This window comes from Hydrogenophaga sp. 2FB, from assembly GCF_005503365.1.
Lineage (GTDB): Bacteria > Pseudomonadota > Gammaproteobacteria > Burkholderiales > Burkholderiaceae_C > Hydrogenophaga.
The window spans coordinates 57672-113372 of sequence record NZ_SCML01000012.1 but is presented as its reverse complement, the minus strand read 5'-3'; the positions used below and the strand labels follow the sequence as shown (position 1 = coordinate 113372).

The 55701-nt window shown below is 66.0% G+C and carries 54 protein-coding genes and 1 tRNA gene (2 of these 55 running past the window's edge); 22 read left to right on the top strand and 33 right to left on the bottom strand.

What is annotated here, in order from left to right:
- On the bottom strand, positions 1 to 411 hold the beginning of the coding sequence (locus FFS09_RS09755; RefSeq protein ID WP_137918664.1) for an NAD(P)/FAD-dependent oxidoreductase. The gene continues 828 nt to the left of window position 1, outside the view; the window shows 411 of its 1239 coding nt (coding positions 1–411); it begins with the start codon at positions 409 to 411; its stop codon lies off the left edge, out of view.
- A 151-nt stretch (positions 412 to 562) separates the two neighbouring features.
- Between FFS09_RS09755 and FFS09_RS09750 the strand changes: the two genes are divergently transcribed.
- A complete protein-coding gene (locus FFS09_RS09750) occupies positions 563 to 1486 on the top strand; it encodes a LysR family transcriptional regulator (protein ID WP_137918663.1) in 924 nt (307 codons plus the stop codon).
- A gap of 2 nt (positions 1487 to 1488) precedes the next feature.
- Here the strand turns inward: FFS09_RS09750 and FFS09_RS09745 are convergent, their stop codons facing one another.
- Positions 1489 to 2739, bottom strand: a complete 1251-nt coding sequence (locus tag FFS09_RS09745) for a DEAD/DEAH box helicase (protein ID WP_137918662.1) — start codon at positions 2737 to 2739, stop codon at positions 1489 to 1491.
- A gap of 51 nt (positions 2740 to 2790) precedes the next feature.
- Between FFS09_RS09745 and FFS09_RS09740 the strand changes: the two genes are divergently transcribed.
- Positions 2791 to 3156: a translation initiation factor Sui1 gene (locus FFS09_RS09740; RefSeq protein ID WP_137918661.1), complete on the top strand. Its 366-nt coding sequence runs from the start codon at positions 2791 to 2793 to the stop codon at positions 3154 to 3156.
- Between the two features lie 74 nt (positions 3157 to 3230).
- Here the strand turns inward: FFS09_RS09740 and FFS09_RS09735 are convergent, their stop codons facing one another.
- The 10 genes from FFS09_RS09735 to mfd all read right to left on the bottom strand — a co-directional run bounded on the left by FFS09_RS09735 (position 3231) and on the right by mfd (position 13402).
- On the bottom strand, positions 3231 to 4031 hold the full coding sequence (locus FFS09_RS09735) for an amino acid ABC transporter permease (protein WP_137918660.1): 801 nt from the start codon (positions 4029 to 4031) through the stop codon (positions 3231 to 3233).
- Entirely contained in the window at positions 4028 to 4690 is a 663-nt protein-coding gene (locus tag FFS09_RS09730; RefSeq protein WP_137918659.1) for an amino acid ABC transporter permease, read from the bottom strand. The genes FFS09_RS09735 and FFS09_RS09730 overlap by 4 nt, the downstream gene beginning before the upstream one ends.
- A gap of 3 nt (positions 4691 to 4693) precedes the next feature.
- Positions 4694 to 5596 carry a glutamate ABC transporter substrate-binding protein gene (locus FFS09_RS09725; RefSeq protein WP_137918658.1) on the bottom strand — a complete coding sequence of 301 codons (903 nt, stop codon included), beginning with the start codon at positions 5594 to 5596 and terminating at the stop codon, positions 4694 to 4696.
- Positions 5597 to 5668: 72 nt separating this feature from the next.
- Complete coding sequence (locus FFS09_RS09720) at positions 5669 to 6649, bottom strand: DUF3482 domain-containing protein (protein WP_137918657.1); 981 nt, start codon at positions 6647 to 6649, stop codon at positions 5669 to 5671.
- A gap of 12 nt (positions 6650 to 6661) precedes the next feature.
- Positions 6662 to 7099, bottom strand: a complete 438-nt coding sequence (locus FFS09_RS09715; RefSeq protein ID WP_171019951.1) for a GTPase domain-containing protein — start codon at positions 7097 to 7099, stop codon at positions 6662 to 6664.
- Positions 7092 to 8492, bottom strand: a complete 1401-nt coding sequence (locus FFS09_RS09710; RefSeq protein WP_137918655.1) for a DUF2868 domain-containing protein — start codon at positions 8490 to 8492, stop codon at positions 7092 to 7094. Before FFS09_RS09710 ends, FFS09_RS09715 begins: the two co-directional genes overlap by 8 nt.
- Before the next feature lie 118 nt (positions 8493 to 8610).
- Positions 8611 to 9054: a redoxin family protein gene (locus FFS09_RS31400; RefSeq protein ID WP_137918654.1), complete on the bottom strand. Its 444-nt coding sequence runs from the start codon at positions 9052 to 9054 to the stop codon at positions 8611 to 8613.
- The gene (gene serB, locus FFS09_RS09700; protein WP_137918653.1) at positions 8945 to 9682 is read right to left on the bottom strand and encodes a phosphoserine phosphatase SerB; all 738 of its coding nucleotides are present in this window, start codon (positions 9680 to 9682) and stop codon (positions 8945 to 8947) included. Before serB ends, FFS09_RS31400 begins: the two co-directional genes overlap by 110 nt.
- A 29-nt stretch (positions 9683 to 9711) precedes the next feature.
- A complete protein-coding gene (locus tag FFS09_RS30590; protein ID WP_171019949.1) occupies positions 9712 to 9867 on the bottom strand; it encodes a hypothetical protein in 156 nt (51 codons plus the stop codon).
- A 43-nt stretch (positions 9868 to 9910) separates the two neighbouring features.
- Positions 9911 to 13402 carry a transcription-repair coupling factor gene (gene mfd, locus FFS09_RS09695; RefSeq protein ID WP_137918652.1) on the bottom strand — a complete coding sequence of 1164 codons (3492 nt, stop codon included), beginning with the start codon at positions 13400 to 13402 and terminating at the stop codon, positions 9911 to 9913.
- An 88-nt stretch (positions 13403 to 13490) separates the two neighbouring features.
- On the opposite strand from mfd, the gene ispD reads away from it, so the two are divergent.
- Both ispD and ispF read left to right on the top strand, forming a co-directional pair.
- Positions 13491 to 14207 (top strand): 2-C-methyl-D-erythritol 4-phosphate cytidylyltransferase, encoded by a 717-nt coding sequence (gene ispD, locus FFS09_RS09690; protein WP_137918651.1) that lies wholly within the window; start codon positions 13491 to 13493, stop codon positions 14205 to 14207.
- A complete protein-coding gene (gene ispF / locus FFS09_RS09685) occupies positions 14204 to 14698 on the top strand; it encodes a 2-C-methyl-D-erythritol 2,4-cyclodiphosphate synthase (RefSeq protein WP_137918650.1) in 495 nt (164 codons plus the stop codon). The genes ispD and ispF overlap by 4 nt, the downstream gene beginning before the upstream one ends.
- A gap of 12 nt (positions 14699 to 14710) precedes the next feature.
- Here ispF and FFS09_RS09680 read toward each other — a convergent pair whose 3' ends face one another.
- Positions 14711 to 16111, bottom strand: coding sequence for a sensor histidine kinase family protein (locus FFS09_RS09680; protein ID WP_137918649.1), 1401 nt, complete (start codon positions 16109 to 16111; stop codon positions 14711 to 14713).
- Complete coding sequence (ompR, locus tag FFS09_RS09675; RefSeq protein WP_137918648.1) at positions 16111 to 16842, bottom strand: osmolarity response regulator transcription factor OmpR; 732 nt, start codon at positions 16840 to 16842, stop codon at positions 16111 to 16113. Before ompR ends, FFS09_RS09680 begins: the two co-directional genes overlap by 1 nt.
- Here ompR and FFS09_RS09670 point away from each other — a divergent pair.
- Both FFS09_RS09670 and FFS09_RS09665 read left to right on the top strand, forming a co-directional pair.
- Positions 16841 to 17311, top strand: a complete 471-nt coding sequence (locus FFS09_RS09670) for a hypothetical protein (protein ID WP_137918647.1) — start codon at positions 16841 to 16843, stop codon at positions 17309 to 17311. The two genes, ompR and FFS09_RS09670, sit on opposite strands and share 2 nt — an antisense overlap.
- A 95-nt stretch (positions 17312 to 17406) precedes the next feature.
- Complete coding sequence (locus tag FFS09_RS09665) at positions 17407 to 18057, top strand: SIMPL domain-containing protein (protein WP_252374314.1); 651 nt, start codon at positions 17407 to 17409, stop codon at positions 18055 to 18057.
- 122 nt (positions 18058 to 18179) lie between these two features.
- Here the strand turns inward: FFS09_RS09665 and FFS09_RS09660 are convergent, their stop codons facing one another.
- On the bottom strand, positions 18180 to 18950 hold the full coding sequence (locus FFS09_RS09660) for a 3-hydroxybutyrate dehydrogenase (RefSeq protein ID WP_137918645.1): 771 nt from the start codon (positions 18948 to 18950) through the stop codon (positions 18180 to 18182).
- Between the two features lie 105 nt (positions 18951 to 19055).
- Between FFS09_RS09660 and FFS09_RS09655 the strand changes: the two genes are divergently transcribed.
- From FFS09_RS09655 to FFS09_RS09645, 3 genes are all read left to right on the top strand, one after another.
- The gene (locus FFS09_RS09655; protein ID WP_137918644.1) at positions 19056 to 19976 is read left to right on the top strand and encodes an alpha/beta fold hydrolase; all 921 of its coding nucleotides are present in this window, start codon (positions 19056 to 19058) and stop codon (positions 19974 to 19976) included.
- A gap of 20 nt (positions 19977 to 19996) precedes the next feature.
- Complete coding sequence (locus tag FFS09_RS09650) at positions 19997 to 22297, top strand: RelA/SpoT family protein (RefSeq protein WP_137918643.1); 2301 nt, start codon at positions 19997 to 19999, stop codon at positions 22295 to 22297.
- Between the two features lie 62 nt (positions 22298 to 22359).
- A tRNA-Val gene (locus tag FFS09_RS09645) sits at positions 22360 to 22436 on the top strand.
- 100 nt (positions 22437 to 22536) lie between these two features.
- On the opposite strand, the gene FFS09_RS09640 is transcribed toward FFS09_RS09645, so the two are convergent.
- Positions 22537 to 23319 (bottom strand): IclR family transcriptional regulator domain-containing protein, encoded by a 783-nt coding sequence (locus tag FFS09_RS09640; protein ID WP_137918642.1) that lies wholly within the window; start codon positions 23317 to 23319, stop codon positions 22537 to 22539.
- A gap of 116 nt (positions 23320 to 23435) precedes the next feature.
- On the opposite strand from FFS09_RS09640, the gene FFS09_RS09635 reads away from it, so the two are divergent.
- The 4 genes from FFS09_RS09635 (at position 23436) to FFS09_RS09620 (ending at position 26858) form a co-directional block, all read left to right on the top strand.
- Positions 23436 to 23972 (top strand): VOC family protein, encoded by a 537-nt coding sequence (locus FFS09_RS09635; RefSeq protein ID WP_137918641.1) that lies wholly within the window; start codon positions 23436 to 23438, stop codon positions 23970 to 23972.
- A gap of 49 nt (positions 23973 to 24021) precedes the next feature.
- Complete coding sequence (locus FFS09_RS09630) at positions 24022 to 24933, top strand: alpha/beta fold hydrolase (protein WP_137918640.1); 912 nt, start codon at positions 24022 to 24024, stop codon at positions 24931 to 24933.
- Between the two features lie 14 nt (positions 24934 to 24947).
- Positions 24948 to 25940: a Bug family tripartite tricarboxylate transporter substrate binding protein gene (locus tag FFS09_RS09625; protein WP_137918639.1), complete on the top strand. Its 993-nt coding sequence runs from the start codon at positions 24948 to 24950 to the stop codon at positions 25938 to 25940.
- A gap of 78 nt (positions 25941 to 26018) precedes the next feature.
- Positions 26019 to 26858 carry a fumarylacetoacetate hydrolase family protein gene (locus FFS09_RS09620; RefSeq protein WP_137918638.1) on the top strand — a complete coding sequence of 280 codons (840 nt, stop codon included), beginning with the start codon at positions 26019 to 26021 and terminating at the stop codon, positions 26856 to 26858.
- 49 nt (positions 26859 to 26907) lie between these two features.
- Here FFS09_RS09620 and FFS09_RS09615 read toward each other — a convergent pair whose 3' ends face one another.
- The 5 genes from FFS09_RS09615 to FFS09_RS09595 all read right to left on the bottom strand — a co-directional run bounded on the left by FFS09_RS09615 (position 26908) and on the right by FFS09_RS09595 (position 32039).
- On the bottom strand, positions 26908 to 27897 hold the full coding sequence (locus FFS09_RS09615) for a Bug family tripartite tricarboxylate transporter substrate binding protein (RefSeq protein WP_137918680.1): 990 nt from the start codon (positions 27895 to 27897) through the stop codon (positions 26908 to 26910).
- A gap of 130 nt (positions 27898 to 28027) precedes the next feature.
- Positions 28028 to 29137, bottom strand: coding sequence for a porin (locus tag FFS09_RS09610; RefSeq protein WP_137918637.1), 1110 nt, complete (start codon positions 29135 to 29137; stop codon positions 28028 to 28030).
- Between the two features lie 145 nt (positions 29138 to 29282).
- The gene (locus tag FFS09_RS09605; RefSeq protein ID WP_137918636.1) at positions 29283 to 30275 is read right to left on the bottom strand and encodes an ABC transporter substrate-binding protein; all 993 of its coding nucleotides are present in this window, start codon (positions 30273 to 30275) and stop codon (positions 29283 to 29285) included.
- A gap of 41 nt (positions 30276 to 30316) precedes the next feature.
- Complete coding sequence (locus tag FFS09_RS09600; protein WP_137918635.1) at positions 30317 to 31339, bottom strand: aromatic ring-hydroxylating dioxygenase subunit alpha; 1023 nt, start codon at positions 31337 to 31339, stop codon at positions 30317 to 30319.
- A 97-nt stretch (positions 31340 to 31436) separates the two neighbouring features.
- Positions 31437 to 32039, bottom strand: a complete 603-nt coding sequence (locus FFS09_RS09595; protein WP_171019946.1) for a TetR/AcrR family transcriptional regulator — start codon at positions 32037 to 32039, stop codon at positions 31437 to 31439.
- A 330-nt stretch (positions 32040 to 32369) separates the two neighbouring features.
- Between FFS09_RS09595 and FFS09_RS09590 the strand changes: the two genes are divergently transcribed.
- On the top strand, positions 32370 to 33272 hold the full coding sequence (locus FFS09_RS09590) for a dihydrofolate reductase family protein (protein ID WP_252374313.1): 903 nt from the start codon (positions 32370 to 32372) through the stop codon (positions 33270 to 33272).
- A 19-nt stretch (positions 33273 to 33291) separates the two neighbouring features.
- Here FFS09_RS09590 and FFS09_RS09585 read toward each other — a convergent pair whose 3' ends face one another.
- The 3 genes from FFS09_RS09585 to FFS09_RS09575 are packed head-to-tail and all read right to left on the bottom strand — an operon-like array spanning position 33292 to position 35817.
- Positions 33292 to 34167: an alpha/beta fold hydrolase gene (locus tag FFS09_RS09585; protein ID WP_137918678.1), complete on the bottom strand. Its 876-nt coding sequence runs from the start codon at positions 34165 to 34167 to the stop codon at positions 33292 to 33294.
- Positions 34168 to 34186: 19 nt separating this feature from the next.
- Positions 34187 to 35464: a PQQ-dependent sugar dehydrogenase gene (locus tag FFS09_RS09580; RefSeq protein ID WP_137918633.1), complete on the bottom strand. Its 1278-nt coding sequence runs from the start codon at positions 35462 to 35464 to the stop codon at positions 34187 to 34189.
- Positions 35461 to 35817 carry a hypothetical protein gene (locus FFS09_RS09575; RefSeq protein WP_252374311.1) on the bottom strand — a complete coding sequence of 119 codons (357 nt, stop codon included), beginning with the start codon at positions 35815 to 35817 and terminating at the stop codon, positions 35461 to 35463. Before FFS09_RS09575 ends, FFS09_RS09580 begins: the two co-directional genes overlap by 4 nt.
- A gap of 191 nt (positions 35818 to 36008) precedes the next feature.
- Between FFS09_RS09575 and FFS09_RS09570 the strand changes: the two genes are divergently transcribed.
- Positions 36009 to 36773, top strand: coding sequence for a cytochrome c oxidase assembly protein (locus FFS09_RS09570; RefSeq protein ID WP_252374310.1), 765 nt, complete (start codon positions 36009 to 36011; stop codon positions 36771 to 36773).
- A complete protein-coding gene (locus FFS09_RS09565) occupies positions 36770 to 37417 on the top strand; it encodes a cytochrome b (RefSeq protein ID WP_137918630.1) in 648 nt (215 codons plus the stop codon). Before FFS09_RS09570 ends, FFS09_RS09565 begins: the two co-directional genes overlap by 4 nt.
- Here FFS09_RS09565 and FFS09_RS09560 read toward each other — a convergent pair.
- Positions 37356 to 38042: a c-type cytochrome gene (locus FFS09_RS09560; protein ID WP_171019945.1), complete on the bottom strand. Its 687-nt coding sequence runs from the start codon at positions 38040 to 38042 to the stop codon at positions 37356 to 37358. The two genes, FFS09_RS09565 and FFS09_RS09560, sit on opposite strands and share 62 nt — an antisense overlap.
- On the opposite strand from FFS09_RS09560, the gene FFS09_RS09555 reads away from it, so the two are divergent.
- Genes FFS09_RS09555 through FFS09_RS09540 form a run of 4 tightly spaced genes read left to right on the top strand, consistent with a single transcriptional unit; the run spans position 38041 to position 42320 of the window.
- Positions 38041 to 38460 carry a c-type cytochrome gene (locus FFS09_RS09555; RefSeq protein ID WP_252374309.1) on the top strand — a complete coding sequence of 140 codons (420 nt, stop codon included), beginning with the start codon at positions 38041 to 38043 and terminating at the stop codon, positions 38458 to 38460. The genes FFS09_RS09560 and FFS09_RS09555 overlap by 2 nt on opposite strands.
- A gap of 25 nt (positions 38461 to 38485) precedes the next feature.
- A complete protein-coding gene (locus FFS09_RS09550) occupies positions 38486 to 39421 on the top strand; it encodes a cytochrome c oxidase subunit II (protein ID WP_252374308.1) in 936 nt (311 codons plus the stop codon).
- Positions 39418 to 42018, top strand: a complete 2601-nt coding sequence (locus FFS09_RS09545; RefSeq protein WP_252374307.1) for a cbb3-type cytochrome c oxidase subunit I — start codon at positions 39418 to 39420, stop codon at positions 42016 to 42018. The genes FFS09_RS09550 and FFS09_RS09545 overlap by 4 nt, the downstream gene beginning before the upstream one ends.
- Positions 42003 to 42320, top strand: a complete 318-nt coding sequence (locus tag FFS09_RS09540) for a hypothetical protein (protein ID WP_137918627.1) — start codon at positions 42003 to 42005, stop codon at positions 42318 to 42320. The genes FFS09_RS09545 and FFS09_RS09540 overlap by 16 nt, the downstream gene beginning before the upstream one ends.
- A 43-nt stretch (positions 42321 to 42363) precedes the next feature.
- On the opposite strand, the gene FFS09_RS09535 is transcribed toward FFS09_RS09540, so the two are convergent.
- The 7 genes from FFS09_RS09535 to FFS09_RS09505 all read right to left on the bottom strand — a co-directional run bounded on the left by FFS09_RS09535 (position 42364) and on the right by FFS09_RS09505 (position 52984).
- Positions 42364 to 43245: an alpha/beta fold hydrolase gene (locus FFS09_RS09535; protein ID WP_137918626.1), complete on the bottom strand. Its 882-nt coding sequence runs from the start codon at positions 43243 to 43245 to the stop codon at positions 42364 to 42366.
- Complete coding sequence (locus FFS09_RS09530; protein WP_137918625.1) at positions 43238 to 47608, bottom strand: non-ribosomal peptide synthetase; 4371 nt, start codon at positions 47606 to 47608, stop codon at positions 43238 to 43240. The genes FFS09_RS09535 and FFS09_RS09530 overlap by 8 nt, the downstream gene beginning before the upstream one ends.
- Positions 47609 to 47834: 226 nt before the next feature.
- Positions 47835 to 48500 (bottom strand): SRPBCC family protein, encoded by a 666-nt coding sequence (locus FFS09_RS09525; protein ID WP_137918624.1) that lies wholly within the window; start codon positions 48498 to 48500, stop codon positions 47835 to 47837.
- An 11-nt stretch (positions 48501 to 48511) separates the two neighbouring features.
- Positions 48512 to 49009 (bottom strand): (2Fe-2S)-binding protein, encoded by a 498-nt coding sequence (locus FFS09_RS09520; RefSeq protein ID WP_137918623.1) that lies wholly within the window; start codon positions 49007 to 49009, stop codon positions 48512 to 48514.
- On the bottom strand, positions 49006 to 51297 hold the full coding sequence (locus FFS09_RS09515) for a xanthine dehydrogenase family protein molybdopterin-binding subunit (protein WP_137918622.1): 2292 nt from the start codon (positions 51295 to 51297) through the stop codon (positions 49006 to 49008). The genes FFS09_RS09520 and FFS09_RS09515 overlap by 4 nt, the downstream gene beginning before the upstream one ends.
- Entirely contained in the window at positions 51294 to 52163 is an 870-nt protein-coding gene (locus FFS09_RS09510; protein ID WP_137918621.1) for an FAD binding domain-containing protein, read from the bottom strand. Before FFS09_RS09510 ends, FFS09_RS09515 begins: the two co-directional genes overlap by 4 nt.
- On the bottom strand, positions 52160 to 52984 hold the full coding sequence (locus tag FFS09_RS09505; protein ID WP_137918620.1) for an alpha/beta fold hydrolase: 825 nt from the start codon (positions 52982 to 52984) through the stop codon (positions 52160 to 52162). Before FFS09_RS09505 ends, FFS09_RS09510 begins: the two co-directional genes overlap by 4 nt.
- 199 nt (positions 52985 to 53183) lie before the next feature.
- On the opposite strand from FFS09_RS09505, the gene FFS09_RS09500 reads away from it, so the two are divergent.
- Positions 53184 to 54173 carry a Bug family tripartite tricarboxylate transporter substrate binding protein gene (locus FFS09_RS09500; RefSeq protein ID WP_137918619.1) on the top strand — a complete coding sequence of 330 codons (990 nt, stop codon included), beginning with the start codon at positions 53184 to 53186 and terminating at the stop codon, positions 54171 to 54173.
- A gap of 9 nt (positions 54174 to 54182) precedes the next feature.
- Here FFS09_RS09500 and FFS09_RS09495 read toward each other — a convergent pair whose 3' ends face one another.
- Positions 54183 to 55079, bottom strand: a complete 897-nt coding sequence (locus FFS09_RS09495; protein WP_137918618.1) for a LysR substrate-binding domain-containing protein — start codon at positions 55077 to 55079, stop codon at positions 54183 to 54185.
- 41 nt (positions 55080 to 55120) lie between these two features.
- Here FFS09_RS09495 and FFS09_RS09490 point away from each other — a divergent pair, with 41 nt between their 5' ends.
- Positions 55121 to 55701: the 5' portion of an ABC transporter substrate-binding protein gene (locus FFS09_RS09490; protein ID WP_137918617.1), read on the top strand. Its footprint extends 154 nt past the window's final position; 581 of the gene's 735 nt are visible here — the first part of the coding sequence; its start codon is at positions 55121 to 55123; the stop codon falls past the right edge of the window.

Below are 55701 nucleotides of genomic sequence, written 5' to 3'. Positions count from 1 at the left end.
CAGGCAGCCACTGCGGCGCACGAGTGACGTGGCGTCGGCGTGCTGCAGCAGCGGGTCGTAACACTCGAAGATCGGGCGCAGCAGGGTCTGCAAGGCCGTGGCGATGCGCGTGACTTCCGTGGGCGTGGAGTGCTGCAGCATGCGCACCAGCCAGGGCAGCACGCGCGGCAGGTAGCTGGTGCGGATGGTCAGCGGGCCCAGCGGGTCGAGCAGCCAGCTCGGCACCTTCTTCCACATGTTGGGCATGCCCACGGGCAGGCAGGCGCTGGGGGAGAGCGAGCCGGCGTTGCCGAACGAACAGGCTTCGCCGGGTTCGAGCGGGTCGACAAACGTGATCTGGTGGCCGTCGCGCTGCAGCCAGGCGGCTGTGCAGGCGCCGACGATGCCTGTGCCTACAACGGCGATGTGCATGGAATCTTTGCTTTTTCAGAGAGGGATACGGAAGCTTCGCGGCATTCTATGAACCGCTCCATGCATCAACCAAGCGAATTCTTTTGATACATTGATCATGAAAATTGATGATGGTGCACGCGCGCCGTCAGGCACCTTTTTGGACCAGACCATGAACATCAGCTTGAGACAGATGCGGGCCTTCGCCGCCGTGACGCAGAGCGGCAGCTTCACCAGCGCGGCGCGCCAGCTCAACCTCACCCAGTCGGCGGTGAGCATGCTGGTGCAGCAACTGGAGCAGGAACTGCATCTGCAGGTGTTCGACCGCAGCCGCACCGCCATCACCCTCACCGAAGCCGGCAACAACCTGCTGCCGCTGGCGCAGCGCATCCTGGAAGACGTGCGCCAGGTGGTGGAAGGCGCGTCCGAGATCCGCGCGCTGCGCCGGGGTTTCCTGCGCGTGTCGACGTCGCAAATGATGGCCTGCACCTGGGTGGCCTCGGTGCTCACCGAGTTCGGCCAGCAGCACCCCGGCATCAGCTTGCGTCTGAAGGACGCGGTGGCCGACGACGTGGTCGACACCGTGCGCCACGGCGCGGTGGAACTGGGCATTGGCCCCGAGCGCGTGACCGGTGACGACGTGACGCGCAGCTTCCTCATGAACGTGCCGATCCGCCTGGTGTGCCCCAAGGGGCACCCGGCCTACGACCGCGCGAGTGTGTCGTGGAAGGACCTGCGCGACGAGCGCTGGATCAGCTACTCGCACGAATTCGGCCGCCACGTGGAGCGGGCGCTGCACACGCACGGGCACGACTTCTCTCTGGAGACGGCGAGCGACGTGGGCTACCTCACCACCGCCATGGCGCTGGCCGGCCACGGTATGGGCTTGCTGCTCGCGCCGGAGTACGCGCGCTCGTTCGCCGACAACTTCGGCCTGCGCTTCGTGCCGCTGCGCGCGCCGGCGATCCAGCGCGAGTACTTCGTGTACCAGCGCAAGGGGCAATCCCTCTCGCCTGCGGCGGAGACGTTCCTGGCGATGTTGAGGCAGCGGGGCGGGGGTGCCAAGCGCGCGGGCAAGGCGGCGGTGCCTGCCTGAAGTCAGTCGGGCTTGTTGGCGGCGGCGGCGGCGGCCGCTGCGCGCAGCTTGTCCTTCTTGCTCATCCGTTTGCCCTTGATGCCGCCATCGCCCGGCGAGGGGGGTGGGGCTTCTTCCTTCGGCTCGAAGCCGGGCAGTACCTCCAGTGGCAGGCTCAGGCCCTGGCGCTTTTCGATCAAGCGCCAGTGGGCCTCGCTGGCCGGCGTCACGAAGCTCACCGCCAGGCCACTCGCACCCGCGCGGCCCGTGCGGCCGATGCGGTGCACGTAGTCCACTGCCGAGCGCGGCAGGTCGTAGTTCACCACCACCGGCAACTGGCTGATGTCGATGCCGCGCGCGGCCAGGTCGGTGGTCACCACCACGTCCCAGCGCTTTTCCTTGAACTCGGCCAGCGCCTGCTTGCGCGCACCCTGGCTCAGGCCGCCGTGGAACGAGGTGGCGTACAGGTCGCCCTGGTGCAGCTTGGTCGCCACGCGCTCGGCCAGGTATTGCGTGGCCACGAACACCAGCACGCGCTGCCAGCCCTGGGTCTTGATGAGCTTGCGCAGCAACTCGGTGCGGCGGTTCGTGTCGACCCGATACGCCTGCTGCAGGATCACCGCCTCTTCGGTCGCCACGGCGGGCACGTCGATGCGCGTGGGCTCGTGCAGCAGGAGGCTGGCGAGCGCCTGCACGTCGGGCGGGAAGGTGGCCGAGAAGAACAGGTTCTGCCGCCGCGCCGGCAACAAGGCGAGCACGCGGCTCAGCTCATCGGCAAAACCGAGGTCGAGCAGGCGGTCGGCTTCGTCGAGCACCAGCAGCTCCACGCCAGAGAGACGCAGCGCGTTGTGCTCCACCAGATCGAGCAGACGGCCCGGTGTGGCGACGACCACGTCGGCGCCGCCCCGCAACGCCATCATCTGCGGGTTGATCGACACGCCGCCGAACACCACGGCCACCTTGGGTTTGGTAGGCAAGTGCAGCGCCAGCGAGCGCACCACCTCACCCGCCTGCGCCGCGAGTTCGCGCGTGGGCACGATCACCAACGCGCGCACGCGCCGCGGCGTGAGGGGTTCGGCCTGGGCGAGCCGCTGCAACAGCGGCAAGGCATAGGCGGCGGTCTTGCCGGAGCCGGTTTGCGCGGTGGCCAGGAGGTCACGGCCGGCGAGCACGGCCGGAACGGCTTCGGTCTGGATGGGGGTGGGCGCGGTGAAGCCGAGTTCGGCAGCCGCCTGGGCGAGCGCGGGCGCAAGGCCCAGAGAAATGAATGGCATGGATCGGGGCAGTGTACCGGCCCGGGGTGCGCGCGGGTACGATGCGGCCCCATGAAAAACAAGCTTTCTCTGGGCGGTCTGGTCTATTCCACCGAGGCCGGCCGCATGTGCCCGGACTGCCGCCAGCCGGTGGCGTTATGCGTCTGCAAACAGGCGGCCAAGGCCGCACCTTCAGGCGATGGCGTGGTCCGCGTTTCGCGCGAGACCAAGGGCCGGGGCGGCAAGGCGGTCACGCTGGTCAAGGGCGTGGCGCTGGAGGCCGATGCGTTGACGGCGCTGGGCAAGCAGCTCAAGGCGGCCTGCGGCACGGGAGGCACGGTGAAGGACGGCGTGATCGAGATCCAGGGTGATCACGTGGAGAAAGTGATGGCTGCCTTGAAGGCGCAGGGCCATACCGTCAAGCGCGCGGGTGGTTGAGGCCTGAGCGCAGCCGTCTCTGGTCCAGAAAGCCATCCACCACAAAAGTACCTTGATGGCTCGCCCGATGGCGGTCAATGCATCGGCCGGCCGAGCCGTTTGCTCGCTCTTGATATCGCGTAGTTCACGAGGCAGTAAAGCGCCGCTACAACGAGGTAGACGGGCACCAGCGAGTGGTAGTTGGCGATGAGCACCTTGGCGTTCTGCATGAGTTCACCATAGGTGACGACGTAGCCGAAGGTGGTGTCCTTGACCACGATGACCAGTTGCGCGACCAGTGCCGGGACAATGTAGCGAAGGGCCTGCGGAAACACGACGAAGAAAAAAACCTGGGCTTCGGTCATCCCCAGGCTTCGCGCAGCATTCGTCTGGCCGCGGGGAACGGCGAGCACGCCCGCGCGGTAGACCTCGGCCACCACGGCGGCGGTGCTCAGGCCGATGGGCAACGTCAACATCCAGTAGGTGCTCAGCTTGATCCCGATCGACGGAAGCACCAGAAAACACACATAGATGAGCAGCAGCGTCGGCGTGCCACGCAGGAACTCGATGACCGCGATGCTCGGCCAACGCACCAGCCGCGGCCGCGCCAGGCGCCCCACCAACAGCACCAGCCCGAGGGCCAGCGCGATGATGCCGGCCATTGCCGCCGATGCCAGCGTGCCGAGCAAGCCTGTGGCCAGGAAAGTCCAGGTCGTCGGCCAGGCGAAGAATTCCCAGAATCGGGCCTCGAGCTGCCCTGCGGAATGGAACCGGAGCACGATACCCGCAGCCAGCAGCAGCAGCACGGCCGCTGCGATCGCGCTCACCACCCGTGCAACGGTTTGCGCCTGCGGGCTGGGAGCACCAAACAGAATGTCTTCCAGAGGACGGCTCATCGCAGTATCCGCACCTTCTTTTCCAGGGTGGCGCCCGCCCAGGCGATGAGCAAGCCGGTCGCCACGTACATCGCGGCCGCCACCGCGAACGCGGCCATGCCGGCGGCGGAGTCGGTGGCGATCTTGGACACGAGCGCAGTGAGCTCCCGTCCCGGGAACGGCACTTGCGACGCCAACGAGGTCGACAACATCAGCGCAATGAGCAGCGAGGTCATGGGCTGCACCACCGCGCGCAGCGCCTGCGGCAAGACCACCGCCGTGATGATGCGCATCGGCCGCATGCCCAGGCTGAGCGCAGCCTCCACCTGGCCGCCGGCGATGGTGTTGATGCCCGAGCGCAGGTAGTCCGCCGTGAACGCGGAGCAGACCAGCGTCAACGTCAGGACCACGGCGGGCTCATAGTCGATGAGGACGTTGAGGTCGGGCAGCGCGAACACGATGAAGATCAGCAGCGCGACGCTGGGAATGTTGCGGAAGATCTCGACGTAGACGGTCAGGACGAAGCGCAGTGGGGGCAGCGGGAAGAGCCGAAGCACCGTCACGACCATGCCCAGCAGGAAGCCGGGCACGAACGACACCACCGTGAGCTTCCAGGTCAGAAAAAGGGCCTGCCCGAAGGCAGGCCCGTATTCGGCCAGAAGCTTTGAGACGTCACCCATCGTTCAGGGCAAGGCGGGCGGCGTCGGCACGGCGGTGCTGCCGGTGCGCTGTCCGATGGAAATGGTCCAGAGTTTGGCCCAGGTGCCGTCGGCTTCAATCTTCTTCAGGAAGGCATTGATGAAGGCCACGCCGTCCGAGCCCTTGGGCAGTCCAATGCCGTAGGGGTCCTGCGCACCGAAGGGCGCGCCCGCCAGCTTCGCGTCGCCGGTGCCGAGGCTCAGGGCGTTGAGCAGCAGCGTGTGGTCGGTCACGTAGGCATCCACGCGCCCCTGACGCAGTCCATCGAGGGCTTCCTGGTGCGTCTGGAACTCTTGCACGACACCCTTGGGCGCGAACTGCGCCAGGATCGCGGGCCCGGTGGAGCCCGCCTGCGTGGCGACCTTCTTGCCGGCCAGATCGTTGTACGACTGGATCGTGCTGTTGTTCGCCTTGACCAGCACCCCGGCCTGCGAGGTGTAGTAAGGACCGGCGAACGAGATCTTCTCGGCGCGGGCGGGGGTGATGGAGTAGGTGGCGAGCACCATGTCCACCTGGTCGTTGATGAGCACCTGCTCGCGCGTGGACGAGTTCACCTGCGTGAACTGGACCTTGGCCCCCTCGCCCAGGATGTAGCGCGTGAGGAGTTGGGCCACGCCGGCGTCGAAGCCGCGCATCTTGCCGTCTTTCTCGTTGAGCAGCGAGAACAGGTTCGAGGTTTGCGTGCCGCCCAGGCGCAGCGTGCCGGCCTGCTTGATCTTGCTGGCCCAGGTGCTCGATGCGATGGTCGCAGCGTTGGCGACGGGGCCCTGCGCCACCAGCGCGTCAAACGCCGCGGTATTGATGGGCGTGCCCTGCGCGAAAAGCGACCCACCGGTGACGATCGTCAGTGTCACCACGGTGGATTTCAGAAGGGATTTGATCGACATGCGGTCCTCTTGGATGGTGTGTTGCTTGAATCAATATATAGCAGTTATGGAATGCACGAGCTGCTCGTCCGGTCAGTCCACTGTGGTGTTGTCGCTCGCCAGAATGGCCTGGACCTCCAGCGCCAGTGCGTGGCCCAGTGCTTCGCGCCGACGGCTGTGATCGCGGGTGTGTCCCGAACGGTGTTCCCACTCCGGATGGGCCCGCGCTTGCTGCAGCGCGCGCAACAGGCCGAGCAAGGCCTGGCGGTACGAACCGGAGGGTGCCAGGCGCAGCTCGATGGTGTCTTGGGCCGCATGGCCGCGGGCCTGCAGCACCTGGCACAGATGGGTCAGGCGGTCGGCCAGCAGCACGAGCACGTCGTTGTCGAGCGTCAGCTCCTCGATCCCCCGAAGCCTGTTGAGCACCATGCGCGGCGCCTGGCCCCAGCCCTGACCCAGCGCACCGCCGATGGCCGCGCCCAGCGCGGTGGCCGCACCCAGTGAAAGACCTGCCAGCGCGAGGTCGAGCGTGAAACCGACGGCAGCGCCCGCCGCCGCTCCTTTGCCCAGCAGGCGCCCGGCCGTGGCCAGCGTCTCCGGGTTGAACAGGTCCGATTCCCAGCGGTCATGGGTCCACGGCAACACCTCCAAGCTCGCGTCGTCGCGCTCGAAGCCGTGCATCTGGAGCAGGTCGTGGACGCACAGGCGCACGCTGTCCAGCAATTCGGCGCGGAACGCTTCCACGAACGCTTGCTTGGCCTGGGCGTCGGCCAGCGTTTCGGGCGAAATCTCGCGCCGCATGGCCGCAGCGGAGATCAGCGTGTCGGCCACGCGCTGCGCGCAGGCGGTGCGGCGCTCGGCGGCCTGCCGATCCAGATCCAGCAGCACCGCCTGCAGCGTGGTCTTGTGTTGGCGCATGAGCACGCTCAGGTCTTCGTAGAGCTGGCGCTCAGCCCCGACAAAGGGCGCCACCGCGTCGAACAGCACCGCCGTGTGCAGGCCATAGGCGGCCAGCACCTCGCGCCACTCGGACTCGCGGCTGTGCTCGCCGCGCACGAAGTTGAGCACCGGCATGATGGGCCGCGCTCAGGTGTTGAGCACCTCGATCTCGCTGCGGTATTTGGGCAGCACGGGCTCGCGGCAATCGATCACATAGATGGCCGCGCTGGACGCCAGCATCTGGCGCAGCACCTTGGCCTCCTGTTCGAACACGCCGCGCGCCTCCGGCCCGTCGAGCAGGGCGCGCACGCGCTCGGGCGGCGTGAGCGCTTCTGGCATCTGCTTGAGGTGGTATTGCAGCGCGACCGAGTCTTCCAGGCCCGGCGTGTCGAAATACCGCAGCAGCGTCTGCCCACCGATCTCGAGGTCGATCGCCTCGACATGCCGGGTGGTGCCGGGCCGGTCGGACACCTGGCCGAAGTGCACCTGGCGTGTCAGTGTGCGCAGCAGCGAGGTTTTGCCTGCATTGGTGTGGCCGACCACGGCAATGTCGATCGGGCCGGCCGGCCTGTTGCGTTCAACCACGGTGTTGCTCCATCCATTGACGCGCATCGGTCGCGGTGGCGCAGAACGTCACCGCTTGCAGATCGCTGGTGGCCAGCCAGTCGGCCCAGCGTTGCGGCTTGTCCGCGCCACTGGCGGCCTCGCTGCCCAGGGGCAGCAGCGCGCATTCGACGGCCTCGGCGCAGACCTGCCGCAGAAAACGCTCGGCACCCCGATCCGGGCTGGCGGCGGCCGAGCAGACCACCAGGGCGCGCACGCCGGGCGCAGCGGCCAACGCGGCCAGCAAGCTCAGCCGTTCGGTCATGGTGCCCTGGATGGTGTGCACCTGATCGGCCCGCTCAGACAAGGCGTCCGGCGGCCAGCGCAGGCTGTCGGGCAGCTCAAACCCGATCAACACCGTCGGCGCGGTCAGGCCGGGGGTGCGCGGGCGAAACAAGGGGGTGTTGTCGCTCGGCGCGGCGTGTTCGGCATCCACCACGGAGGCGGTTGCCATCGACGCAAAGCGCGTGACGAGCTGGCGAAAGTACGGGTCGCGCGTGTCAATGTCCCGTTGGTGGGAGCGCCGCCGCCAGACAGCGGCACAGACCACCAGCGCGATCAACCTGGGCAGCAGCCCATAGAGCAGGGCGCTGGCGAGCAGCCACCAGGCAATGGCCTGGGAATCCGTGGCGTTGGGCGCGGCGTGCACGACCGCCTGCGCAGGCACCGCAAAGCCCAGCGCGCGCGGCAGCCAGCCGGTGACGCGCAGAAAGCCGTCGAAGGAAGCCGGATTCAGGATGGTGGTTTCCCACGTCAGCTGGTAGGCCTGGAAGGAGAACAGCACCAGCAGGGTGACCAGCGCCAGGGCGAACGCCAGCGCCCACAGCCCGTGGCTGATCGCGCCGAAGACCCACAGCGAAAGCCGCTGCTGGCGCAGCGCCGCGTTGGCGCCGCGCAGCAGGGCGAGCGAGTGCGGTCCGTGCAGCCAGGGCATGCGCGCGGCCAGTGCCAGCATCATCTGGCCCAGCGACCATGGTGCCGTGCCCTGACCGGAGATGGTCGAACCCAGCGCCCACAGCAACCAGACCACCAAGGCCAGCAACGGCATCCCCAGCATGGCGAGAAAGGCGAACGCGGCGTTCACCGTCTGCCCGCTGCCCAGCACTCGGGTGAGCAGGCCACCGGCCAGCAGATAGGCCAGCAGCACCAGCAGGCCGGCGGCAATCCACAGCCCTGTTTTCAACCGCGCCCAGTCGTCCAGCAAACCCAGGCGGCGCGCGAGCAGCCGGGCGCGCTCCAGGATGCGGTCCTGTTCGTTGCGCTCCCGCACATGGGCCAGTGTCATCTCGCCGGCATCGTCGAGCGCGCCGGCTTCCTCCATCAGCCTGAGGGTGTGGACGAAGGTGACATCGCGGAAGGAAGCGGAAGACGACATCAAGGAGGGCTGGCGGATGGTTTCTGTCCGCTTTCTGAACATCGGGCCAGGGCGGTGGGTTGGGGAGGGCGCCCGCCTTGCTGCAGCGGCGCACGGCCTATGCTACCCGGCCGGCTGTTTACATCAGCCGAGCCCACCAGAGCCGCAGCCGCATGCCGATCTCGCTCGTATACCCCACCGTGGCCGCACGCAGATGCCCGTCCGCGTCCACCACCACGAACGCAGGCACGGCCTTGAAGCCGAGCTGGCGCGACATCTCGCCGCGCGGATCGAGGGCTGTGGCCCAGGGCAGTTGCCGCTGGTTCAACACGCGGGCCACCTGCTCGGCCTGGCCGGACTGCATGGCGATGGTGAGCACGGGCCCGTCGCGGGACAGCCGGGTCACGCTGTCCAGCGCTGGCGCAGCGACCGGGCAAAAGCCGACAGGCGTGCCGCGAAGGGCATCGGGGCTTTCAGCGCAGTACTTCCAGCAGGCGGTCCAGTCCGCCTTCGTTGATCGCCACCATCGCCTGCGCGCGCACCGTCGGCTTGGCGTGGTACGCCACCGAGAGGCCGGCGGCACCCATCATGGGCAGGTCATTCGCACCGTCGCCCATGGCGATGCATTGCGAGGGCTCGATGCCCAGCAGCGAGGCCACTTCCAGCAGGGTGCGGCGCTTCTCCGCGCCGTCGCAGATGTCGCCCCAGGCCTGGTCGACCAGGTGGCCGGTGAGCTGGCCACAGTTCGGACCGCTTTCGATTTCCAGGATGTTGGCGCGCGTGAAGTCGATGCCCAGCGTGTCGCGCACGCGCTCGCTGAAGAAGGTGAAACCACCCGAGACCAGCAGCACCTTCATGCCCGCGGCCTTGCAGGCGCGGATGAGTTCGGCCGCGCCGGGGTTGATGCGCAGGCGCTCGGTGTAGACCCGCTCCATGTCGGCGATGGTCACGCCGCGCAGCAGGGCCACGCGCCGGCGCAGGCTGTCCTTGAAGTCGGTGATTTCGCCGCGCATGGCGGCTTCGGTGATCGCGGCCACTTCGGCCTTCTTGTCCACGGCGTCGGCGATTTCGTCCACGCACTCGATGCTGATGAGCGTGGAGTCCATGTCGAAGGCGATGAGCTTGAAATCGCTCAGCTTCAGCGGCGGCGTGAAGCCCTGGACGACCAGTCCAGGGGCGATTTCGGTCGGGGCGGCGGGGGCTTGTGTCATGGGCCAGGATTATCCCAGCCCATGAAGCCTCACTGCGGCGTAAGGCCGGCGGCCTTGACCAGCTCGGCGTGCAGCTTGATCTCGGCCGAGATGATGCGTTGCAGTTCTTCCGGCGTGCTCGGCGCGACCTCGATGCCGCTGGCCGCCAGTTTGGCCTTGAAGTCGGCGTCCATGGCGGTGTTCACCGCGCGGTTGAGCTGGTCTGGCCCGAACCACCCGCGCCGTGGGCTACGGCGTCTTGACCGGCGCCTCGGCCTTGATGGGCTGGCCCAGGCTGCGCAGCACGTCGCGCACCATCTGCACGCGGTCTTTCACCTCGGGCAGCGGGCGTTCGATGCGCAGCTTCTCGTTGCCGGCCAGCTTGATGTGCTTGTTCTTCTGGATCAGTTCGATGATGCGCATCGGCTCGATGGGCGGGTTGGCCTTGAAGGTGATGTTGGTCACCCCGGGCGCGGCGTCGACCTTGACCACGCCGTACGGCGTGCTGATGCAGCGCAGGCGGTGCACGTCGATCAGCGTCTGCGCCTGCGGCGGCAACTTGCCGAAGCGGTCGACGATTTCTTCCAGCAGCGCGTCGACCTGGTCGGTGTTTTTTGCCGTGGCCAGCTTCTTGTAGAACGACAGGCGCAGGTGCACGTCGCCGCAGTAGTCATTCGGCAGCAGCGCGGGTGCGTGCAGGTTGATGTCGGTGGTGACGGACAGCGGCGCGAGCAGATCGGGTTCGCGCCCGGCCTTGAGCGAGCTCACCGCTTCGCTCAGCATTTCGTTGTAAAGCTGGAAACCCACCTCCAGCATGTTGCCGCTCTGGTTCTCGCCGAGCACCTCGCCCGCGCCGCGGATCTCCAGGTCGTGCATGGCCAGGTAGAAGCCGCTGCCGAGTTCTTCCATCTGCTGGATCGCGTCGAGCCGTTGCGCGGCCTGCTTGGTCAGGCCTTCGATGTCGGGCACCATGAGGTAGGCATAGGCCTGGTGGTGGCTGCGGCCCACGCGGCCACGCAACTGGTGCAGCTGCGCCAGGCCGAACTTGTCGGCGCGGCTCATCACGATGGTGTTGGCCGTGGGCACGTCGATGCCGGTTTCGATGATGGTCGAGCACAGCAGCACGTTGAAGCGCTGCGCCACGAAGTCGCGCATCACGCGTTCGAGTTCGCGCTCGGGCATCTGGCCGTGCGCGATCGCGATGCGCGCCTCGGGCAGGATCTCTTCCAGCTTCTGGCGGCGGTTCTCGATCGTCTCCACTTCGTTGTGCAGGAAGTAGACCTGTCCGCCGCGCTTGAGCTCGCGCAGCACGGCTTCGCGGATCACGCCGTTGCCTTCGTTGCGCACAAAGGTCTTGATGGCCAGGCGGCGCTGCGGCGCGGTGGCGATCACCGAGAGATCGCGCAAGCCTTCGAGCGCCATGCCCAGCGTGCGCGGGATCGGCGTGGCGGTGAGCGTGAGCACGTCCACCTCCGCGCGCAAAGCCTTCATCTGCTCCTTGTGGCGCACGCCGAAGCGGTGTTCCTCGTCGATGATGAGCAGGCCCAGGTCCTTGAACTTCACGCTCTCGCTGAGCAGCTTGTGCGTGCCCACCACGATGTCGACCGAGCCATCGGCCAGACCCTTGGCGGCGGCGGTGATTTCCTTGGCGGAGCGGAAGCGGCTCATCTCGGCGATCTTCACCGGCCACTTCGAGAAGCGGTCCGACAGCGTCTGGAAATGTTGCTCGGCCAGCAGCGTGGTGGGCGCGAGGAAGGCCACTTGCCGCCCACCGGTGACGGCGACGAAGGCCGCGCGCAACGCGACCTCGGTCTTGCCGAAGCCCACGTCGCCGCAGACCAGGCGGTCCATCGGGCGCGGGCTGATCATGTCCTGAATGACGGCGTGGATCGCACCGCGCTGGTCGGCGGTTTCTTCGAAGCCGAAGTCGTTGGCGAAGACTTCGTAGTCCTGCGCCGAGTAGCGGAACGCGTGGCCTTGCCGTGCGGCGCGGCGCGCGTAGATGTTGAGCAGTTCGGCGGCCGCATCGCGCACCTGCTCGGCGGCTTTGCGTTTGGCTTTCTCCCACTGTCCGCTGCCGAGCTTGTGCAGCGGCGCTTCGTCAGCGCTCACGCCGGTGTAGCGGCCGATCAACTGCAACTGGCTCACCGGCACGTAGAGCACGGCCTTGTCGGCGTACTCCAGGTGCAGGAACTCCATCAACGCGGGCGACCCGTCGGGGTTCTTCTCGCCCATGTCCATGTTCACCAGGCCCCGGTAACGACCGATGCCGTGGGCGTTGTGCACCACCGGGTCGCCGAGGTTGAGCTCGGAGAGGTCCTTGATCAGCGCGTCGACGTCGCTGACCTGTTCCTGCTTCTTGCGCCGGCGTGTGGTCGGGCCGGCGGCGAAGAGTTCGGTCTCGGTGACGAAATCGATGCCGTCTTCCAGCCACGAAAAACCGGTGGTGAGCGCAGCGGTCGCGATACCGGTTTTTTCGTCACTGGCCTGGAACTCGGTGAGCGAGTCGAAGGCGGGCGGGTTCAGGCCGCTGGCGCGCAGAAAGTCCAGCAGGCTCTCGCGCCGGCCATCGCTCTCGGCCAGCAGCAGCACGCGGTGCGCGGTGTTGCGGATGTGGGCTTGCAGGCGCGACAGTGGGTCTTCGGCGCCACGCACCACCGACAGGTCGCCCAGCTTCTGCACCTGCGCGCCGTGTTCGATCTCCTGCTGCGGTGGCCGCACCACGAACTGCGCGTGCTCGTTGGCGCGCGTGTAGAACTGCTCCATGCCCAGGAACAGCGCCTCGGGTGGCAGCACCGGCCGCTCGGGGTCGCCCTTGAGCAGGCGGTAGCGGTCCTTCGTGTCTTGCCAGAAGCGCTGGAACGCGGGCTCCAGGTCGCCGTGCAGCACGACCGTGGCGCCGTCGCCGAGGTAATCGAACACGGTGGCGGTGTCGTCGAAGAACAGCGGCAGGTAGTACTCGATGCCGGCCGTGGCCACGCCGTTGCCGATGTCTTTATAGATGCGGCTCTTGGTCGGGTCGCCCTCGAGCAGTTCGCGCCAGCGGCTGCGGAATTTGGAACGCGCCGCATCGTCCATCGGGAACTCGCGCCCGGGCAACAGCCGCACCTCGTTCACGGGGTAGAGGCTGCGCTGGCTGTCGGGGTCGAAGGTGCGGATGCTGTCGATCTCGTCGTCGAACAGGTCCACGCGGTAGGGCACCAGGCTGCCCATGGGGAAGAGGTCGATCAGGCCGCCGCGCACCGCGTACTCGCCGGGGCTCACCACCTGCGTCACGTGCTGGTAGCCCGCGAGCGTGAGCTGGCCCTTGAGCTTGGCTTCGTCGAGCTTCTGCTTGACCTTGAAATGGAAGGTGTAGCCCGCCAGGAAGGCCGGCGGTGCCAGCCGATAGAGCGCGGTGGTGGCGGGGATCAGCACCACGTCGGCGCCGGTCTCCTTGTCGCGCTGCGAGATCCGCCAGAGCGTGGCCAGGCGTTCGCTGATCAGGTCCTGGTGCGGCGAGAAGGTGTCGTAGGGCAGGGTTTCCCAGTCGGGAAACATGGCGCAGCGCACGTCGGGCGCGAAGAACGCCATTTCTTCGATCAGGCGTTGGGCGTCGTTGGCGTCGGCGGTGACGATCGCCGTGAGGCGGCCAGCGGCCTTCTCGCGTGCGCCCAACTGGGCCAGCAGCAGGGCATCGGCCGAGCCACCGGGGTGGGGCACGGTGTGGCGTTTGCCAGGGGAGAGTTTGGGCAGGTCCATGAAAGGCTCAAGGTCGCGGCAGCAATGACGAACACCCCCGTCCGCAATGGAAGGGGGTGTGGACACTGATTCTAGAATGCGGGCACACATGTCCGATGCCACCCCCGAATTGACCCGCAAGCCCCGTTGCCATGCGCTGCTGCCCTGTGCGGGCACCGGCACCCGGGCCGGCACCGGGATCCCCAAGCAGTACCAGCCGATCGCTGGCCAGCCCATGGTGATGCACACGCTGGACGCGTTGCGCGCCGTCGCGCGGCTCGAAACCTGCGTGGTGGTCATCGCCCCTGACGACACGTTCTGGGCGTCGCACTCTGCGGGGGTCACGCTCGCGCGCTGTGGCGGTGCCACGCGTGCCGAGAGCGTCTTCAACGGACTGCAGGCCTTGCGCGATCAGGGTGCCGATGACAACGACTGGGTGCTGGTGCACGACGCCGCGCGCTGCCTCGTCACGCCGGCGCAGGTGAATGCGCTGATCGATGCCTGTTGGCCCGACGCCCTGGGCGGCCTGCTCGCGCTGCCGCTGCCCGACACCCTCAAGGCCGAAGCCGGTGGGCGCGTGTCCGCCACCGTGGACCGGGCCCACAAATGGCTGGCGCAGACGCCGCAGATGTTCCGCGTGGGTGCGCTGCACAGCGCGTTGGCCGCCACCGCGTTGAACGGTTTCGCCGGCGTGACCGACGAGGCCAGCGCCATGGAAATGGCGGGCCACCCACCGCTGCTGGTGCGCGGCAGCGCGCAGAATTTCAAAGTCACTTACCCGGAAGACTTCGCCTTGGCCGAAGCCGTCCTCAGGAGCCGCCCATGACCGCCATTCCCACCATCCGTATCGGCGAGGGCTGGGACGTGCACGCGCTCGTGCCGGGGCGCCCGCTCGTCATCGGCGGCGTGACCATTCCCCACAGCCAGGGCCTGCTCGGCCATTCGGATGCCGACGTGCTGCTGCATGCCATTACCGACGCGCTGCTCGGCGCGGCCGCGCTGGGCGACATTGGCCGCCATTTCCCCGACACCGACGCGCAATTCAAGGGTGCCGATTCCAGCGTGCTGCTGGCCGAAGCGGCACGGCGCGTGCACGCGGCCGGCTTCGAGATCGGCAACATCGACAGCACCGTGATCGCGCAAGCGCCCAAACTGGCTCCGCACATCGGCGCGATGTGCGAAGGCATCGCGCGCACGCTGGGCCTGGCGGTGAACCAGGTCAACGTGAAGGCCAAGACGGCCGAGAAGATCGGGCCGGTGGGGCAGGGCCTGTCGATCGAGGCGCGCGCGGTGGCGCTGCTGGTGGCGGCGGCATAGCCGCCGCTGCGCTCAGGACGGCGCTTTCACCAGCTTCATGTGCGCCGCCAGGCCGCCGGTGCTGCTGTTGGCCAGCGCAAAACGCCCACCCATGCGCGCGATCGCGCGGTCCACAATGGCCAGACCGAGCCCGGTTCCCGTGGCCGCGCTGCGCGAGACGTCGCCGCGAAAGAACGGTTGCGTCAGTTGCGCCAGCTGTTCCGGGTCGACGCCGCGTCCGTGGTCGCGCAGCTTGATCAGCACCGCGTCGTCCTTGGTCTTCGCGGCGATGTCGATCCTGACGATGCCGGCGGGTTCCCGGCCATAGCGGGTGGCGTTCTCGATCAGGTTCGTGAACACGCGCTGCAATTCCACCGAGTCACCCATCACCACGGTGTCGTGCGGGATGTGGGTGGTGATGTGCGTGTTCGGGTCCTGACCGGCCGAGAAGATCGCTGCGTCCACGATCTGGTTGAGGTTCACGCGGTCGGTCTTGATGTGGTCGGGCCGCGCGTAGTCGAGGAACTTGTCGATGATGGCGTTGACCTGCTCGATGTCCGCCGACATGTGTTCACGTGCCGCCGCATCGCTCACGCTCAACTCGGTTTCGAGGCGCAGGCGCGCCAGTGGCGTGCGCAGGTCGTGCGAGATGCCGGCGAGCATCAAGGCCCGGTCCTGTTCGATCTTGGACAGGCGTTGCGCCATGCGGTTGAAGCCGATGTTGACTTCGCGGATCTCGCTGGTGGCCACCGATTCGTTGAGCTGGCTGGCGTCGAAGTCGCCTTCGCGAACGCGGCCCGCGGCAAACGAGAGCTTTTTCAGCGGCCGGTTGATCAGGCGCGCGATCACCGCCGCACCGGTGAGCGAGAGCAGGGCGGCCGTGCCCAGCCAGATCAGCCAGGTCGTGCCCGTCACCGAACCGATGCGCGACGGGTCGGTGAGCAGCCAGTACGGGTCGTCGTCGATCGTGAAACCAATCCACAGACCGGGCACGCTGTTGACTTCGCGCGCCACCAGCGTGTCGGGTCCCAGGCGGGCGCGCAGGCGCTCGGACACGTTGCGGCTCAGCGCATCGACGTTGTAGAGCCGGAACGTGTCGGTGGGCTCGCGCGGCGCGATGCGCAGGCCTTCTTCACTGGCCAGGGTCTTGATCAGCGAGACGCGGGCGATCGCATCGGAGTGCACCAGCGCGGCGCGGCTGAGGTTGACCAGCGAGGCGAGCTGGTTCGCGCTTTGCAGTGCGCGCGGCTCGTACTCGAGCGACCGGTAGGTCTGCAGCCAGGCCACGGTGCAGCCGATGAGCAGCACGGAGAGGAAGAAAAACGTGCGCCAGAAAAGACTGACGCCCCGCGAGAAACGCATCTCAAGCGGCGCGGGCAGGGTCTCCAGCGAGGCCGGTTCGGTCTCGAACGGAACGCGCGATTCGTCGGACATCAGGCATTGCCGTCCGGTACGAAGACATAGCCCACACCCCACACCGTCTGCAGATACCGCGGGGACGCGGCATCTTCTTCGATCAACTTGCGCAGGCGGGACACCTGCACGTCCAGGCTGCGGTCAAAGGGTTCGAACTCGCGCCCGCGCGCCAGTTGCGCGAGCTTTTCGCGCGACAGCGGCTGGCGCGGGTGGCGCACCAGGGCCTTGAGCATGGCGAACTCGCCCGTGGTCAGCGGCAGGTCGGCGCCGTCCTTGCGCAGCGTGCGCAGGCTCAGATCGAACTCGAATGGGCCGAACTTCACCACTTCCTGGTCCTGAGACGGGGCGCCGGGCACTTCGGTGGGTGGGCGGCGGCGCAGCACCGCGTGGATGCGCGCGAGCAGTTCACGCGGGTTGAACGGCTTGCCCAGGTAGTCGTCGGCACCGACTTCCAGGCCGACGATGCGGTCCACGTCCTCGCTTTTGGCGGTCAGCATGATGATGGGCGTGCGGTCGCCGTTGGCGCGCAGGCGCCGGCAGATGGACAGGCCGTCTTCACCGGGCATCATCAGGTCGAGCACGATGATGTCCACGGAATCGCGCTGAAGCACCCGGTTGAGGGCCTTGCCGTCCTCGGCCAGCATGACCTCGAAGCCTTCCTGCATCAGGTAGCGGCGCAGCAGATCGCGGATGCGGACGTCGTCGTCGACAACCAGAACCTTGTTGGGGCGAACTTGAGTTTGTGGCATGGGAACAACTTCCGGTAAATGTAACAAACTCGATTGTGGCAGCGCCAAGTGCTTGTCCGCCAACGTTTTTTATTTTTCTGACACGCTGTTACAGATGTTGCCCGCGCTGGCTGCAGCTTCATCTCGGGCACATCACACAATCACTCAATTGTCGATACTTGAGTGCACCATGAAATCGTATTTGCCGGGTGGTTTGTTGCTGATGGCGCTGGGTTCTGCTTATGCAGGGCCGGAGATTATTCGCGTCAACCAGGCGTCAACCATTGCCGATACCCCGGTGGCGGTCCTGCCGATCACCGCGGACGAGAACGACCCCCGGGGTCCGACGCGCCTGCGCGATGCGCTGCGCCGGCCGGTCGATGACATGGATGAGAGCCGCAAGCCCTACCGACTCTCGGTGGAGGAGCGCCAGCGTCTGCGCGAACAACTTCGCGATCAGCCGCCTTACGACTTCAAATTCAAACCATGACCCTCTGCGCCTCGCTGCACCGTGTTTCCCTCTTTTCTTCGCGTCTTCTCCTCCCTTCCGTCCTGGCTCTCGGGCTTGGCGCCAGCGCATCGGCAATGGCCCAGGTGACGGTGCCCGTGCCCGCCAATGTGGTGAACATCGCCGCCAGCGGTTTCCTGGAAGTGCCCCAGGACTGGCTGAGCATGAGCCTGAACACCACGCGCGAAGGCAGCGACGCCGTCACGGTGCAGAACCAGCTCAAGCAGGCGCTGGACGCGGCGCTGGTGGTGGCGCGGGCCAATGCCAAGCCGCAGCAGCTGGAAGTGCGCACGGGGCAGTTCAGCCTGTACCCCCGCTACGGCAGCAACGGAAAGATCAACGGCTGGCAGGGCAGCACCGAGCTGGTGCTGGAAGGCCGCGACTTCGCGCTCATCAGCGCCACCGCCGGCAAGATCCAGACCCTCACCATGTCGGGCACCAGCTTCTCGCTGTCGCGCGACGCGCGCCGCAAGCTCGAGTCCGACGTGCAGTCGCTCGCCATCGAGCGCTTCAAGGCGCGCGCCGACGAGGTGAGCAAGGGTTTTGGCTTCGCGGGCTACAGCCTGCGCGAGGTGTCGGTGAGCTCGGCCGATCAGGAAGCCCGGCCGTTCCAGCCACGCGCGATGGCGATGGAAGCCAAGGCCGCGATGTCGGATGCGGCGGTGCCGGTGGAAGCGGGCAAGTCGACGGTCAATGTGACCGTGTCGGGCTCGATCCAGCTGAAGTAGCGGCGCGTGCCCGTTCCAGGGCTCCCGAGGATCCGGCTCTGCCGGTCCGAGGGTGCGCCCCCCTCGAAGCGCCGAAGGCGCGCCACAGAGGGGGGAAGCCGCGTCAGCGGCGCAGGGGGGTGCTACTGAGCACTCCAGCCGCCGTCCATGTTCCAGGCCACGCCGCGCACGTTGTTGCCAGCCGGCGAGCAGAAGAACACGGCCAACTCACCCAGTTCTTCAGGGGTGGTGAACTGCATGGACGGTTCTTTCTCGCCCAGCAGTTGCTTCGTGGCTTCCGCATTGGAAATGCCCTGCGCGGCGGCCTTGGCGTCCACCTGTTTTTGCACCAGCGGCGTGAGCACCCAGCCCGGGCAAATGGCGTTGCAGGTGACGCCGGAGGTTGCGTTCTCCAGGGCCGTGACCTTGGTCAAGCCCACGATGCCGTGCTTGGCCGCGACGTAGGCCGCCTTCTCCGCCGAGCCCACGAGTCCATGCACCGACGCCACGTTGATGATGCGGCCCCAGTTCGCCTTCTGCATCGCGGGCAGGGCCAGGCGGCTGGCATGAAAGGCGCTGCTGAGGTTGATGGCGATGACCGCGTCCCAGCGCTCGACCGGGAAATCCTCCACCCGCGCCACGTGCTGGATGCCCGCGTTGTTCACCAGGATGTCGACCTGGCCGAAGGTGCTGGCGGCGAAGGCCATCATGGCTTCGATCTCGGCCGGCTTGCTCATGTCCGCGCCGTGGTAGGCCACCTTCACGCCCAGTGCCGCGATCTCGGCCTTGGGGCCTTCCACGTCACCAAAACCGTTGAGCACGATGTTGGCGCCCTGGCGCGCCAAGGCCTTGGCGATGCCCAGGCCGATACCGCTGGTGGAGCCGGTGACAAGGGCGGTTTTGTTGGCAAGCATGGGGTGAACTCCAGTTCCAGTACGATGGGTTGAAAAGCGCTCAAAGCATTATCACGGACGCCCCGGGAGCGAGCTCCGGGGCGCCCGTTCCACACCACCACGCACATGCAAGAACCGAACCTTCAATACCTCACCGTCGGTGGCCCCGCTGCCAAAACCGGCGCGCCGCGGCGCATGGCTTACTGGGACTGGGCTTGCACCTCGGGCCAGACCGATCACATCGTGGTCTGCGTGCACGGTCTTTCGCGCCAGGGCCGCGACTTCGACACCCTTGCCCGCACCTTGAGCGAACGCGCCCGTGTGATCGCGGTCGACGTGGCCGGGCGCGGTGAAAGCGACTGGCTGGCCGACCCCATGGCCTACCAGTTGCCCAACTACGCCACCGATCTGGCGGCCTTGTTGATGCACCTGCGCGCGCAAGCACCGAGTGCGGCGATCGACTGGGTGGGCACCAGCATGGGCGGCCTGATCGGCATGGCCATCGCGGCCCAGCCCGCGCTCGCGCCGCGCCGGCTGGTGCTCAACGACGTCGGGCCGGTCGTGCAGTGGGAAGCACTGCAGCGCATTGCGCAGTACCTGGGGCTGAACCCCTCGTTCGAGAGCGAGCAGGCCGCGATCGACTACCTGGCATCGATCTCGACCGGCTTCGGTCCGCACACGCCCGAACAATGGCGGGCGCTGTCCGCCCCCTTGTTGCGCGAGCGCGATGGCCGTTGGTGGTTGCACTACGACCCCGCGATCGCGCTGCCTGTGAAGGCGCTCGTGAGCATGGACGACCAGGCCGCCGCGAAGCAGACCGCGCGCGATGGCGAGGCCATGCTGTGGCAGCTGTACGACGCGATCACCGCGCGCACGCTGCTGCTGCGCGGGCAGCAGTCGGACCTGCTCTCGGAGGCTACCGCGGAGGCAATGGGGCGGCGTGGTCCCAAAGCCCGTTGTGTGGTTTTTGCGGGCGTCGGGCACGCGCCCACGTTGGTGGCCGATGATCAGGTGCATGCCATCAGGGACTTTCTCTGGTCGGATTGAGTGCATGCGTTGAGCGAGTCATGAAGCGATTGAATCCATCATCCCTGTCCGAGACCTCCGATGCGGTGTCTCTGGCCGAGCGCGCGCCGCCATCGCCCTCCGCGATCGTGGCCGCGACCTCCGACAGCCTGCCCAAACAGGCACAGGCCTTGTCCCGTGCGAGGGCATTCGCCGAGCCGCTGCTCAGCAGCGAGCAACTGGACACGGGCGAGAACACCCTGGCGCATGCCGATGCGGTGGCCCAGGTGGTCCGGGACATCGGCGGCTCCGAGGCCATGCAGGCCGCGACCTACCTCGTCCACGCCTGCCAGCACCTCAACCGTCCGCAAGAGGTGATCGCCAAGGCGTTTGGCGACAACTATGCGGCGCTGGCGATGGAGACCTCCAAGCTGGTGCAATTGCAGCACCAGGCGCGCGTGAAGTCGGAACAGGCGCTGGCGAAAAAGGAAGAGGCCTCGCCCACGACGGCATCGGGCAAGGCGCCCCTGTCGGAACTGGCCGCGAGCCAGACCGAAAACGTGCGCAAGATGCTGCTGGCGTTTTCGCGCGACCTGCGCGTGGTGATGTTGCGCCTGGCGTCGCGCTTGCAGACGCTGCGGTACTTCGCCGCCGTCAAGGGCAATCCGGGCGCCGCCATCGCCAGCGAAGCCCTGCACGTGTTCGCGCCCCTGGCCAACCGCCTGGGCATCTGGCAGATCAAATGGGAAATGGAAGACCTGGCCTTCCGTTTTCTCGAGCCGCAGACCTACAAGGAGGTCGCGCGGCTGCTCGACGAAAAGCGCGCCGAACGCGAGGCGCACGTGGAGCAGGTGCGCCATCAGCTCGAGACCGACCTGAAGCGCCAGGGCATCGAGGCCTCGGTGCAGGGGCGGCCCAAGCACATCTACAGCATCGTCAAGAAGATGCGCGGCAAGTCGCTCGACTTCGACCAGGTGTTCGACATCCGCGCGCTGCGCGTGGTCGTGCCCGACGTGGCCGGCTGTTATGCCGCGCTGGCCTACGTGCATGCGAACCTGGTGCCCATCGCCGACGAGTTCGACGACTACATCGCCAAGCCCAAACCGAACGGCTACCAGTCGCTGCACACGGTGGTGCGGGACGACCAGGGCAGGGCGTTCGAAATCCAGATCCGCACGCTGGCCATGCACGACCACGCCGAACACGGCGTGGCGGCGCACTGGGCCTACAAGGAGGCGGGCGCCAAAGGCTACGCCGGTGTCTCCGCCAGCTCGGACTACGACGCCAAGATCGCGGTGCTGCGCCAACTGCTGGCCTGGGAACGCGATCTGAGCGGGGCTGCGGACGGCTTGTTCGATGACCGCATCTACGTGCTCACACCCGACGCCGCCATCGTGGAATTGCCCCAGGGAGCGACCGCGCTGGACTTCGCCTACTCCGTGCACACCGACCTGGGCCACCGCTGCCGCGGCGCGCGCGTCGACGGCGCGATGGTCACGCTCAACACGCCCTTGCAGAACGGGCAGACGGTGGAGATCACGGCCGTCAAGGAGGGCGGCCCGTCGCGCGACTGGCTCAACGCGGAGCTGGGGTATCTCGTCAGCCACCGCGCGAAGAGCAAGGTGCGCGCCTGGTTCAATGCCCAGGCGATGGCCGAAACGGTGGCGCGCGGTCGCGAAGCGGTGGAGAAGCTGTTGCAGCGCGAAGGCAAGACCGCGCTCAAGCTCGACGATCTCGCCGTGGCCATGGGGTTGGCGTCCGCGCAGGAACTGTTCGAGCAAGTCGGCAAGGACGAGTTGTCGCTGCGCGCCATCGAGACGCAGCTGCGCCCGCCGGAGCCACAAGCGCCCTCGGAAATCCCCCCGTGGCTGAAGAAGCCGCGCAAGCCGTCCGGCTCATCGAGCGGCGGCGTGCTGGTGGTCGGGGTGGAGTCGCTCATGACGCAGCTGGCCAAGTGCTGCAAGCCGGCGCCGCCCGATGACATCGGCGGGTTCATCACCCGAGGCAAGGGCGTGAGCATCCACCGCGCCGACTGCAGCGATTTCGCCCACCTGCAACGCAAGAACCCGGACCGCGTGATCGAGGTGCAATGGGGTGGCCAGAACGTGCCGGATCGGGATGGCCGGGCCGCCGTGTACCCGGTGGATGTGGCCATCGAGGCGCAGGACCGGCAGGGGCTGCTGCGCGATATTTCCGAGGTGTTTGCGCGCGAGAAGATGAACGTGATCGGCGTGCAGACCCAGTCGGTGAGAGACGTGGCCTGGATGACTTTCACCATCGAAGTGACGGACGCCCGGCAGGTCGCTCGCGCGATGTCCGTCGTGGGCGACGTGACGGGTGTGCGCGTGGTGCGGCGGAAATGATGGTGGGGGTCCACTGAGAGTGCTCAGAACACTGCTATACTCCGAGGCTTCGAATCGTTTGTAGGCGCGTAGCTCAGCTGGTTAGAGCACCACCTTGACATGGTGGGGGTCGTTGGTTCGAGTCCAATCGCGCCTACCAAAAATGCAGCCCGTTCTCCTTGTGGAGAACGGGCTTTTTTGTTGCTGCCAAGAGGTGATTTTTTCCAAACTCCTCCGTTGCGGCTTGGCCGCAGCTTTTCTCAGCTAGCCACGAGTTCGCGGTGAGCCGCCTCGATGCGCGTGGCGGCCTGCCGCAGCAAGGGCAGGTAACGGCGGGTGGCCACATCGAAGGACATCGCGGAATCTATCCAGATGATGTTGATGCAGCCCAGCACATGGATGCCGTTCATGATGGGCACCGCGATGCTGGAGGTCTTGGCCATCAACTCGCGCTGCCGGGTGCCGTAACCACGCCGCCGTGTTGCGGCCAGCGCTCGGCGCACGGCGTCCGGGTCGCGCATCTTTTCCTGATCCGTGCCGGCAACGGCACCGATGCGCTCCAGGATCGCGTTGCGCTCTTTCGCCGGTGAAAAGGCGAGATAGGTCCAGCCAACCGCTGTGCTCAGCATGGGCAACTGGCGCCCAACCCATGAGCGCTCTATCGACAGCGGGCTGCGGTAATGCGTGGTCGAGCGGATGACCATGCCGTTGTCTTCGTAAGTGGCGATATCCGTCGGCCACACCACCTCATCAAAAAGCTCGGCGAGCACCACATCGGCAATATCGGTGATCCAGTCTTCGTCCTTGTAGCCGCCGGAAAGGCTCTTGACCTTGAGTGTCAGGCGGTAGGCATCGCGCAGGGCCGTGCGGCGCAGAAAACCTTCCGTGCGCAGCGTTTCGAGCAGGCGGTGCACGGTCGGCCGTGGGAGGCCGGTATGGCTTGCCACTTCAACGGAAGTGGCATGCCCGAGCGCGTTGACGGCGCGCAGCACGGCCAGGCCTCGCTCAAGCCCTCGGACAGAGTGGTAAGAGGATTCGCTCATGGGAAAAGGGCAATGTTCAAGGGCTGGACATTCGGTGGAAATCGTTTGACGCTGGATCGTAGCAATCCATATCCTTCACGGGTCGCATCGCCTCATAACGCTGAAGGAAAAAAACCATGACCCGCCCCCCTGACGCCCAGCTAACGCACTTGGGACTCTATGTCCGAGACCTCGATGCAATGGTCGCGTTTTACGCCGGTCTGCTGGGCATGGTGGTGACCGACAGCGGTGAACTGCGCGGTGGCCGCATCACCTTCATGAGCCGCAGTCCCAACGAACACCACCAGCTGGTGATGGTCAGTGGACGTCCTGATGAGGACTATTCACCCATCAGCCAGATGTCCTTCCGCGTCAACACGCTGGAAGATCTGCAGCACTACAACCGCGCCGTTGCACAAATGGGCTTGCGTGACTTGCGTCCCTCAAACCATGGCAATGCGTGGAGCATCTACTTCCTGGACCCCGAGGGCAACCGGGTAGAGATATACGCCACATCGCCCTGGTACGTGAGCCAGCCCTACCAGCAGCCGCTGGACCTCGACGCGCCGGCCGACGAGATTCGTGCCAGCACCAAAGCCATGGTCAGCGGCGATGCCAGTTTCCAGCCGCGTGAGGCATGGCAACGCGCGCTGAGCGAGCGTCTGGCTGGCTGAGCCGAGCAGCAAGCGTTTTCCTTTTCCCACGACGAGACAAACAAAATCCATGAACACCGAGACGAAAACCGAAACACGATCGACCGCAGTGGCCAAACCCTTTCGCAGCGTCTGGTCCGAATTGCGCGAAACCTCTTTCCGTCAGGGCTGGATCGACGCGGGCGGCATCCGCACGCGCTATGTCCAGGCGGGCCCTGAGGACGGCCCGCCGCTGCTGATGGTGCATGGCACCGGCGGCAGCTGGGAGTGCTTTTGCGCCAATCTGGCGGTCTTTTCAAAACACTTCAACTGTTATGCCTTCGATACGGTCGGCGCAGGTTTCAGCAGCAAACCCGACATCGACTACGAGATCCCGGTGTACGTCGAACACGTGCGCAACTTCATGCAGGCTGTGGGGGTGGACAAGGCGTCCATCCTGGGCGTGTCGCTTGGCGCCTGGATCGCTGTGCGTTTTGCCCTCACGCATCCGGACAAGACACAGAGCCTGATGCTGGTCTCCGCCGCCGGCCTGCTGACCGATGCGCAGACGTCGTCGGACATCAAGGGCGCACGCTACAAAGCCGTGGACGACCCGAGCTGGGAGAACGTCAGCGCCGTGTTCAAGGGCCTCATTCTTGAAGAGCAGAACCGCATCGATGATTTTGTCGGCGTGCGCCAGGCGGTGTACCGGCAGCCCGGCATGCGCCGCGCCATGGAGCACATCCTGTGCTTGCAGGAACCCGGCTTGCGCGCGCGCAACATGATTGCGGAAAACGAATGGCGCAGCCTGCAGGCGCCCACGCTGGTGATCGGCGCGGTGGACCACAAGGACATCTTTCTGGAGACCGCACAACGCGTTTCGAAATTGATCCCGAAAGCCGAGTACGTGGAAATCCGCCGGTCTTCTCACTGGTCGCAGTTCGAATCGCCGGAAGAGTTCAACCGCGCAGGCCTTGATTTCCTGCAACGCACGGCACGCTGATAGGGAGACACGACATGAACCTTCATACACGCCGTCATCTGGCCATCACCGCGTTGGCTGCACTCACGGGACTTTCCGGCCTGCTGGTCAGTTTGCCCGCGGCGGCCCAGGACTACCCGTCAAAGCCCATCAAGTTCCTTGTCGGGTTCACACCCGGTGGGAGCGCTGACCTCATCAGCCGGTTTGTCGCGCACAAGATGAGCGAGCGGCTTGGCCAGCCGATCGTGGTCGAGCAAAGATTGGGCGCCACCGGCATCATCGCGCAGGATGCCGTCGCCAAGGGCGCACCGGATGGCTACACGATGGTGTTGCTCACCGGAGGCCACCCGACATCCGCGGCGATGAAGAAAAAGCTGCCTTACCACCCGGTGAACGACTTCGGCATGGTGTCGACGATCATCGAATACCCGATGGCGATTGGCGTCAGGCCGGATTCGCCGATCAAGTCGTTTGCGGATTTGCTGGCGCGTGCGAAAGCCGAGCCGGGCAAGCTCAGCATGTCGTCCGCCGGCACCGGCAGTCTGCATCACCTGCTCGGCGAGTGGATCAAGATCGAGTCCGGTACCGAGATGATCCACGTGCCGTTCAAGGGCGCGGCGCCAGCGTACACGGAGCTGCTGGGTGGCCGGATCGACGTGTTTATCGAGACCATGACCTTCCTCAATGTCAACTTCAAGAATGGCCAGGTGCGCCCGCTAGCCGTGTCGTCCTCGCAGCGGCTGAAGGACTTTCCCAATGTGCCGACGATTTCGGAAGCGCTACCCGGCGTCGACCCCACGTCCTGGCTAGGGCTGGTGGTGTCGCCGGGCACGCCGCCGGCCGTCGTTGACCGACTCAACCGTGAGTTGCGGGCCGTTCTCGCCGAACCGGCGACCGCTGAGCGTTTTGCCCAGTTGGGGGGCGTGCCCGCGCCTTCCACGCCCGATGAAATGCGCTCGCGGGTTCAGCGCGAGATTGATCGCTGGACCCGCGTGGTGAAGTTGCGCAATATCGAGCGCGAGGACTGAGGCCGCAATGATCGCCGGCCGCTGAAGCGGCCGGCCGGTTTGTCGGAATGAGAATACTTTGATGAAGAGACTCTACAAATGAAGCTGCTACGCCATGGCCCCGCGGGCCAGGAAAAACCCGGCGCACTCGACGCCCTTGGGCAAGCTCGCGACCTGTCGCTCTTGATCCCTGACTTCACCCCCGAATGGATGTCGCCCGCCAAACTGCAGGCCCTGGCGGCGATCGACTTGTCGCGCATGCCGCTCGTGCCCGAAGGGACGCGGCTGGGCGCGCCGGTCGCCGGCGTTCGTCAGTTTGTCGCCATTGGCCTGAACTACCGCAAGCATGCCGAAGAAGCCGGTCTGGAGATTCCCAAAGAGCCCGTCGTCTTCACGAAGGCCATCACCTGCATCGCGGGCCCGAACGATGATGTCGAACTGCCCGAAGGCTCGCAAGCCAGCGATTGGGAGATCGAGCTCGGCTTTGTGATCGGCACGCAAGCCAGGAACGTCTCCGTCGCACAAGCCCTCTCGCATGTCGCCGGTTACTGCCTCGCCAACGACATTTCCGAACGCGATTGGCAGCTCAAGCGCAATGGCCAATGGAGCAAAGGAAAGAGCTTTGACGGTTTTGGACCGATCGGCCCCTGGCTGGTGACCCGCGATGAATTGCCCGATCCGCAGAGCATTGCGCTCGAGCTCGCTGTCAATGGCCAAACCCGACAGCAGAGCAACACGGCCGACATGATTTTCCCGGTGGCCGAGATCGTTTCTTACCTGAGCCAGTTCATGACCTTGCTGCCCGGCGATCTGGTCATCACCGGTACACCGGCAGGTGTCGGCCTTGGCGCCAAGCCGACGCCGGTGTTCCTGCGTCGCGGCGACGTGATGACGCTCGACGCCGGGCCCCTCGGCACACAGCGCCAACGCGTCGTCTAACCGGCCCCGGTGGCTTTCGACGGCGACGCGTTCGCTTTCGAGAAAGTCCTCACTCAGCCTGGATACGCAGTTCCTGGATCAATTTTCCGTAGCGGGCAAAGTCGGTCGCGTTGGTCTTTTCAAGCACATCCGCACCGCCTCCGGCCGGAAGCATGCCGAATGCAGCCATCTTCTCGGCGGTATCCGGCTGCTGCAGGATCGCGTTGATGTGTGTGTTCAATGCCTGCACCAATCCCGCGGGGAGTCCCCGTGGGCCAAACAAGCCAGTCCATGCTTTCACTTCAACATTCTTGTAGCCCAATTCGAGCAACGTCGGAACGGAGGGGGTGAGCGGGGAACGCTTGTCGTCGGCAATGGCCAGAATGGCGAGCTTGCCTGACGCGATATTCGGCAGCACGGGCCCAAGCGTGATAAAGGTGCTGGCCACATGTCCGCCGAGCACATCGTTGATCGCGGGGGCTACGCCTTTGTAGGGAACGTGGTTCAGCTTCACGCCCGCTGAGCGGTTGAACAGTTCACCCGCAATATGCATCGGCGAGCCAGCGCCCGGTGTGGCGTACCCCACGGGCCCCGAGCGCCGGGCCTCGGCGACGAGTTCCTTGGGACTGCGAGCGCTGGTTCCCGGTCCAACCACCAACGCCAGCGACTGGGCGCCAGTTTGTACGATCGGGGTAAAGCCTTTGAGCACGTCGTAGTGCGCTGTACCCGTTGTCTTCATGACAAACTGGGCGATCGACAAAGTACTCGGTGCCAACAGGAGCGTATAGCCGTCAGCGGCGGCCCTCGACACATAGGCGCTTCCGATCGTTCCGCTAGCGCCCGGCCGGTTGTCGACGATCACCGGCTGCCCAACGCGGGTCGAAAGCTTCTCGGCAAGGAGGCGCGCCAGGGCATCGGTGTCTCCACCCGCGGGGTAAGCAACAACCAGCGTGATGGGCTTGGCGGGATAGCTGGCTTGTGCCCAAGCAGCGGTACTGCCCACCGCAACGGTGAAGGAAAGCGCTGCTGCAAAAAACACTCGGCGAAGACTTGCATTCATGATGGTATCGATGGCGTTCGGATTGAAATGGCCGTGGCGGAAGTCGCTACAACAGCCGTACTTTTGCGTTTCTGGAGGGGAGGCGTCGGTGACCGCCTGAAGGGCGCTCACCGATCACGCTACCTCGTTGTCAGAACGAATGGCGGATGCCCAGAGCGATGCCTGTCTGGTCGGTGCCCGCAAGCGGATTGCCACCCACCTGGGCCGTGCTCACCGCGAAGGCGGCGGCACCCTTGTTGTTGGCCCTGGCGACCGAGGCGTACACGGCGGTGCGCTTGCTGAAGGCATACGTGCCGCGCACGATCATCAGATCGCCATCGTTCGCGCTGCCCTTCAGGTCGTAATGCACCCATTGCGCATACAGCGTCACTTGCGGTGTGAGCGGATGGCTGGCGCCCAGGTACCAGAGGTCGCTGCGGGGCGTTGCCACGACCGCGTCATTGTCCCGACGGATCAAGCCTGCGCCGATCTTGCTGCCTGCGAGCTTCGCATAGCCGTTCAACACCGTGCGGCGGTCCTTCATGGAAGATCGATTCAAGCCGCCATACGCACCCGCGCCGCCGCGAAGCTCGTCGATGGCAAACGCCATGCCCCAGCTCGGCGCGTCGTACTTCACCATGGCGGACCACTCGCGGCACGCGGAGGCGTCCGCCGCGTTTTCGCCCGCGCAGTTGGTGCCGGCCGGCGATGGGCCCGCGTTGACGGCATCGCGACCGAGGCTGTAGGTGGCGCCCACGGTGAGGGCGTTTAACTTGCCGAGGTAGCTGATGGAGTTGTCGGCGCGCGCGTTGGGAATGTAGGAATCAAAGTTCGCCATGCTCTGGGCGTGCGGGCCGATCACGTCCGAATCAAACAGCGACCAGAACAGCATGGTGTGGTGGCGACCCGCCGTCAACGTGCCGTACGCACCGGACACACCCACGAAGGCCTGGCGACCAAACAGACGAGCGCCTTGGTTCAGGACACCTGTGTCGGGAGAGAACCCGGACTCGAGCACGAACGTGGTCTTGAGGCCACCACCCAGGTCTTCCGTGCCGCGCAGGCCCCATCGAGATGGAAGGCTGGCGGTGAGGCCGGGCATGCGGGTCGAGCCCTTGCCGGTGGCACCGGTGTTGCTGAGGTGTTCGACGGCCGTATCGATCAGGCCATAGAGTTGCACGGAGGATGTTTGCGCGGATGCGCTCTGGGCGCAGAGGATGGCGGCCGCGATGGTGCCAAGCTTCGCAAAGTGGAGCTTCATGGGGGACTCTCTAGTCAAGTGGAATGGGGCCTCGCGCGCGGCACGCACGAAGGCACGAACCGGCGCGCGGGCGACGGAGGGGAGGGGACGAAGGTCCCCGTGTCAGGGTGGAAGAAGGCGGCCGGATGGGCCGGCGCGCATCAACTCAGGGCTTGCGGGCGGCAGCGTCCACAAACTGGTTGGTGAAGAGGTCTTCGAGCGGCAGTGCGCGCGGCACGATGCCTTCGCTCACGTAGAGCCGTTGCACCTCGTCAAAGCGCTTGGCATCGATGCGGCCCAAGGGGGACTGTCCGGCGTACGTGTACTTGGCCAACAGGCCGAACAGGCGCTCCACGGAAGCCTGCTTGTCCTTGTACATCGGCACGGCGGCCACATAGTGCCGGGCGGCGTCCTTGGGGTCGTTCATGATGTCGCCCATGGCGCGCAGCGTCGCGCGCACCAGCTTGGTCAACAGCTCCGGTTTGTTCTTGATCGCCTCGTCGGACGCGATCACCGCCTGCGCCATGCTGCGAAAGCCTTCTTCGGGTGGAAGGATCGTGGCTAGCGCGCCGGCGTCGATGGCGTAGTTCAGAAAGTCGGGGCCGGCCGCCATGGCCTGTGCCTTGCCCGCGGCGAACAGCTGCCAGGTACCGGCCGGTCCGCTGGCCTGGATGTTCACGTCGTTCTTGTTGAGATCCGCCTTGGCCAGACTGCCCAACAGCGAGTAGTAGGTGGTGTCGGCATAGCTCATGACCGTGATGGTCTTGCCTTTGAGTTGCTTGAACGACTGGATGCCGCTGTCGTTGCGCACGGCGGTCAGGGTCAGCGAACCCGCGCCCAGCAGCGCGATGGCTTTGACCGGCACGCCGTTGGCGCGAACGATGATGGGTGTGTCGCCGATGGCGCCGCCAATGAGCGCGTTGCCCGCGCCGATCTGCTTGGCCACGTCGACGCCACCGCGGGCCGCCACGAAGTTGACCTTGATGTTCTCCTGCGCAAAGTAACCCTTGTGCTGGGCCAGCATCCACGGCGCCATCGCCATCGAGGTGGCGGGCACCGGCAGCAGGTAGTCGATGCTTTCGGGCGCGCCTTGCGCCAAGGCGCTGCCGCCAAGGCCGAGCAGGCACAGGGTTTTGAACAGGAAAACGGCTTTCTTCATGGTGGAGACCTTCTTGGGGTGCGTGGGGTGGGGGGAACGCTTCAGGTGCCTGTGGGCATGGCCTGCCCGGCTTCTTGCTCTTCCAGGCGCGCGAGGATGCGGTGCGATGCGGTGACCGCCTTGTCGGCCTTGAGCGCCATGGCTCTGACGTCGGGAAATCGCGTGTTCATGCGCTGCTGTGCCTCGGCGATGTCCACGTCTTCGAGGTGCACCGCGCGGGTATCGGCATCGAGCTGTCGGGACAGCGCCTGGTCATCGACCTTGAAGTTGCGCGATACCACGATGAAGTAGTGGTGGCTGTCCTCGGTCTCGGGCGTGATGAAGTGGTCGGCACGCATGTCGACCTGCTGCGTGTCGTCTTCGTTGCGCACGAGAACCGTGACGTTGGCTGGTGGCGTCCACGTGCTGCGTTGAACCCGTGTCACCGGGCCCGCGAACTCGTGCCACGCGCGGTGGGCGGGGGCCTGCGTGGTGTTGACGAACACGCGCTCGTTCGTCACCGCGTCTCCGTCGACATGGGTCTGCAGGGGGTCTTGTTCCAGCAGGTTCGGATTGAAGCCGATGGATGAGGCATGCAGGAACGCCACGTGCGAGAGGTCGAGCAGGTTGTCGCCCATCAGCGCGTAGTTCGCCTTCACCGCGAAGTGCTGCACGACGTCGTGGTTCCAGTCCGGCTGTTCCATCCACGGCCGCTCAGGCAGTGGACTGCCGTGCGCCAGCGCGGGGTCGCCCGGCCAGATCCACACCAGACCGAAACGCTCCTGCACAGGGTAGCTGCGCACGCAGGCCCGGGGCGGAATGATGTCCTGGGACGGGATGTGGGTGCATTGACCCTGGCCCGAAAACGCCATGCCGTGGTACACGCAGCGCAAGGACTCGCCATCCACGCGACCCATGGACAAGGGCGCCTTGCGGTGGGGGCACAGGTCCAGCAAGGCGTGCGCTTTGCCACTCTGTGTACGGAAGAAGGCGATCGGGTCGTCGCACACCATTCGCCCCAGGGGTTGGGCGGTGAGTTCGTTGCTGGTACAGGCCACGTACCAGTGGTTCTTGAGAATCGTCATGGGTCGAAAATCTGTTTATTACCGTTATGGGTAATTTATGTTAGGGCGAAAAAAAAGTCAACCAGAGCGGTTGACCTTGGGGCCGTTGCCGGACTGGCTAGGGCTTGGGCCGCTTGCTCAGCAGACCGTTGAGCAGCAGATCGACCAGGAACTCGACGTAGCTCTCGCGCAGTTCATCGGGATCGGCATCGGGGCCGAACAGCTGCTTCAGAAACGCATCGGCGGAGCCGAAAAACTCGGTCAGGCCGATCATGGCGACATGCAGGAAACGGGGATCGATCTTGCGCAGCTGTTCACCGTCGTGGCTGTGAAGCAGTGCCAGCGTCAGCATCAGGCCGCGCGAGGCGGCTTGGCCGGTGAGCGTCTCTGACTCCCGCGTGGAGCCTGTGTACACCGAGTCCATGATCAGCTGGTGGAACCTGGGGTTGCTGTGCACCTGGTCGATCATCGAGGCCAGCCGTTCGGTCAAGCGCTCGCTCAATGGACTGTCCTTCGAGAGCGCCTGCTGGCCTTTCTCCTGCAGAGCGTCCAGCTGGGTCATCGCGGTGGCCGTGAAGAGAGCCTCCTTGGTGCCGAAGTAGTAGCGCACCAGGGCTGGGGTGACGCCGGCGTGTTTCGCGATCTCGGCCAAGGTCAGCCGGTCGGGTGGTTGCAGGCGCAGCAGCTCCTGCGTGGCGGCGATCAGTGCTTCGCGGCCCACGGCAGTGCCATCCGCAGGGCGTCCTTTCCCACGGCGATCCTGGGATGGTTTGGACGGATTTTTCGACTTTTCGCGCATGGGGGATAGGCCACGCAAGGAAGTGGCGGGATGATAATTATTCAAAAGCGCAATTTTTTGCGAATTTGCGCTTGGCGACACCCTATCACGACAATGTCGCCCCAGCTCAAACGCTCCCTTTCCGAGTACCTTGTTCGTGGAGGTGTTTGGCCTGTAGCGTCAGCCACTCGGCTTGTCCCGCTCCACCTCCCGCAACCGCGCCACCGCCTCATCCCGACTCGACACCTCCAGCTTCCCGTAGATGTTCTGCAGATGCCACTTGAAATCGCGGAGATCGTGCTGTGGCGGCTCTCCGATGCCGCATCGCTGGTGACGGAGCCCATGTCGATGTGGGTGGTGGGTGCTTCATACGGGCGTCGCAGCGCTGACCCCGGTTGTTCTCCTTATGGAGAACGGGCTCTTGTCGATTTCAGGCGGCCCCATTCGTCGTCATGGAGTAAGGGCGCCACTCAACCCGCCCTGATCGTTCCCATGGTCGCGAAACAGGAGACGGGCATATCACTTCTACGGTTCAGAATTTCCATGTCGCTGGACGGGTTTGTCGCCGGCCCCAACCCCAGCGTGCAGGACCCGCTCGGCGTGGGCGGCGAGCAATTGCACGAATGGGTGTTTCCTCTGGAGATCTGGCGGCGCCCGCATGGCCTGGAGGGTGGCGTGGTGAACGAGAGCACGCCGGTGATGGAAGAGGAACAGGCCAACATCGGCGCGACCATCATGGGACGCAACATGTTCGGCGGTGGGCCGGGGCCGTGGGATGAGAAGGATCCCTGGAACGGTTGGTGGGGCAGCACGCCGCCGTTCCATCACCCGGTGTTTGTGCTGACGCACCATGCGCGGGAGACGGTGGTGATGGAGGGCGGCACGCGCTTCACGTTCGTGACAGACGGTACCGAGAGTGCGCTGGACCAGGCCCGGCGCGCGGCGGGTGGGAAGGATGTGGCGCTGGCGGGTGGTGCGCGTGTCGCGCAGCAGTATCTGAAGGCCGGGCTGGTCGATGAGATGCAGCTGCATGTGGTGCCGATGCTGCTTGGCGGTGGAGCGCGGTTGTTTGAGGGTGTCGGCGCCTTGCGTTCGCTTGTATTGGTCAAGACGGCGGCGGCGTCTGATGTGGTTCATTTGAAGTTCGCGGTTGGGGGAGAGTGGCAGGTGGGGTAGCTGAAATTTGGGGTGCCGGCTAAGCAGGATGCTGGTGAACGCGCGCAAGGAAGTCGCGAACAAGCGCCACCACCTCATCGAGGTGGGTCTCCAGCAACCAATGGCCGCCGTCGAGCAGGTGCAACTCGGCGTCGGGCAGGTCACGCAGGTAGGCGCGGGCCGACTTCTCCGGCATGTACGCGTCTTGCGGTCCCCAAACAATCAGCGCGGGCGGGCGATGTTCACGGAGGTACTTGCGGTGTTGCGGAAACCAGGTGCGGTTCTCCTTCAGGCCAGCGATCAGGTCGACCGCGATGTCCCGCCGCCTCGGCGTCATCAGCGACCAGTGAAGTTTCCATAGGTCGGGAGGAATTCGGCCCGCAAGCTCCGACCCGACCGCGTTCAGAAACTCCTCCTTGAACGTCTCTTCACGGATCGATTCAGCCAGTGCCGCGCGCATCTCGGCGGCCGGGAGTGCCCAGGTTTTCTCGATCTCCGCGTACTTCGGGCCCAGCGCATCCTCATAGGGAATGTCGCCGTTCTGGATGATGAGAGCCACGATGCGCTCGGGCGCGCGGATGGCCAACCGGGCACCGATGGGCGATCCGAAATCGTGCAGATAGAGGACGAAGCGATTCAAGCCGAGTGCGCGCACGAAGTGGTCCAGGAACTCGGCGTAGCCGTCGAAGCTGTATTCGAACGCCTCGGGCGTGTCGCTGTACCCGGCGCCCGGAAAGTCCGGCGCGATCAGCCGCCAGCGATCGGCCAGACGTGGCAACAGGTTGCGGAATTCGTAGGAGGAACAGGGATACCCGTGAGGCAGTAGCACGACGGGTGCACCGTCCGGGCCTGCTTCGCGATAGAACGTGTCGACTTGGCCGACCGTTATGCGGCGGTGTCGCACACACCTTTCCATGAGCACCCCGACCACCGCCTCAGCGCGCCGGCGTCACGCGCCAGACGGTGTTGGACAGATCGTCCGCAACGATCAAGGCGCCCTTGGGGTCCACGGTCACGCCGACCGGGCGGCCCATGGTCTTGCCGTCGCTCTGGAACCCGGTGACGAAGTCAACGGGTGGCCCGCTCGGCCTGCCGTTGTGGAAGGGCACGAAGATCACCTTGTAGCCCACGGGCGTTTTCCGGTTCCAGCTGCCATGCAAACCGATGAAAGCGCCTTTGGCAAACGGCGCTGCGAACCCCGATGGCACAAAGGACAGTCCCAAAGGCGCCGAATGCGAGGGCAGGGCGAAGTCCGGGCGCACTGTCGCCTGCACCTTTTTGTCATCCTGAGGCTGCACGCGGCGGTCGACGTTCGGGCCCCAGTACGCGTAGGGCCAGCCATAGAACGCACCTTCTCGCACCGAGGTCAGGTAGTCCGGCACGAGATCGGGGCCGAGTTCGTCGCGCTCGTTCACCACCGCCCAGAGTTGCCGGCTCGTGGGCTCGAACGCCAGCGCCGTGGGATTGCGAATGCCGGTGGCGAACGTGCGCGTGGCGCCATTGCTGGCGTCGATCTGCCAGACCACGGCCCGGTTCTCTTCCACCGCCATGCCGCGTTCGCCGATGTTGCTGTTGGAGCCGATGCCGACGTAGAGATAGCGGCCCTCCGCATCGGCCGCGAGGGACTTTGTCCAGTGGTGGTTGACGGCTGATGGCAACTTGGTGACCGTCACGGGAGCCGCCGTTGCCTGGGTTTGCCCGGCCACGTAGTCGAAGCGCACCAGCGCGTCCTGGTTGGCGACATACAGCTTGTTCCCCACCAGCGCCAGACCGTACGGCGCGTTGAGGTCCTTGGCGTAGACCCATCGGCCTTCGTACGTGCCATCGCCATCGGTATCGCGCAACAGGGTCAGCTGGTCGCCGCCTTTGACGGCCGTGTTGCCCTTTGCCTTGATGATGCCGGCGATGTAATCCTTGGGTCTCAACGCGGGGGCGCCGCCGCCCTTGCCCTCGGCCACCAGAATGTCGCCATTGGGCAGCACCAGCGACTGGCGCGGCACTTTCAGGTCGGTGGCGATGGACTGGATCGTCCAGCCTTGCGGCACGGTGGGACGGCGACCGCCCCAACCTGCAGGCTCCGCAATGCGCATGCTGGGCAGCAACCCCCGTTGCGGTGGCGGCAGGTCGGGCGGGGTGGGCGGTGCGGCGTTTGCGCCGGCCGCCGCGATTGCAAAGGTCAGCGTTGTGCCTCGCAACAGGGCCTGGGCCGTCATGCCGTCCTCCTCAAGAAACCGACGAGCCCGATCGCGCTGGCCGTCGCGGCGAGCACCACCACCATGGCCGACAAAATCAACCCGGTCGGCATCGTCGCCCATCCATCCTTGCCGTGGATCAACGCATTGATGAAGCCGATGATGAAGGTGGCCAGCAGCAGCGTGAGATAGACCAGGCCTGCGCGATGGCGGGTCGCCGACGAGCGCAGCGCATCCACCGCAGCCCACAGCAGCGAGAGGCCGGCGATCAGCAAGCCTCCCGCGTTCAACCACGCGGCAAAGTTGATCCACTGGATTTCCTGGCTGCTGGCGTAGGCCCAGTCGCTGAGCAGCGCACCCAGGAGGAGCGGCACGGAAGACAGGGCGAATATGGAATGCATAAGCGTGTTCACAGTCCAACAGAAGCGGTGCTTAATGCCATCATTGCCATGGGCAGGCCAGGCGTCTGTTCGCCACCGAACAGTGCGCCCCGTCGCTCCGTGGTGTCATGCCGGTGGGAATCGCGTCCCGAGACCCGGCTGCGCCCAACGAGGAGGTACATGCCTTGGACGAACTCAGGAGGTGGGTCCCGTACTGCGGCGAGGCGCCAGGGCCAGAGATCTGGCTGAGCCGCTGGAATCTCGATCCGGTGCTCGGGTCGGTCCTGTTGCTGCTGGCGCTGGCACTGTGGCGCTTGCCCATGGGGCGGGACGTCACCCCCAGGCGACTCCTGAGCCTGCGCTGCGCGTGGGCTCTCACGGTCGTTCTCTATGTGTCGCCGCTGTGTGCCCTCAGCTCGGCTTTCTTCACCGTGCGGGTGATCCACCACCTCGCGCTCGTGTTGGTGATGGCGCCTTTGCTGATGTTCGGACTGGAGCCCTGGCTGCGGCGCCTTCCGACGCCGCTCTGGAGCGCCACTGCGATCGCCGCTGTGGTGTTCTGGGTCTGGCACGCGCCGGCTCCTTACGCGGCAGCGCTGTCGTCCGACGGGGTCTACGCGCTGATGCAATTCACGCTGCTGGCCAGCGCGATAGGGTTCTGGATGGCGGTCCGCAGATCCGGCCCGACGGCGGCGATGGGTGCCGTCCTGGTCACGACGGTGTTGATGGGACTGCTGGGCGCATTGATCACCTTTGCCGGACGGCCGCTGTATCCCCCGCACTTCGCGTCCACGCTGAGCTGGGGTGTGTCGCCGCTGGAAGACCAGCAGCTCGCCGGCATCACGATGTGGGCGCCGGGCAGCATCGCCTACCTGGCCGCGGCGATGTGGATCGGCTGGCGCTGGATGAACGCCGAACGTGCGCGCGGCCTGCGCGCCGACGCGGCATGAACCTCGTTGCCTTCATTGAATGGGCCGAGGGCTACCACCGGCGCGGCCTGTACTCGCCGATCGGCGTCGCCTTTCACTGGGTGATGGCGGCGCTCATGATCTTCCAGCTGGCCCATGGGTGGTACCTGGGCTGGCAACCGGTGGGGGGCGACAAGTACATCGGCTACCAGACCCACACGCAGGTCGGACTGACGATCATGTTTCTGGGCACGCTGCGCCTGTTCTGGCGCAGCCAGATCAGCGGACCCGACAACGTGGACGAGGGGTCTTTGGCAGGCAAGGCCAGCCGCCTGCTGCAAACCTGGTTCTACATCAGCTTCTTCGCGTTGCCGGTCAGCGGTTGGGTGATGTGGTCCACATTGCCCAGCGACCTGCCGTTGTCGGTGGCAGGGCTGATCCCGTTTCCCAACCTGCCTTTCGATCAGTTGTCCGAAGACCTGCAGCACCGCCTGATGCAGTGGGCCGCGACGGCACACTTCTGGATCGTGTGGATCACGGCGCTCATCATTCCCGGCCATGCCGGGGCGGCGGTGCTGCACTACGTGGTCAAACGGGACCGCGTGTTGCCTTCGATGTTCGACCTCAACGGTCCGCAGGTGCCGGGCGTGGTGGGATCTCCGAAAGATAAAGGCCCAGTTGCCTGATCTGCCCTTCATCGAGCTGCTGCGCCACTTTCAACATCACATGATTGCCGTCATTGCGCCGTTTCGACAGTTGCCAGTCCTGCAATTGCTGGGTCAGGTAGAAGGCCGGCTGGGCGTTGAGCGGCGGCCCGTTCACGGTGCCCACACCGTCGACGCCATGGCACTGCTGGCACGCACGGGCGTACAGCGCCGGCGTCGCTGCGGCAATGGTTTCCTCGGTGGCGGGCGACAGGGCCTGCGGCGGCAGGGCGGCGTAGTGGTGGGCCACGCGCACGCGTTCGTGGCTGTCGAGAAAGCGTGCCACGTCGCGCATCACGTCGTGCGGCCGCAAGCCGTTCGCGTAGTCTTCCATCTGCTTTTGCAGGTAACCCACCGGCAGGCCGGCCAGTCGCGGCGCGTCGTACCCGTTGCCCTCGCCACGCACGCCGTGGCAGGTCGCGCAGGCGTAGCGCGCGCCACCTTCGCCGCCGCTCATCGCGATGAGTTCGCCGCTGCCGCTCCAGCGGTCTTCACTGCTGCTCATGCGATCGGAGCATGCGGTGGTCAGCACCGTGGCGCACAGGGCCAGCAACAGGCCGCCGACGTTCGCGGGCCGGTGTTCGTGCAGCAAGAGGTGTTTGCGCATGGGATCTAGATCATCGTTCATGCCGGGGACCGGGCGTGCACCGAGGGGCTATTCGGGCCGTTGGCTGGTGCTGGCCTGCTTCAGCCTGGGGGCCTGCGATGGCCCGCCCGACCGCACGCCAACGCTGGGCGATGCCGACGCCGCCACCGGTCTTCGGCTCGTCAGCGAGAAAGGCTGCGTGGCCTGCCACACCTTCCCCGACATCCAGTGGCCGCGCGGCGGGCTCGGGCCGTCGCTGCACGGCTTCGGCCGACAGGGCCTGATCGCCGGGAAACTGCCGAACCAGCCCGGCGTGTTGATGCAGTTTGTCAGGAACGCCCCCGGGCTGGTGCCCGGGTCGGCCATGCCGGCCATCACGATGTCAGACCAGGAAGCCCGCGATGTCACAGCCTACCTCCTCACGCTCCAGTCTCGCTGAGGCCTTGAGCGGCTGGCCCCCACCCGTGCTTGATCCGCACGGCCCGTTCTCCAACACGGTCACGTCGCTCGCCTGGGTGTTGATCGCACTCTGCACGCTGATCTTCGTGCTGGTCTGCGCGGCCATGTGGGTGGCGCTGTACGGCAGCGACGGATTGCGCGCTAGGCTCGGAGGCGAGGGCGTCGTCAAATGGTTCGGCCTGATCGTTCCGGCCGGGGTGCTTTTCCTGCTGCTGGCCTGGGGCACGACGATGGTCGCCGGCATGACGACGATCAAAGGCAACGAGTTGCGCATGCGGGTGTCCGGCAACATCTACTGGTGGCGCGTGTCCTACCTGGACGCGGCGGGCAAGGAGACCCATGCCGATGCCAACGAACTGCACATCCCGGTGGGTCGCCCTGTTGTCATCGACATGGTCTCCGAAGACCTGATCCACAGCTTCTGGGTGCCCAAGCTCGGCGGCAAGATGGACATGATCCCGGGCCGCACCAACCGGCTCAAGCTGCAGGCCGACAAGGCGGGCGTCTACGGTGGGCAATGCGCCGAATTCTGCGGCGGGGCGCATTCGCTGATGGGCTTCGTGGTCGTGGCGCACGAGCCCGCAGACTGGCAACGCTGGAGCGATGCGCGGCTTGCGCGCCAGCAGGCACCACCCACCCAGGCCGTGGCATCCGTCAACGACGAGGTGCTGCGCGGCAGCAAGCTCTTTGGCGAGGCCGGCTGCGTCGCCTGCCACCGCATTGCCGGCACAGCCGCGCAAGGGCTGTCGGGCCCCGACCTGACGCACGTGGGCTCGCGGCTGTCGCTCGGCGCCGGCATCCTGCCCAACACGCGTGGCACGCTGATCGGCTGGATCGGCGACAGCCAGTCCATCAAACCCAACAACCGCATGCCCGCCTACCGCTCGCTGCAGGCCGCCGAACTGAACGCACTGGCCGCCTACATGGAGTCGTTGAAGTGACGACCAGCGTTCCTTCCGGCGTGGCAGGTGCCGTTGACGACGCCGCGACAGCGCCGTCGGAGACCGGCTTCGACGCGCGGCTCTACGGGCGCTTCCCGACGAAGGGCAGAAGACCGAAAGGCGAGCTCGATGACCTGAAGAAGGTGTGGGAAACGCCGACGGGGTGGCAAGCCTTCAGCGCCGTCAACAACAACTTCATCGGCTTCCTGTTCATCGTCACGGCGCTCGGCTTCTTTGTCGCCGCCGGCATCCTGTCGCTGGTGATGCGCGTGCAGTTGGCCTCGCCGCTCGCGGACGTGGTGCCGCAGGAGATCTACAACCAGCTGTTCACGATGCACGGCTCGGTGATGATGTTCCTGTTCGCCGTGCCCGCCGTCGAGGCCATCGCGGTGCTGCTGCTGCCGCAGATGATCGGCGCGCGCGACCTGCCTTTTCCGCGGCTGTCGGCGTACTCGTACTGGGCCTACCTGATCGGCGGTGTCGTCTTCTTCTGCTCGATCTTCTTCAGCCTGGCACCGTCCGGCGGGTGGTTCATGTACCCGCCGCTGAGCTCGGGGGTGTACGCCAAGGGCATCAACGCCGACTTCTGGCTGCTGGGCATCGGCTTCATCGAGATCAGCGCGATTGCCGGCGCCATCGAACTCATTGTGGGCGTGCTGCGCACGCGCGCTCCCGGCATGACGATGGCGAAGATGCCGATCTACGCCTGGGCGGTGCTGATCTTCGGCGTGATGATCATCCTGGCCTTCCCGGCGATGATCATGGTGACCTTCCTGCTGGAACTCGAGCGCGCCTTCAACTGGCCGCTGTTCGATGCCCTGCGCGGCGGCGACCCGCTGCTGTACCAGCACCTGTTCTGGTTCTTTGGCCACCCCGACGTCTACATCATCTTCATCCCGGCCTCGGCCATGGTGTCGGCGATGATCGTCACGGTCGCGCAGAAGCCGCTGGTGGGCCACGAGATCGTCGTGCTGGCGCTGATCGCCACCGGCTTCATCAGCTTCGGGGTGTGGGCACACCACATGTTCACGGTGGGCCTGCCCGGCTTGTCGGCCGGCTACTTCTCCGCCGCGTCGATGGCGGTGGCGATTCCCGCGGGCGCCCAGGTGTTCGCGTGGATCGCCACGCTCGCCTCGGGCAAGGTTCAGCGCAACGTGCCGTCGCTGTTTCTCGTCGGCGGCATCCTCATCTTCGTGATGGGCGGCCTCACCGGCGTGATGGTGGGCATGGTCGCTTTCGATGGACAGGCCCACGACACCTACTTCGTCGTCGCGCACTTTCACTACGTACTGATCGGCAGCATGGTGTTCCCGCTGTTCGCCGGGTTCTATTACTGGACGCCGATGATCAACGGCCGGGAGCTGTCGGAACGCGCAGGGCGTTGGGTGTTCTGGCTCAATTTTGTCGGCGTGCATGTCTGCTTCCTGCCCATGCACCTGAGCGGGCTGATGGGCATGCCCAGGCGGGTCGACACCTACTTGCCGGGCCGGGCGATGGAAGTGCCGAACCTGATCTCGACCGTGGGCGCCTTCATCATCGCGGCCGGGGTGCTGCTGTTCCTGGTCGACGCCGTCCGTGTCTACGGCCGCAAGGGCAATGTCGGCGGGGACGCCCGCAACGTGTACAAGGGCGGCACGCTGGAGTGGCTGGCCACGGGCAACTATGGGCTGCGTTCGATCCCCGTCGTCAATCACCTCGAGCCCTTGTGGGCCGATGCCCGGCTGCGCCAGGACGTCGAGGCCGGGCGCTACTTCCTCCCCGGCACCGCCACCGGCGCGCGCGAGACGCTGATCACGAGCAGCTCGCGCGCGGAGCCGCAGTACGTGCAGATCATGCCCGGGCCGTCCTGGTGGCCGCTGCTGGCGGCACTCTTCACGGCGGGCTTCTTCCTGCTGCTGACGGTGAAGGCTTTGACACTGAGCGCGATCTGCGGCGTGCTGACCATCGTGTGCGTGATGCGTTGGGTGTGGGGCAACGACCGCCACATCCCGCAGAAGCAGGTCGACGCGGGCGCGGGCATCCTGCTGCCGACCTATGTGACCGGTCCCCAATCGCACGGCTGGTGGGCCGCGGTGCTGCTGGTCATCGTCCTCGGGATGATCTTTCTGATGTCGGTGTTTTCGTACCTCTACCTGTTCGGCGCCCACCCGGACTGGTGGCGCGTCGAAGCGCCGCGCGGCGCGCTGGTGCCTGGCCTGCTGCTGCTGGGTGCATCGGCGGGCCTGGCCTACGCGGCCCGGCCGTGGATGGCGAGGCGCAAGCGCGGCAGCGGCGTCAGCGCGGCGATGATGACGCTGAGCATGGTGTGCCTGGTCGCCGCTCTCGCGGTGGACGTGCTCGACTGGTGGACCGCCGGACTGCGCGGCGATGCGAGCGGACAAGGCGCGACGATCTTCGCCATGTTGGCCTGGCACGGCACCATCGTGGCCGCCGTCGTGCTGTCGGCTGTCTACTACCTGGCACGCTGGATGCGCGGTCTTGCGCCACCGCCGGCCAACAAGACCTTGGAGGCGCTGCGCATCCTCTTCATGTTCGCCGCGTTCGAGGGCGCCGCCGGCCTGCTGCTGCCGCGGGTGTTGCCATGGGGCGGCGTGTGAAGGCGCTGAAGCGACTGAGCTGGCGGCCGATCGTGACGGCTTTTGCGATCTGGTTCGTGCACTTCATGGTGAGCTGGAGTGCGAGCGAGATCTGGGCGCACCAGTGGACGGCCAATGCGGTGGCCTGGGGCGCCACTGCCATTGCGTTGCTGGCCGTGGCTCTACACCTTGCGCGGGTCAAGGCCCAACACGCTATGGGCGGACTTTCGGACTGGAACTACCACTTCGCGCTGGGCGCTGTGGCCATTGCCACGGTGGCGGTGGTGTTCAGTGCTTTGCCTTCGTTCGTTTTTCTACCTTGAGCGCAAAGCCTGCGCGCCCGTTTCAGGTTTCGTTGAAGCGTGCTCACGAGGCATTGCTGCGCGTGGTTGTGCTGGGGACACAAGCGAGCGCGCCATGGAGCCAGTCAACGATGCTGCGGATCAACCGCTCTTGCGTCGCCAGTGTCGTGGCCGTGTGATCGGCCTGCGGCAGATACTCGCATTGCACGCGGTCAACGAAGTTGAATTCGCTGAAGGCTTCACGCAACTGCTCCTGGTAGTTGAAGGTCCAGTGAATGCTGCCGGAATACACGAAACACACCGCCACACCGCGATCAACGAGCGTCTGAACATCGCGGCCGAAGACCTCACGCGGCGGAGCGCGGCGGTCGAAGTCCCACAATTCGTGCGTCGTCGTCGACCGGTTGGCCACATTCTTGATGGCTCGCGCCGTGCGCTCGACGAGCTTTCGCGTCCATGCTTTGAGGGTGCGCAGCGGCGCCTCGCGCAGCCGGCCTGTGTAGCGATTCCATCTCGTCCTGGCCGTAGGATAGGCGTCACCGTCGAGCATCCATAGGGCGCCCACACGCTTGTCCGCCAGCGCTGCCGCCAGACCGTTGCAGGCGCCAGAACACATGCCCGCAATGGCGAATGTGTCGATATTGCAAATGCGCTGGAAGTGATCCATGGCCGCTTGCAGGTCCACCACGGCCTGTTGTTCATAAGGAAGGGCTTCGTCTGGCGCGCCACTATCGCCCTGGCCTGAGAGGTCCATGCGGAGTGTGGCCAAACCCTCTCGTGCGAGAGCGCGTGCGAGTTTGGCGTTGAAGCGGTGTGGTCCGATGCGGTGAATGATCCCCACGTTGAGTAGCACAACGCCCATGCGTGCAGGCTGTTCGCCAGGTGGCAGGGTCAGCGTGGCGCTCAAGTGCTGTTGAGAACCGAATTTGAAGGAGACTTCATTCAAGCTGGTCTCCTCTCAGCACCGCTGCAAGGAGATTCAGTGCGTTGATGGGAACCAGCGCGGTGTTGAAGGCTTCCTCTGAGGTCCAGTCGAAGTCGAGGGTGAGCGTCTGGCGCCGCGCCGCCACGCCGCTGCCCCGCAGCGCAACGACCAATTTGTCCGCGTCGGTGGCCTGCTGATGAGACGCGACCAACAGGACGCGACGGGTCCGTGCACGCTGGTAGTCGGCGGGCGCGACAGTGCGAATCTGCTCCAACAGGCGCCGACTCACGCCATAACCCAGGATCTCTTCATCGCCCGCGAGCGCACCGCCGTCTGGCAAGTCGGCGATCATCGAGGCGTGCACCGCCTGCAGGTGGTCGACATAGCGCGCACCCGAAATCACCGGCTCCCAGAGCACGAGTTGCTGCGGGATCTGCGGCGCTTGCACGGAGGCTCGCACCGCCAGGGCGCTGGCCAAGCGCGGTGCGACCCAGTCCACCTCCTGCACGCCAGCACGTTGACGCAGCAGCGCATCGGCGGCAAGCACATCCTGGACCCAGCGATCGAGATCGGCTTCGCGGTCGTCGCCCATGGATTCGCCACTGGCGTGGTAATCGAAGCGAAGGCAGGCAACGCCGGCGCGCGCCAGGCTATCGGCAAGCACGCAGAAAAAGCGATGAATGCGCACCGCTTCCTGTCCAAAGGGATTGCAGAAGAGCACGGCGCGTTGGCGCACGTTGCGCAAGCCGCCTGGATGGAAGACGCCGTAAAGGGATGACGCAGGATGGCCGAAGCGGACGGGCCTCATGGCGAGGCTGCGAGGCAACCCGTTCGCGGCGTCTGCCTCGACACGAACTTCGGCCGCAAGAGAATCGATTGGCGCGGCATGGGACGGTTCGATCGCGATGCTGGCGGCGATCTGGCCGAGGGATTCAAAGATCAAACGGCCGACGTCGATCTTCTCGCCCGTGATCCGCTGCATCTCCTGGACGGCGCGCAGCGCGAGCAGAGAATGGCCGCCGAGATTGAAGAAGTAGTCGTTGCTTCCGACCTTTTCGACGTTCAGCAGTCGGACCCAGATGGCAGCGATCGCCTGCTCGGTGGCGTTCGCCGGCACGGTACCGTCGGCGCAGTTGTCCGTTGCATCCTGCTCGGCGTTGGGCACAGGGAGAGCTTTGCGGTTGACCTTGCCATTGGGCAGTAACGGGATGGCATCGAGTTCGACGAAGTGCTGCGGGAGCATGTAGTGGGGCAGCCTGGTCTTGAGGTGCTCGCGCAGGGCGGCGGCTTCGGTGGCCGCTGCGGGTTTGGCCACCAGGTAGGCGACCAGGCGCTGGTCGCCCGGTCGGTCCTCGCGCGCGATGACCACGACCCGCGCGACGCTGGGGTGGTCCATGAGTTGCGACTCGATCTCGCCGAGCTCGATGCGGTGGCCGCGCACCTTGACCTGGAAGTCCGTGCGGCCATGGTGCTCCAGGGTGCCGTCATGGCACCAGCGACCGCGGTCGCCGGTGCGGTAGAGGCGTTCACCAGGGCGCTCCGGGTCGGCGATGAAGCGCTCCGCGGTGAGTTCGGGTCGCTGGTGATAGCCCAGGGCAACGCCCTCGCCACCAATGCAGATTTCGCCAGGCACGCCGATGGGGCAGGGCTGCAGCCGCTCGTCCAGGATGTGGATGGTGGTGTTGGCGATGGGGCGCCCGATGCGGATGCCACGCTGCGGGTGCTCGACACGCCAGCAGGTGGACCATACGGTGGTCTCGGTAGGGCCGTACATGTTCCAGAGCTCGCCACAGCGCTCAAGCAGTTGCTCGGCCAGGTCCACGGGCAGGCCTTCGCCGCCGATGAGGGCCTTCAAGCCGGGAGTGGGCTTCCAGCCGGACTCGACGAGCATGCGCCAGCTCGAAGGCGTGGCCTGCATGACGGTGACCCGGTGCTCGGTGAGCATCGCGGCCAGCGCACCGCCGTCCAGCGCATCCTCGCGGCTGGCCAGCACGATCTTCGCGCCCACGGTGAGCGGCAGCAGCAGTTCGAGCACGGCGATGTCGAAGGACAGGGTGGTAACAGCCAGCAGCGTGTCGGAAGCCTTCAGGCCGGGCTCGCGGGCCATGGCGGCGAGAAAGTTGACGACGGCCTGGTGGTGGACGGCCACGCCCTTGGGCATGCCTGTGGAGCCGGAGGTGTAGATGACATAGGCGGGGTCCAGGGGCTGTGCATCCCGTGCGGCATCGGGAGGCAGCGCGGCATCGGGCTGCGAGTCGATGGATGCGGCGTCGATGTCGAGCAGCAGGGTCTTCTCGCGTGGCCAGGGTAGGGCGTGAACGAGGGAGGACTCGCTCACGAGCAGTGCCAGCTGTGCGTCCTTGGCCATGTCAGTGAGACGATCGCCGGGGTAGGCGGGGTCGAGCGGGACGTAGGCGGCGCCGGCCTTGAGGATGGCCAGTTGGGCCACGAGCATGTCCAGACCGCGTTCGATGCACAAGCCGACGAGCGCACCGCGGGCGACGCCGCGCACGCGCAAGGCACGGGCCAGGCGGTTGGAGCGCTCGTGCAGTTCGCCGTGGCTGAGTTCGCCGAAGCAGGGCTGCAGCACGGCAGGTGCGGCGGGCGTGCGCGCGGCTTGGGCCGCGATCACGCCGTGCACGGTTGCCGATCGGTCGTAGGCCGCATCGGTCGCGTTCCATGCCTGTTGCCGATCGCGCTCTGACGGGTGGGGCGCCAGCAGCTCCCGCGCGGGAAGATGGTGCGCATCGGGCAGGCGCTCCACCATGGTCAGCAGGCGCTCGGCGAGCAAGCGGCAATCGGCTTCGTCGAACACGTCCGTGTTGAAGCTGTAGACAAACTCCAGCAGCTCCTTCGTCAGCACACACCAGAGCGAGAGGTCCTGCGTCGCGCCGCGGACGGGCACCAGCAGGCGACTGACCTCCAGGCCACCCCACTGCATGGGACGCGTGCGCACGTCCTGGAAGGAGAAGCTCGCCTGGTGCAGCGGGGGCCGGGAGAGGTCGCGCGGCGGGTTGAGCTCGCGCATGAGGTGCTCGAACGGCACATCGGGCGCATCGAACGCCGCCTGAACCTCGTGGTGAACCTGGCGAACCCACTCGCCAGCGCTGATCTCCCCGGCAAGGGTGAGCCGCATGGGCAGCATGTTCACGAAGAAGCCCATCAAGGGTTCGAGATCGCTGCTCTCGCGTCCCCGCACCGGCGTTCCGATGCACAGGTCGCTTTGGTTGCTGAACTGGCGCAATGCCAGCGCATACATGGCCAGCAAGCAGACGTACAGCGTGGTGCCCTGCTGGGTCGCGAACAGCGTAAGCCGCTCGAGCACGGCCCCGGTCAAGAGCAGATGGAAGGAGCGCCCGCCTCCGGTCATGCGCTTCGGTCTTTTGCGCGACGACGGCAGATCGAGCGGGTCCGGCAGCGGCGAAAGCTTCTTGACCCATTGGGAGGCTTGCCGTTGCAGCTCCTCGCCTTTGAGCCACTCCAGCTGCCACGCGGAAAAATCGCCGTAGCTGACCGACAGGGGTGGCAAGGCGGGTTCGATTCCCTGGACGAACGCGCTGTAGTAGACGGCCAACTCCGCGCACAACACATCGAAAGACCATGCGTCCCAGATGATGTGGTGTGCAGCGAAAAGCAGCACGTGAAGGTTCTCGTCGAAACGGTACAGCGCTGCGCGGAACAGGGGGGCATTGAGCATGTCGAATGGCTGGGCCGCCCATTCGGCGCACCGGCGCTGCACCTCGGCCTCGCGTTCGTGGGGCGCCAGCTGGCCCATGTCCTCGAAGTGCAGCGGCGCACCGTCGAAGCGCGGCAGAACGCGTTGCCGCAGCGTCTCTTCCTCTCGTTCGATGCGTGTTCGCAGCACCGGCTGGCGATGGACCATGGCCAGAAAGGCACGCTCGAACGCCTCGCGGTTCATGGGACCTTTCAACCAGTGCGCGGAGTGCAGATTGTTGACGCCGGTCCCGGGATTCAACTGCTCAAGGAACCACATGCGCTGCTGCATCAGGGACAGGGGCGCGGTGGATGGATCCTCGCGCACGGGCACGCGCCTGGCGCTTTCAAGCGTCGCCGCGCGCTGTTGCTGGGCGAGCCAGCCAGCCAGCAGACGTGCCGTCGGCTGTTCAAAGATGGGGCGCAGTCCTGGCCGGGGAAGGCCCGACTCCGCGAGCCGGGCCGACAGCCGCGCGGCCAGGAGAGAGTGCCCGCCCGCCTGGAAGAAGTTCTCGTCCGGGCCGAGGGCGGGTCGCATGAGCAGGTCCGCCATGGCGCGTTGCACAACGTCGACGCATGCGGCCTCACTGGCGACTTCCGCGACCGGCAGGCCGGAAATGTCGCTGAAGACCCGTTTGAGTTCGGCTTCGATGAGGAGGACGCGGCTCATGGGGATGGTGGGGGACAGGGCACTGTGCTCAACCCGGCAAACGGGGTGCCCGGCAGGGTGGTGCCCAAACGGCCACGGGCAAGGCAATCTCGGGCGTTACCTGACTGGTCGCGGCCGGTATTTTTTGCGGCAAAAAGTTGTCGTGTCTAACCCGATCGACTTATATTGCTCATCGACTCCACCACGGTGCTGCAGGCGCAGATGGTCGGCGCGTCAACCACCTGGTTCAACCGGTGAATTGCAGCACGTACAACGCAGCCAGCACCGCCACCGCAGCGGCCGTGGCCGAGATGGCCGCCGCGAGCACGGCAATGTGGTTGCTCTGCGGTGCAGGCTGTTGATGCTGCACGGCGTGCGGCGTGGCCACTGCAGTCGTCGTGACGCTCCTGGGCACGCTGCCCATTGCCGCAGCCTGACCAGGCGCAGTGGCGGCCAGTGCACCGGCTGGTTTCGCACCCGAGAGCTCGTTGGCAAAGCGGGTGAAGAAATCGTCCGACATGCGCTTGGTCACGCCGTCGATGAGACGGGCGCCCACCTGCGCGAGCCGCCCACCCACTTGCGCCTGTGCGTTGTAGCGCAGGCGCGTGCCACCGTCGACGTCGTCGAGGCTCACATGGGCCGTGCCCTTGCCGAAGCCGGCCACGCCGCCGGAGCCCTCGAAGGACATGGCGTACGAGGTAAGTGGCACCGCGTCGCTCAACGCAAGCTTGCCGGAGAAGCGTGCGCGCACCGGGCCCACCGTCATCTGCATGGCCACGCGGTACTTGTTCTCGCCGTCGGCCTCGAAGGAGTCGCAACCCGGGATGCAGCGCTGGAGCACGGCCGGGTCGTTGAGTGCGCGCCAGACGTCACTGCGTGGCACGGACAGGATTTTTTCGCCTTGGATTTCCATTTGTTTTTCTTTCAGGTGGCGTTGGCGCTGGCAGCCGCGCGGATGCGCTGGCCGGCCAGCTGCACGGCTTTGATGATTTCGGGGTACGCGCCGCAACGGCAGAGGTTGCCCGCCAGGTAGTGGCGGATCTCGTGATCGCTCGGGTCGGGGTTCTGTTCCAGCAGCTGGCGCGACATGAGGATGAAGCCCGGTGTGCAGAAGCCGCACTGGAACGCGCCCGCGTCGATAAAGGCTTGTTGCACCGGGTCGAGCTGGCCATCTTTCTCCAGGCTCTCCACCGTGGCGACGTTGCAGCCATCGGCGTGCATGGCCGGGTAGATGCAGCCGGTGACGGCCTTGCCGTCGACGACCACGGTGCAGCAACCGCACAGGCCTTGGCCGCAGCTCTCGCGCGCGCCGTGCAGGCCGCAGTCGCGCACGACTTCCACCAGGGTGTTGTAGGACTCGATGTGTCGAGCGACGGGCTCGCCGTTCAGGCGAAACTGGATCAGGGTGCTGGTGGTGCTCATGTCGGGCTCTCTTCGGTCTGGCGTTGGGCCAGCGCCTTGTAGACGTCTTCGGGGGTGATGGGCAGGGTGGTGATGCGCACGCCAACGGCGTCGTGAATGGCTTCGGCCACGGCGGAGGCGACGCCAAAGCAGCCGCTCTCGCCCAGGCCCTTGGCGCCGAAGGGGCCGGTGGTCTGCTGGGCTTCAACCGCTTCGCAGCCGAACTGCTCGGGGATGTCCAGAATGCCGGGGATCTTGTATTCGGAGAACGACGCGTTGCGCAGTTGCCCGTCGGCGTCGAAGTCCATCTTCTCCAGGTGCACCATGCCGAGTTGCATGATGGCCGCGCCGGAGATCTGCGTTTCCACCACCTTGGGGTTGAGCGGCGTGCCGCAGTCCACCACGTTCTCCATGCGCAGGATCTTGAAGTGGCCGGTCTCGGTGTCCACTTCCACTTCCACGCCGGTGCCGCCGATCATCCAGTTGGGGGTGATGTCGGGCGATTGGCCGTTCGCGTCCGGCGAGGTGTAGGAGGGCACGAAACTGCCCGTGCCCACGAGCGTGCCGGCCTGCATGCTGAACTTCTTTTTCAGCAGCAACGAGGTGTCGCCCATGCCGTTGAAAGGCACACCCAGGCTGTCGGCGAGTTCACGCACCTTGAGCAGCAGGTCGGCAGCAGCGGCCTTCACTGCGTTGCCCATGGAGAAGGTGGAGCGCGAGCCCAGCGTGGCCATGTCGTACGGCGTGGCGTCGGTGTCCGCGTGCACCACGTGGATGTCTTCCGCGCGGATGCCCAGCACCTCGGCGGCCACGATCGCCATGGCCGTGTCCGAACCCTGGCCCATGTCGACGGTGCTGATGAGCAGCGTGCAACTGCCATCGCCCGCGGCGGTGATGGTGGCCACCGATGTGGTGGGCGCCACCAGCGCCTTGAAGCCCAGGCCGAGCCCGCGGCCCTTGCGCACGGTGCCCGTGCCGCGCTCGATGGGCGTGTCCCAGTCCATGCGGCTGGCGACGCGGTCCAGCACCATGCGCAGCGCCGCGTCTTTCATGATGGTGCCCGCGCCATGGGGTCGCCCGTTCTCCAGCAGGTTCAGGCGGCGGAATTCGAGCGGGTCCATGCCGATCGCACGAGCGATCAGGTCGGCCTGGCTTTCGTAGCCCCACACCACCTGGGTGATGCCGAAGCCACGGAAGGCGCCAGCGGTCGGCAGGTTGGTGTAGACCTGGTACGAATCGATGTGCAGGTTGTCGATGTCGTACGGGCCGCCGGCGGTGAAGCCGGACTTCTGCGTGACACGCGGCCCGATGTCGGCGTACGCGCCACCGTTCCAGTAGACCTCGCAATGGCGACCGGTGATGCGGCCCTGGGCATTCACGGCGCTGCGGATGCGGAAGGTCGTTGCGTGCTTGGTGATGGTGTAGAACTGCTCTTCCATCGTCAGCGCCACGCGCACCGGCCGACGGGCGATCAGCGTGAGCGCCACGGCCAGGGCCTCCAGCTTGATGTAGAGCTTGGCGCCGAAGCCACCGCCCAGCAGGCGCGTCTTCACCTGCACGCGGTTCTCGGCCCAGCCCAGGAGGCGCGCGATTTCCAGCCGCACGAAGGACGGGCTTTGGGACGCGGTGTGGATCGTGATGCCACGCTCGTTGAGTTCCGCGATGCTGATCATCGGCTCCAGCGGCGTGTGCATCACCTGCTGGGTGCGGAAGGTGTGGTCGAACACGTGCGCCGCTTCGGCAAACGCCTTGTCGATGTCACCATGGCGCAGCCGGTAGTCCAGCGCGACGTTGGTGCCCTTGCGGCCGGCCAGGTGTTTCAGATCGGGAAACGTGCCCGCAGGCCGCAGCATGTCGTGCACCAGGATGTCGGTGTTGTGGGCCGCCTGGACTTCGTCGAACACGGCGGGCAACACCTCGTACTCGACCTCGACCAGGCCCGCGGCCGCTTCGGCCACGTGCACGTCTTCGGCCAGCACCACGGCCAGGGGTTCGCCGATGTGCCGCACCTTGTCGATCGCCAGGATCGGCTGGTCGTGGAAGGCCGGGCCGTAGTGCGGGTCGGGGATGACCTGCATCACGTCGCGCGCCGTGACCACCTTGAACACGCCGGGCATCGCGGCCGCGCGCTCCGTGTTGATGGACAGGATGCGCGCGTGCGCATGAGCGCTGCGCACGGCCTTGGCGTGCAGCATGCGCGGCAGCGACAGGTTGTGCGTGTAGTCGGCCGTGCCGGTGACTTTGGCGCGCGACTCCAGGCGGTTGATCGAGTGACCGACCTGTTGGTGAGCGGTGGAGGTGAAGGTCATGCGTGGCTCCGGCTGCGGCGCAGCGCAATGTCGATGGCCCTGGGCAAGGCGGTCTTGAGCAGTTGGCTCTTGTATTCGGCCGATCCGTGGGCGTCGCCCATGAGCGGCGCTTCGTGGACCGCGGCTTCGCCAGCGGCGCGCAGCGCATCGGGTTCGAAGCCGCGTTGTTCGATGAGCGTTTGCGCTTGCACCAGGCGCGTCGGCCGGTCGGTGGCCGCGCCGGTGAAGAAGTGGGCCTTCTCGACCTGTCCGTGGACCATCTTCAGCACCACGGCCAGGCCGAGCGCCGGCCAGTCGTGCGCGGCGCGCGTGGTCAGCTTCAGGTAGTGGCCCGGGCCGGCCTGCGGCGGCACGGTCACTTGCGTGATCAGTTCGTCGCGTTCGACCACCGTTTCGTAGTAGCCGGTGCACAGGTCCTCGGCGTTCACCGTGCGGCTGCCCTTGGGGCCGGTGATCACCACGCGCGCGCTCAGCGCCGCGAGCACCGGTGGCATGTCCAGGTGCGGGTCGGCATGGCGCAGGTTGCCGCCGATGGTGGCCACCGCGCGCACACGGGCGTTGGCCACGCCGCGCAGCGCCTGGCTCAGCAGGGGCCAGTCCTTGCGGACGGCCGCGTGGCATTCGATGTCGGCGAGCCGGGCCAGGCCGCCGATGACCAGATCGCCCTCGGTGTTGACGCCCACCGATGCGTGCTCGTCGCCGATCTTCTGCAGGCTGATCAGGCGCGTGGGGTGCAAGACGCCGGCCTTCATCATCAGCATGACGGCCGTGCCACCGCCGACGGGGCGGATGTTGGGATCTTCCGGGTCGAGCAGCGAGAGCGCTTCGTCCAGCGAGTAGGGCAGCAGGAATTCGAAGGGTGTCATCGTGCCGCCTCCGCGCAGAGTTCCAGCAGCGTGGCGGCCACCACGTCGGGCACTTCCAGCGGCGCGAGGTGCCGCGCGTTGGGGATGACCGTCAAACGGGAATGGGGGATGCCGGCGTGCATCGCCTGCGCCATGGGCACCGGCGCGGCGTAGTCCTCTTCGCCCACCAGAATGCGGGTGGGCACCTGGATGGTGGGCAGCAGCGCGCGTCCGTCGAAATGGCCCAGCATGGTGCACGTGGCGACGTAGCTTTCGATGTCATTGCGCAGAAAGGTGTCGATGCAGGCCTGGAGCACCTGTGGGTTCTGTTCGCGGAACGCGTCGCTGAACCAGCGCGTCTTCTGGAAATCCACCAGCGAGGCCAGGCCCTGGGTGCGTCCCTTCGTGGCGCGGTCTTCCCAGTCCTTGGGCGCGGTCGGGCCGTACCAGGCGGTGGTGCCGATCAGGGCCAGGCCGGCCGTGCGCTCGGGGTGGCTGCCCGCGAACTGCAGGGCGACGCAGCCGCCCATGGACGCGCCACCCACGACCGCGCGGTGAATGTGCAAATGGTCCAGCACCTCCAGCAAGTCGTCGGCCATGCGCTGGGCGGTGTAGGGGGTCGGACCGTGGCCCGATTGGCCATGACCGCGCGCGTCGATGGCCACCACCGTGGCCTTGCCTTCGAGCCGTGCGGCCTGCAGGTCCCAGAAGCGATGGTCCATCGCCAGCGAATGCACGAGGGCCACCACCGGCAGGCCGGTGAGGGTCCCGTGAACGCGGTAGCGGATCGGAATGCCATCGCTGCTGGTCAGCGTGGCGGCGGAGTTGTGGGGTGTGGTCATATGGGGCGAAATTGTTCGTCCGCGTTCGCACCACGTCCAACGAGAAATTTGAAGCTCTCCGATCAAAATCCCTCATGCGCCTGCCCCATGAGCGGAATTGCTAGGGGCCAGCGAAATATCTCGTTTGACCCGCACCACCGTCTGCTCGACGATTGTCGAGACCTTCCTGTCGAACAACTCCAGCACCGAGACAACGCCCATGATTTCGAACAACGCATCCCGCCGTCATCTGCTTCTGGCCGCCGCCTTGGCGATTCCGGCGTTGGCTTGTGGCCCCGCCGTGGCCCAGGACTACCCGTCGCGCCCCATCCGTGTGGTGGTGCCGTTTGCGCCGGGCGGTGTCGTCGATGTGACGGCTCGGCTGTTGACCCAGAAGATGACCGAGCGCCTGGGCTGGAACTTCGTGGTGGACAACAAGCCGGGTGGCAACGGCTTCATTGCCGTGACGCAGGTGGCCAAGGCGGCGCCCGATGGCTACACCCTGCTCACGGCCCACACGGGCGAATTCGCCGTCAACCCCGCGCTGTTTCCGCACACGCCCTACGACCTGGACCGGGACTTCGCCGCGATCACGATGATCAGCGACACGCCCATGCTGTTGGTGGCGAATGCCAAGGAGCCGTACAACAACGTGCGCGAACTGGTCGCAGCGGCGCGCAAGGACCCGGGCAAACTGGCGTTTTCCTCGCCGGGCAACGGCAGCGTGAACCACCTGGCGGGCGAATGGTTCTCCGTGGAGTCGGGCGCCAAGCTCCTGCACGTGCCCTACAAAGGCGGTGCGCCCGCGGTGGCCGCTGTGGCCGCTGGTGAAGTGCCCTTGGCCGTGGTCGCCGTGCCGGCGGTCATGCCCCATGTGCAGTCGGGGCGCGTGAAGGTGCTGGGCCTCACGACCGCGCGCCGCACGCCCTTCAACAACGCCTGGGAACCCGCCAACGAGGCCGGCGTGAAGAATGTGGATGCATCGAACTGGGTGGGCTTGTTTGCGCCCAAGGGTGTGCCCGCGGACATCCTGGCCAAACTGCATGCCGAAGTCGCCAAGACCTTGCAGGACCCGGACGTGAAAAAACGCTTCGCCGACGCGGGCGCGGAAGTCGGTGGCATGTCCTCCGCCGCGTTCGCGGACCGCATTCGCAACGACGCGGCGCGCTACCGCGACGTCGTGAAGAAGGCCAACATCAAACTCGAATGACGTGGGGCGCTAGGTCGCTGTTCCGAAGGTGGAGATCAGCCAGCGCTTGAAGAGCTGCACCTTGCGAAGGCCCGAGCGTTCGGGTCGGCTCAACACGTGGTAACCGGCCGATGACGCATACCGGAACTCGAACGGTGCCACCAGGCGGCCACTGGCCAGATCCTGGCGCACCAGCACCGAACGACCAATGCCCACACCCAGTCCTTCCACGATGGCGTTCATGGCAAACGAAAGGGTTTCGCAGTTGATCTCGCGGTCAAACGCATCGATCGATGAGCCTGCCTGCCGCAGCCACACGGTCCAGTCGTCCGTGATGATGGGGGACACCGTTCGCACGATGGGGAAGTTCTTCAGGTCGTCGATGGTGCGCAATGGCGGCCCGGACTCGAGCAGCTCGGGCGTGCAGACGGGGAAGATGTCTTCGTCCGCAATGCGTTCTGCGTCGAAGTCGCGCCAGTCGTCCGAGCCGTGCCAGATCGCGACGTCGAACTCGCGCTGCTCCAGGCGGTCCGTGGGTGCCAAGGCCGTCAGGCGCAGTTCGATCTGCGGGTACAGGCGCTGGAAGTCCTTGAGCGCGGGGGTGAGGCAGCGCGACGAAAAGGCCACCAGGCTGGCGATGGTGAGTCGGTTGTCGCGCGCCGACGAAACGCTTTCCGTGGCCGCCGCGATCTGGGCCAGGGCGGGGCGGATGCAATCCAGATAGGTGCGGCCTTCGTCCGTCAACCGTGTGGTGTTTTGCTTGCGCGTGAAGAGCTGTATCTCCAACAGACTTTCCAGCTCCTTGATGCGGTGGCTCACGGCTGTCTGCGTCAGGCTCAGTTCGACGGCCGCGCGGGTGAAACTTTGGTGGCGCGCGGTGGCTTCGAAAGCGAGCAGCGCGGCGAGTGGGGGCAGTGTCCTGGGCATGAGACTAATTTAACTTGAACCGCATCCAACCAAGGAGAGAAATGAACATCGATACCGAATTGATCCGGCAGATTGCCCCTACCGGCGTGCTGCGCGCCTCCATCAACGTCGGCAACCCCGTGCTGGCCAGCCGTTCCAGTGGTGACGGCTCGGTGCGCGGGGTGTCGGTGGATCTGGCGCGTGCGCTCGCGGGGCGTCTGGGGCTGGCGCTGGAGCCGGTGGTGTTCGACAGCGCGGGCCAATCGGTCGAAGCGGTGGCGCGGGGGGACGCCGACATCGGCTTCTTCGCGCTCGACCCCGCGCGCGCGGACCAGCTGCGTTTTGCCACGCCCTATGTGTTGATCCAGGGCGCGTACCTGGTGCGCAACGCGTCGCCGTTGAAGACGATGGACGAGGTGGACCGCGCGGGCCATCGGGTGGTGGTGGGCAAGGGCAGCGCCTACGACCTGCACCTCACGCGCAGTTTGAAGCACGTCACGATCGAACGCGCCGCGACATCGCCCACCGTGGTGGACGAATTCATCCGCACTGGCGCCGACGTGGCCGCCGGCGTGCGCCAGCAACTGGAATCGGACCTGCTGCGCTTCCCGGGCTTGCGCATGCTGCCCGGCAACTTCATGAC

Coding starts and splice junctions, on each gene's coding strand:
- FFS09_RS09510 (WP_137918621.1), bottom strand. CDS start 52,163: ATGACACCCTTCGAATTCCTGCTGCCCTACTCGCTGGACGAAGCGCTC.
- FFS09_RS09655 (WP_137918644.1), top strand. CDS start 19,056: ATGCAAGAACCGAACCTTCAATACCTCACCGTCGGTGGCCCCGCTGCC.
- FFS09_RS09605 (WP_137918636.1), bottom strand. CDS start 30,275: ATGAAGAAAGCCGTTTTCCTGTTCAAAACCCTGTGCCTGCTCGGCCTT.
- FFS09_RS09495 (WP_137918618.1), bottom strand. CDS start 55,079: ATGCCCAGGACACTGCCCCCACTCGCCGCGCTGCTCGCTTTCGAAGCC.
- FFS09_RS09590 (WP_252374313.1), top strand. CDS start 32,370: ATGCCACTTGAAATCGCGGAGATCGTGCTGTGGCGGCTCTCCGATGCC.
- FFS09_RS09710 (WP_137918655.1), bottom strand. CDS start 8,492: ATGTCGTCTTCCGCTTCCTTCCGCGATGTCACCTTCGTCCACACCCTC.
- FFS09_RS09555 (WP_252374309.1), top strand. CDS start 38,041: ATGGGATCTAGATCATCGTTCATGCCGGGGACCGGGCGTGCACCGAGG.
- FFS09_RS09565 (WP_137918630.1), top strand. CDS start 36,770: ATGAACCTCGTTGCCTTCATTGAATGGGCCGAGGGCTACCACCGGCGC.
- FFS09_RS09530 (WP_137918625.1), bottom strand. CDS start 47,608: ATGAGCCGCGTCCTCCTCATCGAAGCCGAACTCAAACGGGTCTTCAGC.
- ispD (WP_137918651.1), top strand. CDS start 13,491: ATGTCCGATGCCACCCCCGAATTGACCCGCAAGCCCCGTTGCCATGCG.
- ispF (WP_137918650.1), top strand. CDS start 14,204: ATGACCGCCATTCCCACCATCCGTATCGGCGAGGGCTGGGACGTGCAC.
- FFS09_RS09750 (WP_137918663.1), top strand. CDS start 563: ATGAACATCAGCTTGAGACAGATGCGGGCCTTCGCCGCCGTGACGCAG.
- FFS09_RS09735 (WP_137918660.1), bottom strand. CDS start 4,031: ATGAGCCGTCCTCTGGAAGACATTCTGTTTGGTGCTCCCAGCCCGCAG.
- FFS09_RS09505 (WP_137918620.1), bottom strand. CDS start 52,984: ATGACCACACCCCACAACTCCGCCGCCACGCTGACCAGCAGCGATGGC.
- FFS09_RS09540 (WP_137918627.1), top strand. CDS start 42,003: ATGGGGCGGCGTGTGAAGGCGCTGAAGCGACTGAGCTGGCGGCCGATC.
- FFS09_RS09515 (WP_137918622.1), bottom strand. CDS start 51,297: ATGACCTTCACCTCCACCGCTCACCAACAGGTCGGTCACTCGATCAAC.
- FFS09_RS09650 (WP_137918643.1), top strand. CDS start 19,997: ATGAAGCGATTGAATCCATCATCCCTGTCCGAGACCTCCGATGCGGTG.
- FFS09_RS09600 (WP_137918635.1), bottom strand. CDS start 31,339: ATGACGATTCTCAAGAACCACTGGTACGTGGCCTGTACCAGCAACGAA.
- mfd (WP_137918652.1), bottom strand. CDS start 13,402: ATGGACCTGCCCAAACTCTCCCCTGGCAAACGCCACACCGTGCCCCAC.
- FFS09_RS09610 (WP_137918637.1), bottom strand. CDS start 29,137: ATGAAGCTCCACTTTGCGAAGCTTGGCACCATCGCGGCCGCCATCCTC.
- FFS09_RS09615 (WP_137918680.1), bottom strand. CDS start 27,897: ATGAATGCAAGTCTTCGCCGAGTGTTTTTTGCAGCAGCGCTTTCCTTC.
- FFS09_RS09740 (WP_137918661.1), top strand. CDS start 2,791: ATGAAAAACAAGCTTTCTCTGGGCGGTCTGGTCTATTCCACCGAGGCC.
- FFS09_RS09560 (WP_171019945.1), bottom strand. CDS start 38,042: ATGCGCAAACACCTCTTGCTGCACGAACACCGGCCCGCGAACGTCGGC.
- FFS09_RS09725 (WP_137918658.1), bottom strand. CDS start 5,596: ATGTCGATCAAATCCCTTCTGAAATCCACCGTGGTGACACTGACGATC.
- FFS09_RS09635 (WP_137918641.1), top strand. CDS start 23,436: ATGACCCGCCCCCCTGACGCCCAGCTAACGCACTTGGGACTCTATGTC.
- FFS09_RS09520 (WP_137918623.1), bottom strand. CDS start 49,009: ATGAGCACCACCAGCACCCTGATCCAGTTTCGCCTGAACGGCGAGCCC.
- FFS09_RS09730 (WP_137918659.1), bottom strand. CDS start 4,690: ATGGGTGACGTCTCAAAGCTTCTGGCCGAATACGGGCCTGCCTTCGGG.
- FFS09_RS09580 (WP_137918633.1), bottom strand. CDS start 35,464: ATGACGGCCCAGGCCCTGTTGCGAGGCACAACGCTGACCTTTGCAATC.
- FFS09_RS09720 (WP_137918657.1), bottom strand. CDS start 6,649: ATGCCGGTGCTCAACTTCGTGCGCGGCGAGCACAGCCGCGAGTCCGAG.
- FFS09_RS09660 (WP_137918645.1), bottom strand. CDS start 18,950: ATGCTTGCCAACAAAACCGCCCTTGTCACCGGCTCCACCAGCGGTATC.
- FFS09_RS09680 (WP_137918649.1), bottom strand. CDS start 16,111: ATGTCCGACGAATCGCGCGTTCCGTTCGAGACCGAACCGGCCTCGCTG.
- FFS09_RS09630 (WP_137918640.1), top strand. CDS start 24,022: ATGAACACCGAGACGAAAACCGAAACACGATCGACCGCAGTGGCCAAA.
- FFS09_RS09500 (WP_137918619.1), top strand. CDS start 53,184: ATGATTTCGAACAACGCATCCCGCCGTCATCTGCTTCTGGCCGCCGCC.
- FFS09_RS09620 (WP_137918638.1), top strand. CDS start 26,019: ATGAAGCTGCTACGCCATGGCCCCGCGGGCCAGGAAAAACCCGGCGCA.
- FFS09_RS09745 (WP_137918662.1), bottom strand. CDS start 2,739: ATGCCATTCATTTCTCTGGGCCTTGCGCCCGCGCTCGCCCAGGCGGCT.
- FFS09_RS09640 (WP_137918642.1), bottom strand. CDS start 23,319: ATGAGCGAATCCTCTTACCACTCTGTCCGAGGGCTTGAGCGAGGCCTG.
- FFS09_RS09525 (WP_137918624.1), bottom strand. CDS start 48,500: ATGGAAATCCAAGGCGAAAAAATCCTGTCCGTGCCACGCAGTGACGTC.
- FFS09_RS09585 (WP_137918678.1), bottom strand. CDS start 34,167: ATGGAAAGGTGTGTGCGACACCGCCGCATAACGGTCGGCCAAGTCGAC.
- FFS09_RS09665 (WP_252374314.1), top strand. CDS start 17,407: ATGGCCCAGGTGACGGTGCCCGTGCCCGCCAATGTGGTGAACATCGCC.
- FFS09_RS09670 (WP_137918647.1), top strand. CDS start 16,841: ATGGGAACAACTTCCGGTAAATGTAACAAACTCGATTGTGGCAGCGCC.
- serB (WP_137918653.1), bottom strand. CDS start 9,682: ATGACACAAGCCCCCGCCGCCCCGACCGAAATCGCCCCTGGACTGGTC.
- ompR (WP_137918648.1), bottom strand. CDS start 16,842: ATGCCACAAACTCAAGTTCGCCCCAACAAGGTTCTGGTTGTCGACGAC.
- FFS09_RS09625 (WP_137918639.1), top strand. CDS start 24,948: ATGAACCTTCATACACGCCGTCATCTGGCCATCACCGCGTTGGCTGCA.